At 39.5% G+C, this 48,956-nt stretch carries 36 protein-coding genes and 4 pseudogenes (1 of these 40 only partly in view); 18 read left to right on the forward strand and 22 right to left on the reverse strand.

All coding sequences use genetic code 11. From position 1 onward, the window contains the following. Positions 1-319: the 3' end of an IclR family transcriptional regulator gene (locus ASC84_RS06925; RefSeq protein ID WP_004721467.1), read on the forward strand. 527 nt of this gene lie to the left of the window's left edge; only the last 319 of its 846 coding nucleotides appear in the window; its start codon lies off the left edge, out of view; the stop codon is at positions 317-319. 67 nt (positions 320-386) lie between these two features. Here the strand turns inward: ASC84_RS06925 and ASC84_RS23165 are convergent. Continuing rightward, positions 387-523, reverse strand: a pseudogene (locus tag ASC84_RS23165) (enoyl-CoA hydratase); the annotation flags it as partial. Positions 524-573: 50 nt separating this feature from the next. On the opposite strand from ASC84_RS23165, the gene ASC84_RS06935 reads away from it, so the two are divergent. Then, complete coding sequence (locus ASC84_RS06935; RefSeq protein ID WP_004721466.1) at positions 574-1,545, forward strand: nitronate monooxygenase family protein; 972 nt, start codon at positions 574-576, stop codon at positions 1,543-1,545. Between the two features lie 63 nt (positions 1,546-1,608). Here the strand turns inward: ASC84_RS06935 and ASC84_RS06940 are convergent, their stop codons facing one another. The 6 genes from ASC84_RS06940 to ASC84_RS06965 all read right to left on the reverse strand — a co-directional run bounded on the left by ASC84_RS06940 (position 1,609) and on the right by ASC84_RS06965 (position 8,249). Beyond that, on the reverse strand, positions 1,609-2,784 hold the full coding sequence (locus tag ASC84_RS06940; protein WP_004721465.1) for an MFS transporter: 1,176 nt from the start codon (positions 2,782-2,784) through the stop codon (positions 1,609-1,611). A gap of 89 nt (positions 2,785-2,873) precedes the next feature. Continuing rightward, positions 2,874-3,716: an IclR family transcriptional regulator gene (locus ASC84_RS06945; RefSeq protein WP_004721464.1), complete on the reverse strand. Its 843-nt coding sequence runs from the start codon at positions 3,714-3,716 to the stop codon at positions 2,874-2,876. Positions 3,717-3,837: 121 nt separating this feature from the next. Next, positions 3,838-5,043: a 3-oxoadipyl-CoA thiolase gene (locus tag ASC84_RS06950; RefSeq protein WP_056512953.1), complete on the reverse strand. Its 1,206-nt coding sequence runs from the start codon at positions 5,041-5,043 to the stop codon at positions 3,838-3,840. A 14-nt stretch (positions 5,044-5,057) separates the two neighbouring features. Further along, positions 5,058-6,581 carry a 3-hydroxyacyl-CoA dehydrogenase gene (locus tag ASC84_RS06955; RefSeq protein WP_056512956.1) on the reverse strand — a complete coding sequence of 508 codons (1,524 nt, stop codon included), beginning with the start codon at positions 6,579-6,581 and terminating at the stop codon, positions 5,058-5,060. 88 nt (positions 6,582-6,669) lie between these two features. After that, the gene (locus ASC84_RS06960) at positions 6,670-7,431 is read right to left on the reverse strand and encodes an SDR family oxidoreductase (protein WP_056512959.1); all 762 of its coding nucleotides are present in this window, start codon (positions 7,429-7,431) and stop codon (positions 6,670-6,672) included. A gap of 29 nt (positions 7,432-7,460) precedes the next feature. Next, positions 7,461-8,249, reverse strand: a complete 789-nt coding sequence (locus ASC84_RS06965; protein WP_004721460.1) for an enoyl-CoA hydratase — start codon at positions 8,247-8,249, stop codon at positions 7,461-7,463. A 311-nt stretch (positions 8,250-8,560) separates the two neighbouring features. Here ASC84_RS06965 and ASC84_RS06970 point away from each other — a divergent pair, with 311 nt between their 5' ends. From ASC84_RS06970 to ASC84_RS06995, 6 genes are read left to right on the forward strand one after another with little or no spacing between them, the layout of a single operon-like run. After that, positions 8,561-9,715 carry an acyl-CoA dehydrogenase family protein gene (locus tag ASC84_RS06970; protein WP_056512962.1) on the forward strand — a complete coding sequence of 385 codons (1,155 nt, stop codon included), beginning with the start codon at positions 8,561-8,563 and terminating at the stop codon, positions 9,713-9,715. Positions 9,716-9,772: 57 nt separating this feature from the next. Beyond that, positions 9,773-11,068: an MFS transporter gene (locus ASC84_RS06975; RefSeq protein WP_016539715.1), complete on the forward strand. Its 1,296-nt coding sequence runs from the start codon at positions 9,773-9,775 to the stop codon at positions 11,066-11,068. Positions 11,069-11,115: 47 nt separating this feature from the next. Beyond that, complete coding sequence (locus ASC84_RS06980; RefSeq protein ID WP_004721455.1) at positions 11,116-11,784, forward strand: 3-oxoacid CoA-transferase subunit A; 669 nt, start codon at positions 11,116-11,118, stop codon at positions 11,782-11,784. Beyond that, positions 11,784-12,437, forward strand: a complete 654-nt coding sequence (locus tag ASC84_RS06985) for a 3-oxoacid CoA-transferase subunit B (RefSeq protein WP_034614881.1) — start codon at positions 11,784-11,786, stop codon at positions 12,435-12,437. The genes ASC84_RS06980 and ASC84_RS06985 overlap by 1 nt, the downstream gene beginning before the upstream one ends. Positions 12,438-12,478: 41 nt before the next feature. After that, positions 12,479-13,795 carry an outer membrane trimeric porin-like protein DcaP gene (gene dcaP, locus ASC84_RS06990; RefSeq protein WP_056512965.1) on the forward strand — a complete coding sequence of 439 codons (1,317 nt, stop codon included), beginning with the start codon at positions 12,479-12,481 and terminating at the stop codon, positions 13,793-13,795. A gap of 18 nt (positions 13,796-13,813) precedes the next feature. Beyond that, on the forward strand, positions 13,814-15,022 hold the full coding sequence (locus tag ASC84_RS06995; protein ID WP_056512968.1) for an MFS transporter: 1,209 nt from the start codon (positions 13,814-13,816) through the stop codon (positions 15,020-15,022). Positions 15,023-15,047: 25 nt separating this feature from the next. Here the strand turns inward: ASC84_RS06995 and ASC84_RS07000 are convergent, their stop codons facing one another. Further along, a complete protein-coding gene (locus ASC84_RS07000; protein ID WP_004721448.1) occupies positions 15,048-15,482 on the reverse strand; it encodes a PaaI family thioesterase in 435 nt (144 codons plus the stop codon). 329 nt (positions 15,483-15,811) lie between these two features. Here ASC84_RS07000 and ASC84_RS07005 point away from each other — a divergent pair, with 329 nt between their 5' ends. Together ASC84_RS07005 and paaG are read left to right on the forward strand one after the other, a co-directional pair. Continuing rightward, positions 15,812-17,614, forward strand: coding sequence for an acyl-CoA dehydrogenase C-terminal domain-containing protein (locus ASC84_RS07005; protein WP_056512969.1), 1,803 nt, complete (start codon positions 15,812-15,814; stop codon positions 17,612-17,614). Between the two features lie 40 nt (positions 17,615-17,654). Continuing rightward, positions 17,655-18,443, forward strand: a complete 789-nt coding sequence (gene paaG / locus ASC84_RS07010) for a 2-(1,2-epoxy-1,2-dihydrophenyl)acetyl-CoA isomerase PaaG (RefSeq protein WP_056512972.1) — start codon at positions 17,655-17,657, stop codon at positions 18,441-18,443. Between the two features lie 491 nt (positions 18,444-18,934). On the opposite strand, the gene ASC84_RS07020 is transcribed toward paaG, so the two are convergent. The 5 genes from ASC84_RS07020 to ASC84_RS07040 all read right to left on the reverse strand — a co-directional run bounded on the left by ASC84_RS07020 (position 18,935) and on the right by ASC84_RS07040 (position 24,374). Continuing rightward, positions 18,935-19,834 carry an SDR family oxidoreductase gene (locus ASC84_RS07020; RefSeq protein WP_056512977.1) on the reverse strand — a complete coding sequence of 300 codons (900 nt, stop codon included), beginning with the start codon at positions 19,832-19,834 and terminating at the stop codon, positions 18,935-18,937. Between the two features lie 65 nt (positions 19,835-19,899). Then, positions 19,900-20,640, reverse strand: coding sequence for an SDR family oxidoreductase (locus tag ASC84_RS07025; RefSeq protein WP_056512980.1), 741 nt, complete (start codon positions 20,638-20,640; stop codon positions 19,900-19,902). A 326-nt stretch (positions 20,641-20,966) separates the two neighbouring features. Then, positions 20,967-21,923 (reverse strand): 3-hydroxyacyl-CoA dehydrogenase NAD-binding domain-containing protein, encoded by a 957-nt coding sequence (locus ASC84_RS07030; RefSeq protein ID WP_056512982.1) that lies wholly within the window; start codon positions 21,921-21,923, stop codon positions 20,967-20,969. A 207-nt stretch (positions 21,924-22,130) separates the two neighbouring features. After that, entirely contained in the window at positions 22,131-22,916 is a 786-nt protein-coding gene (locus ASC84_RS07035) for a 3-hydroxybutyrate dehydrogenase (RefSeq protein WP_056512985.1), read from the reverse strand. Between the two features lie 33 nt (positions 22,917-22,949). Next, positions 22,950-24,374 (reverse strand): GntP family permease, encoded by a 1,425-nt coding sequence (locus ASC84_RS07040; RefSeq protein WP_004721436.1) that lies wholly within the window; start codon positions 24,372-24,374, stop codon positions 22,950-22,952. A gap of 654 nt (positions 24,375-25,028) precedes the next feature. Here ASC84_RS07040 and ASC84_RS07045 point away from each other — a divergent pair. The 4 genes from ASC84_RS07045 (at position 25,029) to ASC84_RS07060 (ending at position 28,740) form a co-directional block, all read left to right on the forward strand. Further along, positions 25,029-25,910, forward strand: a complete 882-nt coding sequence (locus ASC84_RS07045) for a LysR family transcriptional regulator (RefSeq protein ID WP_056512986.1) — start codon at positions 25,029-25,031, stop codon at positions 25,908-25,910. 148 nt (positions 25,911-26,058) lie between these two features. Continuing rightward, positions 26,059-26,760, forward strand: coding sequence for a CoA transferase subunit A (locus ASC84_RS07050; protein WP_004721433.1), 702 nt, complete (start codon positions 26,059-26,061; stop codon positions 26,758-26,760). Between the two features lie 2 nt (positions 26,761-26,762). Then, positions 26,763-27,410, forward strand: coding sequence for a 3-oxoacid CoA-transferase subunit B (locus ASC84_RS07055; protein WP_004721431.1), 648 nt, complete (start codon positions 26,763-26,765; stop codon positions 27,408-27,410). A 151-nt stretch (positions 27,411-27,561) separates the two neighbouring features. Continuing rightward, a complete protein-coding gene (locus ASC84_RS07060) occupies positions 27,562-28,740 on the forward strand; it encodes a thiolase family protein (RefSeq protein ID WP_056512989.1) in 1,179 nt (392 codons plus the stop codon). A 161-nt stretch (positions 28,741-28,901) separates the two neighbouring features. Here ASC84_RS07060 and ASC84_RS07065 read toward each other — a convergent pair whose 3' ends face one another. The 9 genes from ASC84_RS07065 to sbnA all read right to left on the reverse strand — a co-directional run bounded on the left by ASC84_RS07065 (position 28,902) and on the right by sbnA (position 41,270). After that, positions 28,902-29,216 (reverse strand): BrnA antitoxin family protein, encoded by a 315-nt coding sequence (locus tag ASC84_RS07065; protein WP_004820566.1) that lies wholly within the window; start codon positions 29,214-29,216, stop codon positions 28,902-28,904. Beyond that, complete coding sequence (locus tag ASC84_RS07070) at positions 29,179-29,490, reverse strand: BrnT family toxin (protein ID WP_004820567.1); 312 nt, start codon at positions 29,488-29,490, stop codon at positions 29,179-29,181. The genes ASC84_RS07065 and ASC84_RS07070 overlap by 38 nt, the downstream gene beginning before the upstream one ends. A 137-nt stretch (positions 29,491-29,627) precedes the next feature. Beyond that, a complete protein-coding gene (locus tag ASC84_RS07075) occupies positions 29,628-31,856 on the reverse strand; it encodes a TonB-dependent receptor (RefSeq protein ID WP_056512991.1) in 2,229 nt (742 codons plus the stop codon). 147 nt (positions 31,857-32,003) lie between these two features. Then, a complete protein-coding gene (locus ASC84_RS07080) occupies positions 32,004-32,792 on the reverse strand; it encodes an HpcH/HpaI aldolase/citrate lyase family protein (RefSeq protein WP_056512994.1) in 789 nt (262 codons plus the stop codon). Further along, positions 32,785-36,312 carry an IucA/IucC family siderophore biosynthesis protein gene (locus tag ASC84_RS07085; RefSeq protein WP_056512996.1) on the reverse strand — a complete coding sequence of 1,176 codons (3,528 nt, stop codon included), beginning with the start codon at positions 36,310-36,312 and terminating at the stop codon, positions 32,785-32,787. The genes ASC84_RS07080 and ASC84_RS07085 overlap by 8 nt, the downstream gene beginning before the upstream one ends. Then, the gene (locus tag ASC84_RS07090; protein WP_056512999.1) at positions 36,309-37,514 is read right to left on the reverse strand and encodes an MFS transporter; all 1,206 of its coding nucleotides are present in this window, start codon (positions 37,512-37,514) and stop codon (positions 36,309-36,311) included. The genes ASC84_RS07085 and ASC84_RS07090 overlap by 4 nt, the downstream gene beginning before the upstream one ends. Before the next feature lie 3 nt (positions 37,515-37,517). Beyond that, the gene (locus ASC84_RS07095) at positions 37,518-39,212 is read right to left on the reverse strand and encodes an IucA/IucC family protein (RefSeq protein WP_056513002.1); all 1,695 of its coding nucleotides are present in this window, start codon (positions 39,210-39,212) and stop codon (positions 37,518-37,520) included. Positions 39,213-39,229: 17 nt separating this feature from the next. After that, positions 39,230-40,243 carry a 2,3-diaminopropionate biosynthesis protein SbnB gene (gene sbnB / locus ASC84_RS07100; protein WP_004820581.1) on the reverse strand — a complete coding sequence of 338 codons (1,014 nt, stop codon included), beginning with the start codon at positions 40,241-40,243 and terminating at the stop codon, positions 39,230-39,232. A 22-nt stretch (positions 40,244-40,265) separates the two neighbouring features. Continuing rightward, a complete protein-coding gene (gene sbnA, locus ASC84_RS07105) occupies positions 40,266-41,270 on the reverse strand; it encodes a 2,3-diaminopropionate biosynthesis protein SbnA (RefSeq protein ID WP_056513005.1) in 1,005 nt (334 codons plus the stop codon). A gap of 483 nt (positions 41,271-41,753) precedes the next feature. On the opposite strand from sbnA, the gene ASC84_RS07110 reads away from it, so the two are divergent. The 4 genes and pseudogenes from ASC84_RS07110 to ASC84_RS07120 all read left to right on the forward strand — a co-directional run. Continuing rightward, complete coding sequence (locus ASC84_RS07110) at positions 41,754-43,955, forward strand: TonB-dependent receptor (protein ID WP_056513008.1); 2,202 nt, start codon at positions 41,754-41,756, stop codon at positions 43,953-43,955. Positions 43,956-45,014: 1,059 nt separating this feature from the next. Beyond that, positions 45,015-46,331, forward strand: a pseudogene (locus ASC84_RS07115) (phage late control D family protein); the annotation flags it as partial. Positions 46,332-46,366: 35 nt separating this feature from the next. Then, a pseudogene (locus ASC84_RS23170) lies at positions 46,367-46,600 on the forward strand (hypothetical protein); the annotation flags it as partial. Between the two features lie 99 nt (positions 46,601-46,699). Beyond that, positions 46,700-48,835, forward strand: a pseudogene (locus ASC84_RS07120) (DUF2345 domain-containing protein); the annotation flags it as partial. Positions 48,836-48,956 lie beyond the last annotated feature (121 nt).

Consider the following 48,956-nt stretch of genomic DNA (forward strand, 5'->3'; position numbering starts at 1 on the left):
TCTGGCTGCAATGCCTGAAGATGAAAGAGAGTTTTTACTTGATGCAATCCGTAGCAAACATAAAGACGATTGGATCAAGATTAACCGTGATTTAGATAAGGCATTTAAAGATTATCAAGATTTTGGTTATTGTTTTTCAATTGGTGAATGGCATAAAGATGTCAATTCAGTGGCAGTCCCCTTGATTCATGAACAACATGGTCTACTGGTATTTAACTGCGGCGGACCAAGCTTTATTATGAACCGCGAAAAACTTGAAGAGGATATTGCACCGCGTCTTCTCCACATGGTGAATAATATCCGCACTGAAATTAGCTAATTTTATTGCTTTAAAACTGAAAGGCTAGCAACGATCTACATTGTTGGCCTTTTTAATAAGATGCATGTTAAATAGTTTGCTTACGGAAAATGGGTTTTTTTTCATCAAGGTACTCAGAGCTTGTTTAAATTCGTCACCTTGCAAACAAAGTGAGAATACAGTGGACTCATGATCGATCAGATTTAATAAATTATCGATAAGCATAGGATGCTAAGAAATGAGCCTCTAAATATAAAATAGTGAGTGGAAAGAATATGAAAACCAAAATTACAGAATTATTTGAAATTGAACATCCGATTATTCAAGGCGGTATGCATTATGTCGGTTTTGCCGAGCTGGCTGCTGCAGTTTCAAATGCGGGTGGGTTAGGCATTATTACCGGTTTAACCCAGCGAACACCTGAAAATCTAGCAAAAGAAATTGCCCGATGTCGAGAAATGACCGATAAGCCTTTTGGTGTCAATCTAACTTTCTTACCCACAGTCAATACACCTGATTATCCGGGTTTTGTCGAGGCAATTATTAAGGGTGGGGTAAAAGTTGTAGAAACAGCAGGTCGTAATCCTGAACAGGTCATGCCTTATTTAAAGGCCGCTGGAATTAAAGTGATTCATAAATGTACTTCGGTTCGGCATAGTCTAAAAGCTCAAAAAATTGGATGTGATGCTGTTTCTGTCGATGGTTTTGAGTGTGGTGGGCACCCCGGTGAAGATGATGTACCGAATATGATTTTATTGCCTTTAGCTGCCGATACCTTAGAAATTCCATTTGTTGCATCAGGTGGTATGGCTGATGGACGCTCACTTGCTGCCGCTTTAGCCATGGGGGCGGATGGTATTAATATGGGAACACGTTTTATTGCAACTCAAGAAGCGCCAGTACATGCAAATGTGAAACAGGCGATCCTGAATGCTACAGAAAGAGATACTCGTTTAATTATGCGCGCTTTGCGTAATACTGAGCGCGTTATGAATAATGCAGCTGTAGAAAAAATTGTAGCCAAAGAAAAAGCACTTGGTGACCAGATTAAATTTGAAGATATCATTGAAGAAGTTGCAGGTGTTTATCCTAAAGTGATGATCGATGGTGATGTCAATGCTGGGGCGTGGTCATGTGGTTTGGTTGCCAGTCTGATCCATGACATTCCGACATGTGATGAACTGGTCAACCGTATTGTAAAAGATGCAGAAGACATTATTCGTGGACGTTTATTCGGGCTTTTATAAACATCTATTTGAGTTCAGCTTTATCTCGATGATGAAAGACTGCTTTTAAAGATCAGCACAACACTATGAATTGTGCTGATTTTTAGCATCTGCAAGACAATAATATAGACACAGCAGGGCAAAAACTAAGCCCAAGATACATACACCTGTCCAGCCAAAATGTTTCCATGCATAGCTTCCACTCGTGGTCCCTAAAGCACCGCCAGCGAAATAACCTGTCATATAGATGGCATTGAAACGTGAACGCAATTGTTGGTTAAGCTTAAAGACAATACTCTGATTGGTGACATGAACAGCCGAGAGCGAAGCATAAAGGATAAGTAAGGCAATGATATAAAAGATAAAATGATAAGAGAGCAACAAAAACAATAGCCAACTTAAAATCAGACCGATACCACAACATATCGAAATTTTATGAATATAGCCTTGATCAATAAATTTACCTGAAAAATTGGCAACGAATGTCCCTAAAACACCGACAAACCCAAATAAGCCAATCGTAAAATCACTGAAAAAATAAGGCGCAGGAGCTAAGAGTAAAGACATGGTGGTAAAGGTTAAGCTTACACAGGCAAAGGTTAATCCACCAATATAGGTTCTGATTCTTAGGCGACGATTTTGAATAAAGATTTGCGGCAGTGAGTGAATTGTTTTGAGATAATTTTCAGATTTGGTTGGAGGAAATAAGCCAATATTACGGTACAAAATAATCGCAATGAGCAATAATAAAAAACCGCTGAGCAGATAAATAACATTCCAAGCAAAAAGCGTCGACATCATCCCTGATAATGAGCGTGCCAATAAGACACCCATCATTAACCCACTCAGTAAAAAACCAACAACACGACCACTATGTTGAATTGGAACCAGACTGGCAGCCAGTGGTAACAACAGTTGGGCTGAACTAGAAAATAACCCTGTAATGATGGTACCGAACATTAACAGATAAATATTGTGGGAAAAACCACTAATAATTAGCCCAATTGAGGCAAGCAGCATAAATATAAACAACAACTTACGCTTTTCGAGAATATCCCCTAAAGGCATTAAAAACAGCAGACCTGCTGCATAGGTGATTTGCGCTAAAGTAGGCACCCATGCTGTGGTGGTATCTGCTAAATTTAAACTTAGACTAATGGAATGAATCAGTGGTTGGCTAAAATAATTCCCACCAGTACAGATGCCTGCTGCAACTGCCATTAAAATAATGGTTGGGGTATAGAGAGTGTTTTTCATCATGCCTATGGTTTGTCATTATGAAATCGGAACTTTTAATCCACACAACCATGTATCTGCTGATTTTACGCATCTGATTTTAAACATGGTTGTTAAGGCGTTTCACTCAAAGCATCTTGAATGTTGTGCACCATATGGATTAAACGGGGACCAATTTCACCTTCAAGTTTTTCAGGGTTTAAATGAAAACTTGGTGCACCGCAGTTAAACACATAAAGACCATGTTTGGAGCTGACTAAAGGTACAGCAACAGAGTTTACTTCTTTATGCCATTCACCTAAAGAAAGGCAATATCCGTAATCTTGATAATCTCGGAAAGCTCGTTCTAAAGAACGTTTAATTGCAGGCCAGTTTTCAGCATTTTTTTGTTTAAGCGCATCCAGTAAAAAGTTACGCTCACGTTCAGGTGTAGCCGCCAAGCAAGCTCGACCCATGGAACTGCTGTGAATGGGTAGGGTTGAGCCGATGGGACGGCGCATATTTAAAGCAGTTTCGATCTGAACCACATCGATATAGACCATATTTAAACGATCACGGGTTGCCATCGCAACAGGTGCTTGTACATATTGGCTCATTTCTTCCATATAGCGATGTGCAATATTACGGATAGAAATATTGGACAAGGCTGCATAGCCTAAAGATAAAACACCGATATCCAAGGTATATTTGGTGGAGTTCGGTAGTTGTTTTAAATAGCCTAATGACACTAAGGTATTGGTTATCCGCGCAATGGTTGGTTTTGGTAAACCCGTCATTTTTGCCAGTTCTTGGTTACCCAAGACTTGATTGTTGGCAGAAAAACAACGTAATAGCTCTAAACCACGTGCTAAAGAAGCGATAAATTGGGGGTTATTTTCCCGATGAATATGTGAAATAGGATCAAGACGTATCTCATCAAAATTTATAGGTTGTTCAGTTTCTGAATTCTGAGACATTCAATACTCAAATATAATAAAGCAACAGTTTGGCTATTATATTTCGCTCTGCAAAATAAATCCATTCATCACTGCGCTGTTGTGATGAATGGATACTCGGTTAGTGATTAAACAGTCAATGCTATGACACGTTTTCAATCACCATAGCTAAGCCTTGTCCTACGCCGATACATAAGCTAACGACAGCATATTTCTTATTGCGGCGGATCAGCTCACGCGAAACTGTCAGTGCAAGACGTGCACCAGAAGCCCCAAGTGGGTGGCCAATGGCAATTGCACCACCATTTGGGTTGACACGCGGATCATTAAAATCAACATCTAAACCTTTTAAGCAAGATAATACTTGTGAAGCAAAAGCTTCATTGATTTCAATGATATCCATATCATCTAAAGTTAGCCCTGCACGTGCAACGGCTTTTTTGATTGCTTCGATTGGGCCAGCACCCATAATACGAGGTTCAATACCTGCTGCTGCTGCTGACAAGATTTTTGCCATTGGCTTTAAGCCATATTTTTGGCCCGCTGCTTCGGAACCGATGAGCAATGCAGCAGCACCATCGTTAATACCCGATGCATTTCCAGCAGTGACGACACCACCTTCAAATAATGGTTTTAATTTGGTTAAGGCTTCAACAGTTGAGCTTGGGCGAGGGTGCTCATCTTCAGAAACCAGTTTTGGTGGTAACTTTTTGCCTTGAAAGACTTCAATTGGGGTAATTTCACCAGTAAAAAAGCCGTCTTGTTTGGCTGTTTGATACTTGGCTTGTGATTGGGCAGCAAATAAATCTGCCTGTTCACGGGTAATGCCAAACTCAACTGCGACATTGTCACCAGTTTCAGGCATTGAGTGACCACCGTATTGTGCAATCAGTTTTTTGTTTGGAAAGCGTGAGCCAATTGTGGTGTCGTAAATTTTGGCCTCACGGCTATAGGCAGTTTCAGCTTTACCCATCACAAATGGAGCACGTGACATGCTTTCTACACCACCTGCAATATACAAGTCGCCTTCGCCACAGGTAATGGCACGTGCAGAGTCAATCACAGCACCCAAACCACTTGCACATAAACGGTTTACAGTTTGGCCGGGAACAGTCACAGGTAAGCCCGCGATTAATAGGGCATTTCTGGCAACATTACGACTGTCTTCACCACCTTGGTTGGTATCGCCTAAAATAACATCTTCAATCGCTGCGCCCGGAACCCCAGTTTTTTCAAGGAGCTTTTGCAAAACTGCCGCAGCTAAATCATCTGGACGTACTGAAGCAAGCTCACCTGCATGACGACCAATCGGGCTACGTAAACCATCATAAATATAGGCATTTAACATTGAGAAGTTCCTTTTCAAAATCCAGAATTAAAAGTAAGCGGTAAATTTAATGCGACACGACGTTGTAACCATGGGCTAGGGCGATAACGTGGGTCGTAGGTCAGTGTTGAGATACGATTGAGAATGAGTAAGATTTTTTGGCTACCGATATGATCACCCCATTCAATAGGGCCAAAGGGATAGCCTAAACCTAAACGGACTGCGGCATTGATATCATCGACACTAGCAATATTTTGTTGTGCAATATCACAACCTAAATTAATCACCATGGCTAAAACACGTTGTGCCACGAAGCCAATACTTTCAGCGATCATGCTGACCATAGCACCATCTAAATTAAACATAGAGTGGGCTGCTTGACGATACTCAGTGCTTGTCGCCAGTGACGGCATTAACGTTCTATGTTTGCTTATGCCATATAGCATATCTATGGCAACAGCTTGTTGTGGATTGACTTTTAAACGTGTCGCTGCTTGGGTGGTATCTTCACCGTAGCAAGCGAGTAAACATAAACTCTCAGGTAATGGTTCTAAACCTGTATCTAAGACAATATTTTGCTGGATTAAATAATCTTCCAGTTGTTGTTTATCTTCAGCAAAATCAGCTGCAATCCAAACTTTTGGATAGTCTGTTAAACGCTCAACAAACTGTGCGGGTTTTTCACCTGTTTTTGTGCCTGTTTCATAGTGGTAAAAGCCTTGATTAACTTTACGCCCAAGTTGTTTGGCTTCAAGCATTTGTTTGGTCAATGGATTGGGCTTGTAACGGGCTTCTTCATAGTATTGATGATAAATCGACTCCATTACAGGATGTGATACATCCAGTCCTGTTAAATCCATGAGTTCGAATGGTCCCATTCTAAAACCAACACCATCTCTTAAAATGCGGTCAATTTCACTGATGTCACAGACGTTTTCATTTAAGATTTTTAACGCTTCGGTGCCATAGGCGCGCCCCGCATGATTAATAATAAATCCTGGGGTATCTTTGGCAACAACAGGTCGATGACCAAATGCACGTGATAGCTCATTTAATGCATCTACAATACGTGGATCCGTTTTTAATCCTTGGATCACTTCCACAACTTTCATCAGTGGTACTGGATTAAAAAAATGGAAACCGACTACACGTTGTGGTTTTTTACAGTTTGCTGCAATGGCTGTGATTGAAAGCGATGAAGTATTTGAGGCTAAAATAGTGGTGTCTGAAACGATCTCTTCGAGTTGTTGCATCAACGCTTGTTTGATATCTAAACGCTCAATAATCGCTTCCACAATCAAGTCGCAGGCTTTTAAATCTTCAAGTTGCGCTGCAACGATCAAATGTTTGTTGGCATTTTCCGCCTGTTCAGCGCTGATTTTATTTTTATCGACCAGCTTTTGAAAAGTTGCTGCCAGCTTTTCTTTGGCCTGTAGCGCAGCACCTTCTTTGGTGTCATATAAATAGGTGGTATGACCTGATTGTGCGGCAATTTGAGCAATACCGCTGCCCATAATACCAACACCAATTACAGCCATGCTTTGAATATCATAAGTCATGTCGATCATCCTGATAACTGATCCAGATTAAACGAAAAATTAGAGACGGAAAAAATAGAAACGAAATAAACCAGTACAGTCTGGTGGGTTAACTCAGACATTGTTTATCACCATCAATCGGTAAAATTTGTCCAGAAATAGAGCAACCGCTTTCCGAGGCTAAAAATATACACAAATCGGCAATATGCTTTGGATTGACAAAATATTTGAGCGATTGATTTTTAAGTGCATTTTGCGTAATGGCATCCAAAGAAGTTTGAGCGATATCTGCACGCGCTTGTAACACCCGTTGAACACGTTCCCCATCCACTGCACCTGGAAGTATGGCATTGACTCGAATATTGTCTGCACCAAGTTCCATCGACAATGTTTTGGTAAAACCAATTAATCCCCATTTAGAGGTCGCGTAAGCCAAACGATATGGATAGCCCAAACGTCCAGCGATCGATGACATATTGATAATGACACCTGCTTCCGACTGTTTTAAAAAGGGGATAGCGAGTTGGGTGATAGCAAAGGTACTATTTAAATTTAGGTTTAATACCGCACTCCAATCGGCAAAACTCAATTCTTCTGCTGCGATGGTTGGGCCAGAAATCCCTGTATTATTGACCAGAACATCAATATGCCCCAGTTTGCTGATGGCATCACTAAACATAGATTTGATTTCATCATGGTTAGATAAATCACATGCATAAATATGTAGTGCAGGATAGGCCTTTTGGAATTGCGCTAAGCTTTCTGCATTGATATCACAAACGAAAACTTCATCGTGATGTGCTAAGAATGCTTCTGCAATACATCGTCCAATTCCTGAACCGCCTGCACTAATCAATACTTTTCTAGCCATTTCTATTCCATTGTTGTTATCGATTAAACTTATTTGCCTTGATATGATGGTTTACGCTTTTCAATAAATGCTTGAATGCCTTCATTTTTATCTTCGGTCGAAAACAACAATTGAAATGATTTACGCTCCAATGCCAAACCTGCATTTAATGGAACATCTTCGCTCATTAATGCAACTTCTTTGATTTGTTGTAGGGCAATCGGTGGCATTTTTGCTAGACTTTGCGCCATTTGAATGGCAGTTGGGATGGTCTGGTCATCTTCAGTAACTTGGGAAACCAGTCCAATGCTATATGCTTCTTCGGCTTTGACCATTACACCCGTCATGATCATACGCATCGCGTGGAATTTACCCACTGCACGAAAGAGACGTTGGGTTCCACCAGCACCAGGCATTAAACCGACTTTAATTTCAGGTTGACCAAAAGTTGCGCCTTTACCCGCAATAATAATGTCGCTATGCATGGCAAGTTCACAACCGCCACCCAGTGCATAACCATTTACAGCAGCAATCACGGGTTTAGGACATTGCGCAATTGCATTCCAATAACGTTCTGTATGACGTAGCAACATTTCTGTGGAGGTTGCGCTTGCCATTTCTTTTAAATCTGCACCTGCGGCAAAAACTTCTTCACCACCTGTGAGCACAATGGCATTGATCTGGTCATTAAAACTTAACTCAGTAAACACTTGAGCCAGTTGCTGACGTACCTGTGTATTTAAGGCATTTTTAGCCTCTGGACGATTAATCTTCACGATCGCTACTTTCTGAACAGAATAGTCAACTTCAATGAAACTGTTCCCTGTTATTTCACTCATTTTTGATTCCTTGTTTCGCAGATCAAAACTATGTTTCTTTAATAATGCGTGTTTTGAAATTTATTTCAAGTATTTTTTATGCCTCTTGATACTTTATCGTCTGCATATTTTTCTAAGTGATTGATATTTAATATTGGTGGAGTATAAAATTTCGCTTAATGAAATTAATTTTCAAAAAAGCTTGAAATTTGTGTTTTTAATCTCGTACTATGAAACACATTCGCAGTAAACAAGATTTAAAACAGGGTATCCATTACCCAGCTGGAATAGCTGATGGATGCAATGAAGCTACAAAAGAAGGGAGATCATAGATGATCCGTGATGAAGGAATGTTGCAACAGTTGCTCACAACAATTCGTGACTTTGTAAAAAATGAATTGATTCCACGTGAGCATGAGGTTGCCGAGCAGGACAAAATTCCTGAAGATATCGTGCAACAAATGCGTGAGTTAGGTTTGTTTGGGTTAACCATTCCAGAAGAATATGGTGGATTGGGAATTACCATGGAAGAGGAGGTGAATGTTGCATTTGAACTTGGACAAACTTCACCAGCATTCCGTTCACTGATTGGTACCAACAATGGTATTGGTTCAAGTGCGATTTTGATTGATGGCACAGAAGAACAAAAACAAAAATATCTTCCTCGTTATGCCAGCGGTGAAATTATTGGTTCATTTTGCTTAACCGAACCTGAGGCAGGTTCAGATGCCGCCTCTTTAAAAACCAGTGCAGTCAAGGATGGTGATTTTTACGTTTTAAATGGTACCAAACGCTTTATTACCAATGCACCACATGCTGCTACTTTTACCGTGATGGCGCGGACCAATCCTGATATTAAAGGCGCAAGTGGTATTTCTGCATTTTTAGTTGAAGCCAATACGCCTGGGATTAGTTTGGGAAAAATCGATCAAAAGATGGGACAAAAAGGTTCTCATACTTGTGATGTGATTTTTGAAAACTGCCACGTTCCAGCATCAGCACTGATTGGTGGGATTGAAGGTATTGGTTTTAAAACAGCCATGAAGGTTTTAGATAAAGGTCGTTTACATATTGGTGCATATAGCGTCGGTGTGGCTGAACGGATGTTAAATGACGCACTTCACTATGCAATTGAGCGCAAACAATTTGGTCAGCCGATTGCTAATTTTCAATTGATCCAAGCCATGCTTGCAGACTCAAAAGCTGAGATTTACGCGGCAAAATGTATGGTGCTCGATGCTGCGCGTCGCCGTGATAATGGTGAAAAAATTAGTACAGAAGCATCTTGTTCAAAAATGTTTGCCACTGAAATGTGTGGTCGGGTCGCAGATCGTTGCGTACAAATTCACGGTGGTGCTGGTTATATCAGTGAATATGCCATTGAACGTTTTTATCGTGATGTACGTTTGTTCCGTTTATATGAAGGAACCACGCAAGTTCAACAATTGATTATCGCAAAAAACATGATTAGGGACGCTACAGCCTAATAACAATTAGATGCCATGAGGCAGGGGATGCCTCATATTCCTTCTGAGGATATGGACATGACAACGGAAACAGTTACACAAAATAATAGTGGTAATAATGGGGCTGGAGAGGTGATTCAGACACCCAAAAAGATTTGGATTACGGCCTTTATCTTTGCATTTTTTACTTTGCTTTGTGATGGCGCAGATTTGGGCTTTTTAGCGTTAAGTTTGACCAGTTTAAAGGCTGAGTTTCATCTGAGCGGTGTACAAGCAGGAACTTTGGGCAGTTTGACACTGTTAGGTTCCGCCGTGGGTGGTTTAGTCGGTGGATGGGCTTGTGATCGCTTTGGCCGAGTACGCGTGATTGTATTCTTTATTGCTTTTTCTTCTGTTCTGACCTGTGCATTGGGTTTTACGCATTCATATATGCAATTTGCGATTTTAAGAACAGTCGGTGCAATGGGCTTAGGCGCACTTTATATTGCCTGTAATATTTTAATGTCTGAAATGGTGCCGACCAAACATCGTTCTACAGTGTTGGCAACACTGATGACGGGCTATACCTTGGGGTCTTTACTTGCGACTTTATTGGCAGGTCATATTATTCCTGAACATGGCTGGCGTTTCCTATATTGGCTTGCAATTACCCCGATTATTTTATCAGTACTGATGCATTTTATCGTACCTGAGCCTGAGTCATGGAAAAAAGCACGCCAATTAAAAGTCATTGCAACGCCACAAAATGCACAGCCTGTTAAACGTCAGAATCCGTATTGGGAAATTTTGAAAGATAAGAAACATGGCACCATGTTTGTGCTGTGGATTTTGAGTACCGGTGCTTTGCAATTTGGTTATTACGGTGTGAGTAACTGGCTGCCGGCTTATTTGGAATCTGATCTAGGAATCAAGTTTAAAGAAATGGCGATGTATATGGTCGGCACTTTCTTAATCATGATGTTTGCCAAAATTATTGCTGGGATTATTGCGGATAAATTGGGTCGCCGCGCTGTATTTGCATTCGGCACAATTGGCACAGCTCTATTTATTCCCGTGATTGTTTACCTTAACACGCCTGCCAATATTTTATGGCTCATGCTGTTCTTTGGTTTTCTATACGGCATACCGTATGCAATCAATGCTACGTATATGACTGAAAGTTTTCCAACCTCAATTCGAGGCTCGGCGGTTGGCGGTGCGTATAACATCGGTAAAGTGCTTTCAATTTTCTCTCCATTAACCATCGGTTATTTATCACAACATGGTTCGATTGGTTTAGGACTGTTGGTGATGGCTGGGGCGTACTTTATATGCGGTGTAATTCCATTGTTATTTATTAAAGACCGACTATTTAACCCGCAAAAGGCAGAGTGACAATTTGACCTGTCACGTCAATTTAAGGATGAAAAGGGACAAGCGAAATGATAAATAAAATCACCAGTGACATTGAACCGATTTTAAAGGCAATTCCTGATGGTGCAACCATCATGACCAGTGGTTTTGGTGTGACAGGTCAGCCTGCGGAACTGATTGAAGCCTTGATCGATTTAGGTAAAAAAGAGCTGACCATTGTCAATAACAATGCTGCCTCTGGTGATCGTGGTTTGACCAAGCTGATCATTGCAGGTTGTGTCAGAAAAATGATCAGTTCATTTCCAAAGTCAGCGGGTTCGACCGTATTTCAAGACTTATATCGTGCAGGAAAGATTGAGTTAGAACTGGTTCCACAGGGCAACTTAGCCTGTCGTATTCAAGCGGCAGGTGCAGGTCTAGGTGCAATATTTACACCGACAGGCTATGGCACAAAAGTCGCAGAAGGCAAAGAAACCAGAACCATTAATGGTCGAAACTATGTACTTGAGTATCCGCTTGAAGCTGACTTTGCTTTGATTTATGCCGATCAAGCCGATCGTTGGGGGAATTTGACCTATCGTAAGGCAGCACGGAACTTTGGCCCGATTATGGCAAAAGCGGCAAAAACAACCATTGTTCAAGTGAATCATACGGTAGATCTAGGAAGCCTTGATCCTGAGTGCATTATCACACCTGGGATTTTTGTACAGCATGTTGTCAAAGTAGGAGATATCTAATGTCAGTTCAAAAACGTTCTCGTGAAGATATCGCTCAGTTGATTGCTCAGGATATTCCCGAAGGAGCTTATGTCAATTTAGGTATTGGTTTACCTACCAACGTTGCGAAGTATTTACCTCAAGACAAAGAAATCTTTCTACACTCAGAAAATGGGGTTTTGGCCTTTGGCCCGCCACCCAAAGCAGGTGAAGAAGATGAGGACTTGGTCAATGCTGGAAAGGAATTAGTCACTTTGCTGGATGGTGGTTGCTTTATGCATCATGGAGATTCCTTTGACATTATGCGTGGTGGGCATTTGGATATCTGTGTGATTGGTGCTTTTCAGGTCGCAGTGAATGGCGATTTAGCCAATTGGCATACTGGCAAAGCTGATGATGTTCCCGCTGTAGGTGGTGCAATGGATTTAGCGGTGGGTGCCAAGTCAATTTATGTCTATATGGAGCATGTCACCAAAAAGGGCGAAGCTAAAATTGTCGATGCATTGAGTTATCCCATTACAGGCGAGCAGTGTGTAGATCGTATTTATACCGATTTATGCATTATTGAATTAAAAGATCACAAAGCCTATGTCACTGAAATGGTTTCGGGACTAAGTTTTGATGAATTACAGGCAGTAACGGGCTGCCCGTTGATAGATGCACGAGACGCTTAGTTTATAAGCGTAGGAAAAAAAGCTTCTTTAAGGATTAAAAGATGAAAAAATTAATTTTAGCTACAGCTTGCGCTGTGGCTTCAGGGACTATTTTTGCAAATTCACCAGTGACAGCAGAACAACGGATTAATCTGTTAGAGACAGAGCTGCAAAAACTCAAAGCAGAACTCGAAGCTCAAAAGCTGTCACAAAATAATTTGCAGGTCAAACAAGCAAAAATTGAAGAAAATGTAGAAAAAAATAAAGCACTTGAAACCGCGAAACCAATTGCACCTTCGTGGGTGACTTGGACAGACAATGTTAAAGTCTATGGAATTGCCCGACTTGATGCTGCAGTTGATTTTAAGTCCTCACCAGATTCGGGAGGAAGAACCACCAATAGCATAAACCGTACTCCGTTTGAAAGTGACAAACGTTCCGATCATGCCCGCTCAGATGCCATGATCAATGCCAGTCGAATCGGGGTGTATTTCAACAGTCCAGATAAGGCTGTAACAGGAAATATTGAAGCCGATTTCTTTGACAGTGCCAACATGGGTACAGGCGATGGTAAATTCCGTATTCGTCATGCTTTCTTTACTTATAAAGATTGGACTTTCGGTCAAACATGGTCTTTGATGTCCAATATGGAAACACGTACAGAGTCCGTCGATTATACTCAGTTTATGGGAACCTCTTATACCCGTACACCTCAAGTGCGCTATGACTGGAAGATAAATGGCAAGAGTGATTTAAAAGTCGCATTGGAATACACTGGATCTCGGGTTTCAGCATTCCCGACATTGACAGGTCGATATACGGTAAAAGAAGGTGCCTTAACGGCTTTGGTTCAAGGTTTTGTCAATGAAAAATCAGTAGATGTTGCGAAAGATACGGTTAAAAAAGTCAGTTGGGGCGCGGGTGCTGGTTTAAAATACCAACTAAGCCCAGCGCAATCTGTACAGGCGAATTATCAATATATCGTGGGTGATCAAAAATTCATGCCATATACCACACAAACTGGCCTGACAAATGCAACCAGTTTAAATGCGGCAGGTGATTTTTCTTTAAATGCGCAAAAAACAGATTTAGAGATGAATAAACTCAATAGCTTAAATATTGGCTATTCATATAAATTTAATCCGCAATGGCGTGCAAATTTATCTGCATCAATTTTTGATTTTGATGATGATTCAGCCTATGCAAAACTCAATCCTGACGCAAATAAGCGCTTAACGGATTATGCAGCTAATCTGTTTTATTCACCGGCTGAGCAAATTGATATTGGTATGGAATATCATCAAGGTAAGCGTGAAGTGTTTGATGGAAGAACAGCAGATGTTTCTCGCATTAACTTTGTGTCGATGTACAAATTCTAAAATAAGGTGAGCTGCGCAATGGAAAAAATAGTTCAACCTGACACAACGCATATCTTGTCAAAAAGCTTTATTTTCATCATGGCAATGGCATGTGGAATTTGTGCAGGTTCGAACTATTATAACCAGCCTTTGATTTATTCTATTGCAGAAGCCTTACAGGTCAATGCAGAACAAGTCGCTTTAACAATTGTGATCGGCCAACTCTCTTATGCCGTTGGTCTGTTTATCTTGGTGCCGCTCGGTGATTTTTTTGAAAAGCGTAGCTATATTTGTCTGTTAATGTGCTGCACAGGTTTTGCCCAGATCGGGCTTTCTTTAAGTCAAAGCTTGCCCGTATTGTATGGTTTTACCTTTTTAGCCACCTTCTTTTCGATTACGACACAAGTCTTGGTGCCATTTGCTGCTGGTTTGGCGAGCCCTCAAAAAAGCCCGCAAATTGTCGGAACACTGATGAGTGGCTTGTTTTTAGGCATTCTCTTGGCCAGATCAATCGCAGGCTTACTTTCGACCGTTTGGTCATGGCATGCGGTGTATTTACTCAGTGGTATGGTGATTTTAGCTTTTGCAGTAGTGATGTGGCTTAAATTACCCGTTGCTCGAAAATCTCATCAATTAACAGTGCTGCAAATTTATCGTTCATTGTTTACATTGGCCGTTGATCAGCCACATTTAATTCGCCGCGGTCTGGCAGGTGGGATCGGCTTCGGTATATTGGCGTTGATCTTTACCACCATGACTTTTATTCTTGCCAATGCGCCTTATCATTTTAATGATTTCCAAATTGGCTTATTTGGCATAGTTGGTTTGGCGGGTGTGTTTGCAACCCCTTGGGCGGGAAAACAAATTGCCAAAGGATTGGAAAATAAAGTTGCACTGATTTGTATGTGGTTATTGGTACTGGCATGGATTCCACTGTTTTTTGCCCAACAGTCTTTGCTGGCTTATGCAGGAGGTGTGATTTTGGCTTATTTTGGTTTATCGGCCTTTCATGTACTTAACCAAAATCTGGTCTATCGAATTTCAGCACAAGCACGTTCTCGAATTAATTCTATTTATATGACATTGTATTTTGGTGGTGCTGCGTTGGGTTCTTTGGTTGCGGTCTACACGTGGAAACATTGGGGATGGAGTGTCTGTGTGGCTGTGGGTTTAGCCATGGCAATTCTAAGTTTTATAATTGACCGAATAGATTTTTATGTCATGAAGAAAACAGTGATAAAAGACTAAGCCGTAAAAGGGCTTAGTCTTTTTATTATTTTCGTATGATCATCAGTGTTGCCGTCGCAAAAGCATAAATTTTGCCATTTTCATCCACAATTTTACCTTCTGTGGTAATGATATTACGTCCAGCATTAATCAGTTCAGCTTGTGCGTAGTAGGCGGTATCGATCTGCATTGGGCGAATCATTTTCACATTGAGATCAATCGTGCCATAACCCATGCCATGTTCCAGCAAGGTATGTGCTGCACTTCCCGTTGCAGTATCTAAAGCAGTCGCACAAAAACCGCCATGGATTGTTCCTTGTATATTTCGATGCGCTTGACTTGGCGTAACCTTATACGTCGCTTTGCCTTTAGAAACTTCGATTAACTGCATAGGAATGGTTTGCGCCATGGGCGACGCTGAAATTTCACCATTTTTTAAAGCAGTTAAGAATTCAAGACCTGTGTATTGAGGGTTATCCATAAATCATCCTTGGAGTGTTAAGCGATCTAATTACCATACTATAAAATTTAATTTTACGAAATAATATTTTGCTATACAAAATTATTTTTTAATCAAATATTATACTTGAATTTTTATTTATTTAAATATTATTGTTCAAATACAGCTTGTTGTGTCGGTTTGTCATATTTTTGGTGGTATTTTTGAATAAATTTATCTAATGAAAATGAAAATAAATTTTGCAATAAGAAATTTATTTGATATTTTTAAGCAATCGTAAAATAAAATTGTCATCCAAGGGAAATCATCTCTATCTGCATCATCGGCAGAAGAACTGAAAGGGAAACACTATGCCTTTATACAAAGCACCACTGCGTGATATGCAATTTGTATTGCATGAAATGCTGCAAACAGAAGAAAACTACCAAAAACTACCCAAATATCAGGAAACGGTCAGTCGTGAATTGATCAATCAATATTTAGATGCCGCAGCAGACTTTTGTGAAAATGAGCTTGCACCCATCAATCAAAATGGTGATCAGGAAGGTTGTCATTTAAATCAGGGTGTTGTTACAACCCCAGCGGGATTTAAACAGGCTTATCATAAATATACTGAATTGGGTTTTACCTCACTGACGGCGGATCCTGAATATGGCGGTCAAGGTCTACCCACATTATTGCGTATTGCAATCTCAGAAATGCTGTGTGGTTCTAACTGGGCTTGGGCAATGTATCCAGGTTTATCGCATGGCGCAATGCGCACCATTGAACATCATGGTACAGCAGAACAAAAGCAACAATTTTTAAGCAAACTGATTAGTGGCGTGTGGACAGGGACAATGTGTCTGACCGAATCACATGCAGGTTCAGATTTAGGTTTGATCCGCACCAAGGCCGAACCAAACCCAGATGGAAGTTATGCAATTACTGGCGAGAAAATCTTCATCTCTGCTGGGGAACATGATCTGTCAGAAAATATTATTCATATTGTTTTAGCCCGATTACCACAAGCACCTGCGGGGACCAAAGGGATTTCACTGTTTATCGTGCCAAAATATAACCTCAATGATGCAGGTGATTGCCAAGATCGCAATAAGGTTATCTGTAGTGCGATTGAACACAAGATGGGGATTCATGGCAATGCAACCTGTGTTTTAAATTTTGATGGGGCCAAGGGCTATTTAATTGGTCCTGAAAACCGTGGGCTAAATTGTATGTTTACCTTTATGAACACAGCACGTATTGGAACAGCTGTACAAGGGTTGGCGGCTTCGGAGATTTCATTTCAAGGTGCATTGAGTTATGCCAAAGAACGTTTGGCGATGCGCGCTTTATCAGGTGCAAAATATCCAGATAAAAATGCTGATCCGATTATTGTACATCCAGCTGTGCGTTCGATGTTAATGACGCAAAAAGCCTTTTCTGAAGGTGGTCGCGCATTGGCATATTTTCTGGCTCAGCATGTTGATATTGTTGAAACATCCAATGATCCTGAACAACAGAAAATCTCAGATGAATTGTTGGCATTTTTAACCCCGATTGCCAAAGCTTTTTTAACTGAATCAGGCAATGAAGCGGCAAAACACGGCGTACAAATTTTTGGTGGGCATGGATTTATTGTTGAACATGGCATGGAGCAAATTGTTCGTGATGTCCGTATCTCAACCTTGTATGAGGGAACCACAGAGATTCAGTCTTTAGATTTGCTGGCACGTAAGGTGCTCAAGTCGGATGGCAAACTATTAAAAAATATGACTGATTTAATTGAGCAGTTTATTGCAGCTAATCAATCAAATACCGTATTGGTAGCTTATCTGGAAAAACTGGCGGAACTCAAGCAACAGTGGTTATTAATTACAGACAGTGTTGCCCAAAAAGCACAGCAAAACCCAGAAGAAATTGGCGCTGTTTCAGTTGATTATCTGTATTTCTCTAGCTATGTCGTGTTTGCTTATCTTTGGGCACGTATGGCACAAGTAGCAGATGAAAAGTTAAGTCAAGCAACGCAGGACGAAAATTTTTATCAGGCTAAATTAACCACAGCGAAATTTTTCTTTCAAAAATTATTACATCGTACCCAAAGTCATGCGGCTGCTATTGCATCAGGTGCTGAAGCGGTAATGGAATTAGAACAAGATGACTTTGCTTTTTAAGCAGGGTCAGGCTGTTTTTTATTTAAATGAGTAAAAATAAATGGATTTTCAACATATTTTGATTCGTCAGGAAAATCGGGTGGGCTATTTAACCTTAAACCGTCCCGAGGTGCTCAATAGTTTTAATGAGCAAATGCATCGTGAAATTGCTGCAATTTTAGACCTGTGGGCGGTTTCTACTGAGATTAAAGCCATTGTAATCTCTGGTTCAGGTAAGGGCTTCTGTGCGGGTCAGGATTTAAGAGCGAGAAATAAAGAGGTGATAAGCGCAGCTGATTATGATGCAGGTGCTGCCTTAGAAAAATTTTATAATCCGTTAGTCGTTAAAATTTCCAATATGGCTAAACCTGTTGTGGCTGCGGTCAATGGCGTAGCGGCTGGTGCAGGGGCGAACTTGGCTTTGGCATGCGATATTGTTGTGGCCAAGCAATCTGCTACGTTTATACAATCTTTTTGCAAAGTCGGTTTAATCCCAGATGCAGGTGGGACGTGGAATTTGCCACATCTGGTAGGGCTAGCCCGAGCCAAAGGTTTGACCATGTTCGGGGATAAGCTATCTGCTCAGAAAGCTTTGAGTTGGGGGCTTATTTGGGAGGTCTATGAAGATGATGCTTTTGACCAAAGCGTGATTGAATTAGCGGAACGTTTGGCAGAGCAACCAAGCAGTTCGATTTCGCTAATTAAAAAGGCCTTAAATACTGCCTCGCAAAATACTTTGGCTGAACAGTTACAGTTGGAACGAGAGTTACAACGTATTGCTGGACAATCAGGCAATTATAAAGAGGGTGTTGCGGCCTTTATCGAAAAAAGGAAAGCTAATTTTACTTGATTAAATCTATACCTAATCATGTTTAACCAGTAAAAATTAACTCAAAAAGCACTCTCTTTAGAGAGTGCTTTACAATAAGTAATCACTAGTTTTTATAGTTGTTTACATGCTGGTTTTTTAACCTTAGCAAGCTAAATAGAGCTTTTATTTTTATATATGAAGTAAGTTGCGAGAAGAGAAGGAATACCAAAATTAAGTAAAAATATTAAGAATTCTTCTTTAAACGCATATCCTGCTTGTATGCCCATATACATATTCCAGCTCATTGCTGCAAACCACATCAAGATGAACAGAATAAAAAATAATGTTGGACTAAAGCGACCACGTAATATTCGACTTATAAAAAGAATTGCAAGGAGTAGCATTATACCGATGAGAATCGTATAGAAAGTTCGCATATTGGGTCACCATTTGAATTAGGAATTGTTTGTATTTTTCATTTAGTTTTTTTGTTCACGAGCTTTTTAATAATTCTCGTGAACATATGACGACTATTTTGTTGCAGGGCTGAGTAGGTTTTCAAGTCCTATATTACGGTACATCTCACGTCGCATACGATCTGCAACGCCATTTACTATCTCTGCGCCATCTTGCGAAGGGTCAACATGCACGCGGAATGGGCGTTTTCCAAAGGGCATATTAACGATATGTACAATTTCCCTTGCCACCTCAGCAGGATCCGCATCGGCGGGTTCTAAACTCGCTAAACCTTGTAATGCTTTTTCGGCAATACCTGCATATGGGCCAGCCTCATATTCGGCTACACGTGTATTGTCGGATGGCTTTCCGGAGTGAGCAAAATGATTGGTTCCTTTTGTGAATGCACCGGGAACCATAATGGTGGTTTCACTACCCCATAATGCCAACTCAGTGGAATAAGAGACTGCTAAAGCATCCATAGCTGCTTTGGCAGCAAAATATGGCGCGAGGAAGGGAGGTGTTCCACCTCGTGTTGATGTAGAACCTACCCAAATCAATAAGCCCTTACCGATTTTTCTTAAATGAGGTAAAGCTGCTCGATTAACACGTTGTGCCCCTAAAACATTCACGTCATATTGCTGAATAAATTGTTCAGGGCTAAATGCTTCAGCAGGGCCAAAAACCATATGGCCTGCATTATGAATAATAATATCCAAAGTCCCTGCCTCAGCTAAAATATTTGCAATAGCGGTTTCAGCTGAAACATCAGATTGAACATCCAGCTCAAGAGTTCGAAGATCAACATTTTCTGCTTTGGCCCAATCTTTAACTTCACGAACTCGAAGTGCATTTCGTGCTAAAGTTTCACGCATTGAGGCATACACTATATGACCTGCTTGAGCCAATAATTTAGCAGTCATTAAACCAAAACCTGATGACGCGCCAGTAACTAAGATCACTTGTTTAGACATTGTGATATTCCTTATAAATAATAAAATGCTTACATGGGATGAATTGTCAAAAGACCCTCAGCTTTTTAGATAATTCCACCATTTGCTCGTAGGATCTGTCCATTGATCCAAGCGCCATCCGATCCCGCTAAAAAGGCAACAACAGCTGCAATGTCTTCTGGTTGTCCTAAACGTTCTAATGGGGCCATTTTTGATAATTGATGAATCATTTCTTCTGATTTTCCATTTAAAAATAACTTCGTGGCTGTCGGTCCAGGGTTAACAGCATTGACCGTAATATTTCGTCCTCGTAGTTCCTTGGCGAGAATGCACGTCATTGCTTCGACCGCAGCTTTAGTGGCTGCATAAACACCATAAGTTGGCTGTAACATGGATGTTACGCTTGAAGAAAAGTTAATGATTCGACCACCATCACGCAGTCTTTTAGAGGCTTCACGTAGCGTATTAAATGTGCCTTTAAGGTTGACTGCTATTTGACGATCAAATAAATCATCTGTCGTTTCAGAAATAGTGGCCAGTTGCATGATACCGGCGTTATTTATCAGAATAGCGACTCCGCCAAATGTAGATTCTGCAACATCAAATAGACGGGTGACTGCAATCGGATCGGCAATATCTGCTTGTATTGAAATTGCTCTGCCAGCATTGTTTTCAATTTTAGTGACCAATGCTTCAGCAGGCTCAGCCGAACCTGCATAGTTTATAATGATAGTAAATCCATCATTGGCTAATCGTTCTGACAATGCTGCACCGATACCACCTGATGCGCCTGTAATGAGTACAACTTTATTTTTATTGCTTAGCATAATACTTCCCTTATTTTGGCAACTTAATGATTAAAGTAGCGAATAAGAGAACGATAGCTGTTTTTAGTAGAAGAATAATGATATGAAACTTGGCATGTCTATTCGAATTTTCGAACAATCTAAAAGCTATTGGGCATTTTTGATGTAATTCAAAAATAAGCAACAAGGTTCAGTCTGAAATTGTTGCTTGGGATGCTTTGAAATGTTGATTCAATTTTGGAGCGGGAAGGTCAATGATCCTGTTTCCCTTGGCTAAATTTTTGAAGACTAAATTCTCCAGATGAGAATTCTGGAGAATCAATGAAGCTCACTTTTGTAAAACCCTATTAAGGCAAATCTAATTCTTTACGCATCTTTAAAGATCGCAGTAATGCCTGATCACGAAGTAATTGAAGATTTTTATCGCCTAGCTTTTTAACAAACTGCTGAGTTTCTTCATTCAGCATCTCAATTTTTTCTTCAGATAAAGTATAAGGGTGCATATCTGCCCACCATTCAGACATTGGTTCACCTAAATGATGCATAGCGGCTTTAAATCCATGTTGATTGGCCAACTGCATATTTAAATAAGGACCAAATATTGCCCAACGTAATCCGGGGCCATTGGTGATGGCGATATCAATATCTTCTGCGCTACATACACCTTCAGAAACCAGATAAAATGCTTCTCTCCAAATTGCAGACTGTAAACGATTGGCGACATGCCCTTTGACTTCTTTTTGAATTAAAATCGGTTTTTTCCCCAATAATCTATAAAATTCAAAAGCATCATGGATATAGTTGGCTTGGGTTTTTTCTCCACCAATAATCTCAACCAAAGGTAATAAGTGTGGCGGATTAAAAGGATGACCCAGTACGATTCTTTCAGGATATAGACAATCATGTTGAATATCTGAGATTTTTAAGCCAGATGAACTTGAGGCAATAATGCTATCTTTGGGGCAGTTTTGAGTGAGCTGTGCATATAAGTCTTTTTTTAGATCAATTCGCTCAGGACCATTTTCTTGAATAAAATCGGCATCTTTTACCGCATCTGCTAGATTTTGATAAAAAGTGAGATTTTTTAAAGTGTCTAAAACATAATGATCAGAAGAGGTGGTTTGCTCTTCAGCCAATTCGAATAGATCAAGTAAATAGGTCTGAACTCTATTTTTTAAATTTAATTCTGCATCAGCTGCAGGATCAAAAGCACTCACCTGAAATCCTTTACTTAAATAGAATGCTGCCCAACTTGCACCAATAACACCAGTACCAATAATGGCAACTTTATTTATGGGTTTCATATATTCATTTTCCTTGAATAACCTGAGAACGTTGGATTGTCTCGTTATGACACATGACAAAGTGAGCCTTTCACTTTGATAAAAACTAAAGATAGAAAAACTAAAAAACAGTAGGGGAGGATTCCCCCCTACAAATGAATATGTATTACATCTGGTTAGCTGATTTACATAGAGATAAATTCATGATCATTGCAATCATCAACTGTATTATTGAGCGGTATAACCACCATCCATAACCACTGCCTGACCCGTCACGCCCGCCGCTTTTTCACTCGCCAAGAAAACGGCATAATCTGCAATTTCTTCAACATTGAGTAAGCGCTTTTGTGGCACCATAGCTAAAATGACATCTTCAAGTGCACTTGTTTCGCTGACATTACGGGTTTTGGCTAAATCTTTAATTTGACCACGTACCAAAGGTGTATCGACATAACCTGGGCATAATGCATTGACCGTGATTCCATCACGAGCAGATTCTAACGCTGCAACTTTAGTTAAACCGATCACCCCATGTTTGGCACTGTTATAACCCGCTTTTCCAGCAAAGCCGATTAAACCATTGATCGAAGCCATATTGATAATACGGCCATAGTTTTGTGCCTTCATTATTGGAAATGCATGTTTAATTCCAATAAAAGAACCCACCAGCATGACATTTAGTAGTTTTTGATAAATGGCAGTTGGAAACTCTTCGATGGCAGCAACATGCTGAAAACCAGCATTATTGATCAAAATATCCAAATGACCAAAGGTGCTATGTGCTAGACCAATAGCAGCAGCATAAGCCTCTTCATCTGAAACATCACAAGGTGCAGATAAGGCTTCAAATCCATCAGTTTTTAAGGCTAAAACTGCTTCATTACATTTGTCCGCATTCATATCCGAAATCACCACTTTTGCACCTTCAAGGGCAAATTTTTTGGCAATTTCAAGACCAATACCACTTGCTGAACCTGTGATAAATGCAACTTTATCTTTGAGAAGTTGACTCATTATTGACTCCCTGTGTTCATTTTGAAGATAAACTTAGACGATACCAAACCATGTAAATGCGGCAATTGCGACAAATACTGCAACTGTTTTAATGATGGTAATGGCAAAAATGTCTTTATAAGATTGTTTATGTGTAAGACCAGTGACTGCAAGTAGGGTAATTACTGCACCGTTATGCGGTAAGGTATCCATACCACCAGATGCCATTGCAACAATACGATGCATGACTTCAGCAGGAATGCCCATTGCTGCAATAGCTGTATTGTATTGGTCAGCCATGGCACTGAGGGCAATACTCATACCGCCAGATGCTGAACCTGTAATCCCTGCCAGAACGGTTGTGGTGACTGCACCATTGACCAATGGATTGGTAAATGTATGCCCCAAAGCATGACTGATTACGGCAAAACCCGGTAAAGCGGCAATGATTGCACCAAAACCATACTCAGATGCAGTGTTCATCACAGCGAGTAGAGAACCACCTATACTTGCATTTACACCTTCTTTAAAGCTGGTTGAAACACGACGATAATCGAACATAATCGCAGTGATAATCCCAACGATTAAAGCCAAACCAACTGCCCAAATCGCTGACGTTTTTGCGACATCGACAGTGTAGTTTGCCAGTCCGAGTGCATTAAAATCAAAGCCATTTGGATACCATGTTTTAATTGCTGTAGATAAATATTTATTCATCACTGCAACTAAAATTAAAGGAACAAATGCCATGAATTGACGTAGACCAGAACCATTATCTTGTTGCTGAGATTGATTTTCGAATTGTTGAAGTTCAGCTTCTGTTAAAGTAATACCAGATGCAAAGCCATCTCCATTGCGAGCAGCAACACGACGACGCCATTCCAGATAAGTTAAACCAACACCTAAAACAAAGATTGCACCGATAATCCCTAAAAATGGCGCTGCATAAATATTGGTTCCAAAAAATGTAGTTGGAATAACGTTTTGAATCTGAGGCGTACCCGGTAAGGCATCCATGGTAAAGGAGAAAGCACCCAGTGCAATCGTGCCAGGAATCAAACGTTTAGGGATATTTGCTTGTCTAAATAATTGGTTTGCAAAGGGATAGACTGCAAAAACCACGACAAATAAACTGACGCCGCTATAGGTTAAAATTGCCCCTAGCAGAACAACGGTAAGCATTGCATTTTTAGAGCCAATTAATTTAACAATCGTTTTGGCAATGGATTCAGCAATACCAGACATTTCAACAACTTTACCAAAAATCGCACCCAGCAAAAACACCAAGAAATAATCTTTAATAAAGCCCACCATTTTTGGCATAAACACACCAGAATAAAATGGTAAAACGTTGGCAGGGTTAATCAGCAAGACGGCCAATAAGGCACAAATCGGTGCCATGAGAATTACAGAAAATCCTCTGTAGGCTGTGTACATCAACAAGCCAAGAGAAAGTAAAATTATACCCAGTTCCCACATATTTTTACTCCGTCCTTAAAGAATATATGTCAAAACCCACCTTGTTTTTATTTCAAATCACGACAAGGCTATCTCAATCATAAAAATGCATTAGTGAGTGAAACCAATAAAAATGGATATCTAGAGAAATTAATATTGATCAATAAATTTAGCTTTTATAAATCGTCCAGACTTATAAATTGGAATATCCATTTCCAAATGATGGATAAAACTATAATCCAAATTATTCGAGGCATTGTTTGAAAATATTTATGAGTCAATATGGAAAACTAATGAATAGAAACAAGTTTCATGAGGTTTTTGCGCAATAGGTCATAGATAAGCAAAAGAAAAAAGCCAAATTGGAAGTGCAGATGAATGAGTATATGTTGAGCATTTTAATTTTTATTTATAGCAGTGATTTTATTGACAAGTATGTTGCTTGAAATACGTCTTATATCGATTTTGCCTTGATTTAAATGCATAGACATATTTTTTACAGATCACACAAATTAAAAACTTTCATTAAGACATCAATCTGAGCAAAAGTGAGATCAGCTAGCATGGATTGATATCTAATTCTATAAGCAAATCGATAGCTCAAATGACTCATTTTAGGATCAAAACTCGCTTGGTTTAGCGTATTATAGAGCTATAAATCAGTTAGGTTGCCGTATGACACTCAAACAGTTAAAAGCTTTTTTAGTTCTTGCTCGGACATTGAATTATGCCAATGCTGCCAATGAACTTTGCCTAAGTCAATCTGCTTTAAGCTTAAGTATCAAAAGTTTAGAGGATGAGTTGGGTGGCAAGCTGTTTAAGCGCAATACCCGCCGTGTGGATCTTACTGCTGAGGGAAATTCGTTGATTCCATTTGCTAAAAAACTTTTGGCAAATTGGGAAGACATGGAAAGAGATGTCAAACAGCGTTTTAAATTACATCGTGGCACATTGAATATCGCCTCAATGCCTTTCGCTACACATGCCGTTTTACCTGCTGTACTGCATGAATTTAATAAAAATCATCCCAATATCAATTTTTCAATCCATGATATTCCCAATGAAAAAATTATTGAAAAAGTCCAAGAGGACATTTTTGAAATTGGGATTTGCTTTGAACCGCAACACAATGATCAATTAATTTTTAAGCCATTTTTCAATGAAGATTTTTTAGCACTACTTCCCAAGGATCATGAGTTGGCGCAGCGTAAAAGTGTGACATGGCGTGAGCTGTATGCTTATCCTTTTATCACTTTACAGAAACCTTCGATCATTCGACACGTGGTGGAAGAGAAATGTTCACAAAATAATATGATCTTAGATTTAAAACTTGAGTGTCATCAGATTAGTTCATTGTCGCATTTTGTGGCTTTTGGTATGGGGGTCAGTGCGATTCCACGTCATTTTCAAAATTATATCGATAAAGAAAATAATGTCTTGGTTGAAATTGAAGAGAGCAATGTCAATCTTTCGGTTGGGATCATTTATAAAAAAGATTTTGAACTTTCTAATATTTCTTCGCAATTTATTGAAACGATATTGGCACACCAGTTTTAAAAAGAATGTTAGCCCATCATAAAGTCCACTATTTCAGGATCAAATCAGATTAATGAGTTTTACTCATTAGACATTTGAAAGAATCAATTTCTAAAATAATTTGCTCGATGTTAATAATAATAATTCTAAAGGACATAGAGTTAAAACGATGAACAAAGTTGTCGCGAATGCACATGAAGCTTTGGCTGATGTGGTTGCAAACAACCAGACTTTTGCAGTGGGTGGTTTTGGATTATGTGGTATTCCAGAAGCATTGATTGATGCCTTAAAAGAAATTGGTGTAACGGGTCTAACTTGTATTTCTAACAATGCAGGTGTGGATGATTTTGGTCTAGGCAAGCTTTTACAAACCAAACAAATTAAAAAAATGATTTCATCCTATGTCGGTGAAAACAAAGAATTTGAACGTCAATATTTAAATGGTGAACTTGAAGTTGAGTTGACACCTCAAGGCACCTTGGCTGAAAAATTGCGCGCAGGTGGTGCAGGCATTCCAGCGTTCTTTACCCAAACAGGTGTAGGGACATTGATTGCCGAAGGCAAAGAAGTTCGCGAATTTGATGGTAAAGATTACATACTCGAACAAGCATTGGTTGCAGATATTGCTTTGGTAAAAGCCTATAAGGCAGATAAAGCCGGCAACTTAATTTTTCGTAAGACTGCACGAAACTTTAACCCTGAGTGTGCAATGGCTGGCAAATTGACCATTGTCGAAGTTGAAGAAATTGTTGAAATTGGTGAGTTAGATCCAGATTCAATTCATTTACCGGGAATTTATGTAAGTCGTATTGTTTTAAATGCGCAGCCTGAAAAACGAATTGAACAATTGACATTGAAGACGGAGATTTAATCATGGCTTGGACGCGTAATGAAATGGCTGAACGTGCAGCGCAAGAGCTTGAAGATGGCTTTTATGTCAATCTAGGCATTGGCTTACCTACCTTGGTTGCAAACTATATTCCTGACAATATCAATGTCTGGCTTCAATCTGAAAATGGCTTATTGGGGATTGATGAATTTCCAACACAAGCTACTGTCGATGCAGATTTAATTAATGCGGGTAAACAAACCGTAACTGCACGTAAGGGTGCTGCATTTTTCTCTAGTGCTGAATCTTTTGCCATGATTCGTGGTGGTAAGGTGAATATTGCCATTTTAGGATCAATGGAGGTTTCCGAAAAGGGAGATTTAGCCAACTGGATGATCCCTGGGAAAAAAGTAAAAGGCATGGGCGGTGCAATGGATTTGGTTGCAGGTGTTCAAAAAGTCGTGGTGTTGATGGAACACTGTGCTAAAGATGGTAGTCCTAAAATTGTCGCTGAATGCTCATTACCACTTACGGGTAGACTGGTCGTAAACCGTATAATTACTGATCTAGGGGTGATGGATATCACTCCCCAAGGTGTTGAGTTGATTGAATTGGCTAAAGATGTAAGCCTAGAACAAATTCAGGCGGCAACAGGGGTAGAACTGATCACCTCAAATCTCGCTGTGGCTTGATTGTGACAAAGCAAGCTTAAAATTATAATTTAACCAGCCAAGTTTAAATGCTAAGTCGCTTTGGCGGCTTAGACATGTTATCAATGGATATGCTATTTTCAAAAATACCCGCTTCAAAAGTATACGCATTTAAAATACAAGGTGAACTCGAATGGAAAAGATTGTCATCGTCGCTGCTGGTCGTACTGCAATGGGAAGTTTTCAAGGCAGTTTTGCAAGTTTATCTGCACCGGATTTGGGTGCAGTCGTTATTGAAAAAGTTGTTGAACAAGCTAATGTGCCTGTTGCTGATATTGATGAAGTGATCATGGGCTGTGTATTACCTGCGGGTTTAAAACAAGGCCCAGCACGTCAAGCGATGCGAAAAGCGGGTTTACCAGATCATGTTGGCGCAACCACAATCAATAAAGTCTGTGGTTCTGGGATGAAAGCTGCAATGCAAGCCAGCGATGCCATTAAAGCAGGAAGTGCCAAAATTATTGTGGTCGGTGGGATGGAGTCTATGACCAATGCACCGTATTTATTACCTAAAGCACGTTCAGGTTATCGGATGGGGCATGGTCAAGTGATTGATCATATGTTCCTTGATGGTTTGGACGACGCGGGTACAGGGCGTGCAATGGGAAGTTTTGCACAGGAAATGGCGGATAAAAAGGGCTATAGCCGTGAGCAAATGGATGAATTTGCAATTCGCTCACTGACACGTGCAAAAAAAGCGATTGCAGAAGGTTATTTTAAAGACGAAATCACGCCTGTTAAAGTGGCATTACGTCAGGGTGAGATCACTGTAGATGTGGACGAAAATCCTGAAAATGCCAAGATTGATAAAATCCCAAGCTTAAAACCTGCATTTGCTAAAGACGGTACGATCACTGCTGCAAACTCTAGTTCAATCAGTGATGGTGCATCTGCACTACTGATCACGTCGGCGTCAGAAGCGCAAAAGCGTGGTTTGACTGTGTTGGCTGAAATCAAAGGCTATACAACCAATTCCCAACATCCTGAAGAATTTACCATTGCACCTGTGGGCGCAATTGAAAAATTACTGAAAAATCTCGGTTGGTCCGTAGACGATGTTGATCTTTGGGAAATTAACGAAGCTTTTGCCATGGTCACTATGGCTGCAATTGATGCATTTAAACTTGATCCTGAAAAAGTAAATATTAATGGTGGCGCTTGTGCACTTGGTCATCCACTGGGTTCATCAGGTTCACGAATCATTGTGACCTTGATCCATGCTTTAAAACGTTTAGGTAAAACCAAAGGGATTGCAACACTTTGTATTGGTGGTGGTGAAGCTACAGCACTTGCAGTTGAATTAAGCGCATAATTTATTGTTTACCGTAATAAATAGCTAAATAGTTTGTGATTCAAAATTAAAAAAGCCGGTCGTTTCAATACTGCCGGCTTTTTGCTGTTCTTTGTCATGTGAGTTTAGGTCGTATTTTGATTTTATTGGAATCGTTTAAAAATAAAATCTCGTTTGCATTTTCAAGGATTGTTCTTTAATTCTTGAAGCATAGCATCTCGAAGAATTTTGTTCATACGGGTCTGATAGCCCTTGCCTTGAGATTTTAGCCATTGCATAACATCTGAATCAATACGGACAGTAGTCACTTGCTTGGTGGGCTTGTAAAAGGGATTTTGCACAGCATTTTTCCAAAATTTTTCATCAAGTTGAGGAATATCTGAAAAATCTATCTTGCTGTCTGGACGTTCAGCCAAAGTTTCAAACCTTGCTTTTTGTTCATCTGACAAGGTAGGTGGATTATTCAAATCCACTTTGTAAGTAACGGTTTTGCTCATACTGTTTCCTCTCTTTTTTCTCTGCCTGACGTGCCGAAATGATACGGATATGATCAATCCCATCATGATCCTTTACAGTATGGGCAACCAGTAAAACAGCCTGCCCATATACCAAACCTATCGCTTGCCAGCGATATTCACCATTTTCAAAGCGATCTTGATGGTATAAGGCATAAGCATCATAGAAAACCAGTACTGCGTCTTCAAAAGTTACACCATGCTTTTTTAAGTTTATTTCTGCTTTATGCTCATCCCATGAAAATTCAATTTCCATCACTGCATCGCTTTTTGTTAGTATAAAAATGTTAATACAAAAATGTAAAAAATGCAAAATTCAGCCAATTTCTTGACTAGACAATATAAAAAAACAACAAAGCCTTATAGATCTCTATAAGGCTTTATTATCAAATCTTACCATTTATGACTATAAGTCACTTTCAATGTTGCACCTGATGCAAGCAGATGGCTGGTGTTATTACTGGTACGGAGAAGTTGGCTGTATAAAGGATAGTATTTACGGTTAAACATATTCTCTAATCCAATCGTAACAGTATCTTTTTTGTTGAGGGCAAAACTACTGATTAAATCTGCAGTGGTATATGACTTCACATCATAACGACCAAAACTGTTGAGACCGTTTAAGCGATAATCTTCTGAACCAAAATATGTTGCTTGTAAACGATTTGTCCATGTGTCTGTTGGGCTATAAGAAATGTATCCTGTTACTTTTAAAGGTGGAATACGGTAACCCGTCATGTCTTGTTCTGTATTGGTGTTCTGTGGGGTTTCACGGCCTTTCATCCATGTAACACTTCCTCCAGTTCCCCATACTTTTGCATCATCAAGATAATCAAGAGTCGCTTCTACACCAGTCACTTTTTCTTTGGTACGCGTCAGTATCAAGCCATTGTTAAAGGATTGAACACCACCCAGATCTGAAGTTGACTGGAACACTGCTAAGCTTGAACTAAAATTATTAAAATGACCATTCCAACCTAGCTCGTAATTATCCACCTTAACCGGTTCAAGGAATGATGATGCTAAGTTAAATCCTGCTGTTGCATTACGGATCACCACCCCTACATCGGGCAATTGAAAACCTTGATTAAAAGATGCGTAAATTGAGTGCTGATCTGTTGGCTTAAAGGTGATATTGGCATTATATAACCATGCATCCGCCGTCACTTTACCACCCTTAACAGTATAGGGATTTGGTTTACCTAATTGTGATAGTGGAACAAAGCTATCAATTTTTGCATAACTGTCTTCATAACGCGTACCAACTTCAGCAGACCATTGCTCATTGAAATTATGTTTTAATTGCGCAAAACCACCGATGCTTTGGGTGGTTAATTCAGGTAGATAGATTAGTTTTCCATTTTTAACAAATTCTAAACCACCAGATTGGTCATAAATTGTAGGATCAAACGTATCTAGAGGCATTTCACTTTTTTCACGGCTAAAATCGCCACCCCAAACAATTGAAGTATCACCTAAAAATTCTAGTGGGGTGTTTACGGTTAGGCGACTGCCAAGTACATTATTATTTTGATAAACCTGATCAACTTGCCCACCACGTGTACTGACTTTACGCGCATCAAATGGCGAGAAGCGAGTAAAAAAGTCTCGGTAATAGATTTGCGCGTCAACTTTGCTGCCAAATAAATCTTTATTGTTATAGGTCAAATTGTAGATTTGATTTTCATTTTTATTCTGGTCTTTTAATTTAAGCCCTTTGATTGCTTTCGCAGGTACGCTACCTGCAGGAAGTTTTGCTACACTTGGGTCAGAGGCATAGTCAGAATCTTGTTCAGCATTATAGTAATTTGCTGCAAATTGAAGATATTGGTTGTCGTCAATGTGATAGCCAAGTTTACCGCCTACGCTATATGCATCCGCATCAAACAGATCCCCTTGACTTGGTTCTGGTGCAACACGATCGCCTCTGGCATCGTATGGACTACCAATACGTTGATAGCCAAAATCAAATGCATAGTCAAAGTTATTTAAGCTTCCAGAAAAATATTGATGAATATCTCCACTTAGAGCATCTGTACGAAAGTTGGTCAAAGCGCTTTGTAGCCCAATCACAGTTTTTGCAGTCGGTTCACCGCCTGCAGCTTTGGTGGTGATTGAAATCGTTCCGCCAGCAGCACCACTTCCATAAATCGCATTACTGCCACGAATGACTTCTATCCCTGTAATACTTTGAGGGTCGATTGATGAAAGACCTCTTGATGTATCACGTGTCAAATTCATAGGTACGCCGTCAACCAAGATCAAGGCATTACGTCCGCGTAAAGTTTGCCCATAATCAGTAATTGTACGACTTGAGTCTGATAAACCAGGCACAACTTTGGCTAAAACAGTGGCAATATTTCCAGAAGACGCATTTTTTAGAAATTCAATTTGTTTTTCATCTAATTTGGTCACTTGTTTTGCAGAAGAGGAGAATTCATCTGAGCGTGATGCGCTGACAGTAATTGTTGGAAGCACCGCAGCTTTGTTTTCTGTATCTGTAGCCTCTGTGGGTGAAATAGCAAAAGAGGATTGTGATAAAAAGATGAACCCACCAATTGATATAAGTGGAATGATTTTTTTTACATCAGACTTCTTATTAAAAATTTTGTTGCTTTTCATCTTGCTTCCTTTTATCTCACCCTGAGATTGCTTTAAATTGACGAAAGTATAATTGAGAATGATTGTAATTCACAGTAACAAATAAACAAACAATAAAACATTTATATTCAGCTTAAATTTAATTGAATGGAATAGCTGATACACCACTCAAGGTTTAGAGGTATATACAATTTCTTTATATGAATCAATATGAAGCTGATGTGCTCGACGGGTAATACTGCGATCATCACCGAGCACAAAAAGTTTTACAGACTGGTGTTTCCACAACGCAATATCTTCAGGCTGGCGCGGAATTGCGCAGAAATATTTACCCTGTAGTTGAGTTTTGCTATATATCTCTTGGATCTTTGCTTGAACTTGCGGATGGCGCGTTTCCCAAGGAACGCCCATAGACTGAGAAAGATCTGCCGCACCTTCAAGAATAATATCGATCCCATCAATAGCTAAAATTTCATCGATATTTGCTACACCAGCTAAACTTTCAATCATTGCGACGACAACTGTTTCTTTGTGTGCGTGTTGCACAAAATCAGTTAAGCTCTGCATGCCATAGCGATTTAACCGAGTTGAATTTAAGCCCCTTTGTCCTAGGGGCATGTAGTGGCAATAATTCACAGCTTCTTGGGCTTGTTGTGCATTTTCTATACGTGGTATTACAATTCCAGTCACGCCAGCATCGAGTAAAGGTAAGATCAAGTGATTGGCGGTTAAGGGGACTCGAACCAATACATCAAGCTGTATGGTTCTAGCGGCTAAAATCATGCTTTCAACTTGGGATGTACTAAATAAAGTATGTTCCAAGTCAATAATAATAAAGTCATAGCCAGCCAGCCCCAATTGCTCCACATGAATTGGCGAGGCAATAGAACAGAATATGCCATAAAGTGACTCACCATTTTCCATGCGTTTTTTAAAGGTAACTGAAGTTTTATTCATATTCAATTTCCTTAATTAAACTCAACGGATTTGGGGTGGTTTGTACTCTTAATCGGATTTCTGGTAGGAAGCGACGACTTGCAAGTTGTTCAATATCGATGGTGTCATCTGTAAAGTTAAACAATTCATATCTTTGTGCAAATTCTGGATGCTTTTCTTTATGTTGATTGATGATTGATCTTAACATTGTCCAAAATTTGATTTCATCAAAATCATAATGTGTGTTTAGAAATATGGCCAATTCCGCCAGATTGACAAACCAAAGTGCGTCTTGGGTGAAATCTCTTAACTCATTTGCTGCGTGCGTTTCTAAAAAAGAATTTGGGTTAATTTTGGCATGTTCTTTAGGTGCGTCTTGTAAATCGGGTAATAGCTCTGGATTTCTTAATAAATGACGACTAAAGCGAATACCATCATGGAAATCTTTTAAAGCCGCTTTAACAGGTAGACCATCTTTGTGAATTAACACCATGTTTTGTGCATGTGATTCCAATGCTAAGCCGTGACACCATAAAATATGCATAATTGGCAGATAGGCATTTTTTAATAACTTCTCTAACCAAAACTCGATCCCGTATTGTTTGATCCAGTGGTCTATCAGCGGTTTTTGGTCAGTATCAAGTTGCATTAGACCTGTAACTGGTGTTGCTGATTCGCCTTCATTGAGATAATGATAAATACTTTCACGCCAAATACAGGCCAGTGCGCCATATTGAACAGCTAAGGCGATCGGCTGATTGATAGAAAGTCCAGCAATTTCTCTTAAAATAACGGGTTTACGTTGTTTTTCTAAAATATGGTCTTGCTCAACGATTTTATACAGCCAGTCACTCATTTTTGCAGCATTTTGCACAGTATGTGGTGCTAAAACACGAGAGGTCGACGTGTTAACTAAATTCATTGCTAATTTCAGTGATAATGCTGAAATATCCGTGATGTTTGATAATGTTCGGATTGATTGTTGCGGTAAATAAGTAGGTCCAGCGATTTTCAATGGAATGATCAGTTGGTTGCTGATTGCATCTTGATAATACAATTCAATAATTTTATCCCATTGCCAAGGATGAATGGGGCTAAGAATATAATCATTGAAATCAACTTGATACGCTGCCAATTCCTCACGGATTGCGTGAAGGTCTTTGTCTGAAAAATGCTGTTTATACAGTTGATTTAAGTTGATCGTTTCACTCAAAACCAATTTGCATAAGCTTTTATGAGTAGCAGCCCATTGAACAGAGAATCCTTGGGATAATTCAGGTGAGTATTTTTGATTTTCCTTAAGATCAAAGCCTATTCTAGATTTAAAACTTGGATGATAGAGATGTGCATTGTTTATACGGGCTTCTTGCTCAATATATGACAGTGTTCTTAATGGTTGGTTGGGTGATAGACCCAGTGTTTGTGCATGTTTGACATAGGTAAGATTGAGCTCATCATTAAAGTTTTGCCATTTGATTGGATCAGCATCAATAATATGTTTTAAATCAGCCAATAATGCTTTTAAATTTGGACTGCTTGATGACTTTTGAACGGCATCATAACGGACTAAACTCGATGGATTTAATTTAATTCGGTTAAAACTAAAATGTTGTTTAGCGTCGCAGCTATAAAAAAGATCATCTGAAATAAAGAATTTAATTTGCCCATTTGATTTTTCGTAATTAAAGGCATTTTCAAAGATTAAGGCTTCTAATAATTGCCCGATGACACGTCTTTCCGCTTGGACTTTATAATCAATTTGTTGCGTAGCTTGAAGTGGGGTTAGTGTTTGAGCGCCTCTGTATTTATAAATCGGATTTTCAATATCAATCCAAATCGGGTTACAACCACTGTGATATAAGGTGTTCATCATATTTGCCTTAATAGGTAAAGTGAGAGAGTTAAGCAAAAGGTTGCAGTAGTGCTGTGCTTTATCTGAGAAGTTTTCATCGATCAGGGTTTGTCTGGTGGTTTGCCAAAGTTCACTTTCTTCAATAATGCTTACTCTTGATATCGCACTAATTAGATGCGCAATATGATTGATGACTAAATAATATTGCAGAAAAATCCATGCATCCTTTTGAGAAAACCAAACAGTGCTATCTTCAGAGACTGAGGAATGATCATTGAGCATCTCAGAAACCACACTAATCCCTTCCATATCACGAATAATCAGTCGAGCAGGGAAGCCTTGTTTAAATTCCATCAAACTGTTTTGCATATGGGCTTCAACACTAATCCCTTTATTTGCAAACAATTCAATCAGTGGAACCAAGGAAACTTGAATATATTGTTTCCACCAATCAGCAAGAAAGGCTTTTGAGTGACTATTTGGAAGTCCTTGGGCTTGTGCGGCCTGATCAATAAACGCCATTAAGGGGATCTGATGATGCTCATTTTCTTCGACTAAACCACCTAGCATCCGAGTATTTTCAAGCGTTTCCGTAGCTAATCCTGCGCGATATATAATGCCAAAAGAACTTTCTAACTCAGGGATTTTGACAGTTTTGGCTGTAAGCTCTGGAAGAATGAGCATATTTTTATAGTGTTGGTTGATCTGATGCTTAAGAATGATTTTACTGGCATCAATCGCTCTTTCCATTTCATCCATAGGGTTGTTACGAATAAAACTAGTAATACGCACATCAATGGAGAGTTTTAAAAAAATATTAGATTGCGGTAACCAAACGGTTCGTACTGAAGATGTAGGCCAAACGGTTTGTCCTAAAGCACCTAAATATCGAACCTCATGATTTTCTAAATAGCGTTTTAAGGAAGGGTGTAGGAGTAAAAAGTTTGCTTGCCACGGATGTGTAGGCAAAAGTTCATAATTTTCGAAGTCATCTTTGAGGCGGTGTTGTGCATGCTTCAAAACGTCTTCTTCAATCAGTTGATCAATATTATTATCGCTGACAAGTTTTTGGATTAAGGATGAATGCACTGCGAAGTAGTGTAACTGAAACGTCGCACCTAGCTCTGGGCTATACTTTTTCATATCCTCTTTAGAAAAGCCTAGATTGGCTTTTGAGGTCACATGAAATGGATGTCCATATAACATGCCTTGTTCAGCAGATTGAAAACTAGAGGCCAGTTTAGGCTTTATTTGATCTACGCTGTTTTCTAAAAAGAATTTGGTATTTTCGATACTGTTTGCGATTTCTGCATAGAGATTTTGATTTTGCTTTTTATCTTTAAATCGCTGATTTAACTTTAACTCATCGGTTATCATTTTAACCAACACTTTAGGATCAGTCAGACTTGTGACAGTCTTATCCTCAGTATTGAAGACACAAAAAGAGCGCTGGTAACGATGATAACCAGTGCTTGAGAAATGCTGTATCGCACCATAGATGATTGAGTTAGATGCAGTAAATGGGTATGAAAAATAGGATGAATTATTTGCGTCATGTATTGTTAAAGGTGAATCCTGTTCTGAGAGAATATGCTGTTCGAGTTGAACTTGAAGTTCACGAAAAAAAGTATTCAAGTATTGTTCAAAAAGCTTGTAAGACCATGCATCGGTGGTAATGATCGGGTTCATTCTTGTACCTCTTCTAAAATTGTATTGGTTAAAAATTTGTTTAAAGTCACGATTAATCCAGCACCAATAAAAAATAATGCAGTGCAAATTAACGCGGCAGTGATATTGAAAAATGAGTATGTGAGGGTGACCGCAATCGGCCCAAACAGTTGACCGAGAACAAAGGCGCTATTTGAAATACCAATCACTTTTCCTTGATTTCTTGCATCTGTTTTTAACGAAATCGTATGAAAAATAGAGGGAATAAGTGCAGCGAAACAGAAACCTTGTATGAGTCTTAAGAGCAGCACTAACCAAATATTAGTGGTCCATGTCAAAGCCAGAACCGTGATTCCACAGATCAGCGTTGCACTGACAAAATTATGAAATGAATCACCTCTCGCATCGTTACGTTTCCCCCAATAGGTTGCAGCAAAAAATGCAGCGCCCCATGAAAGTGCGTGGATTGTTCCTGTTAAACTCGCAATAGATAAGGGGGGAGTTATATTTCGACTGATTTCACTAATATATAAGATAAAACAGGACACTAAACCGAACCCGCCAGCTTGGACAAAGGTTCCCGCACTGAGCCAAGAAAAAATTGTTCGATCAAATGATTGCAGTGTTGATGGTTTTTTATCGGGTTCAGTGACAGATGTCTGTACAGGTTTGCTCAATAAAATGGCAGCAACTAAGATTAAAACGATGACAATATATGCTGTGGCATTGAGTAAGGTTTCAACTTTCCAATGGTCCATAAATATGCCACCGAGTACCGGACCACATAGACAGGCCAGTGCGACACTGCTTTGGAGCTGTCCAAAAGCAAGACCTCTTTGTCGCTCGCTAGACAAGTAAGAGGTATAGGTATAAAGAATCACGGATAGACCGCAAAATCCTAATAAAATACGGGCAAAAATAAACACAAATAGATGCTGTGCTCCCGCCATTAAAAGTATAGAAATGCAGAAACCAGCCAAAGAAAGTAACAGTGCTTTTTTATGCCCAAATGTATCTGATAGATGACCAATAAGGGGGGCTGTAAATAGACTCCCTAGAGCTGGTGCAGACAGCGCTATACCTGCCCAAATGGCGGGTGTTGCCATTTGCGCCGTCAATTTTTCCATATATAGCGGCATGATCGGTATTAAGACCATCAAGCCAAAAGTCGAAAAAAATTGACACAGTAAAATAATCAAATGATCTAGGCGAGAGGAACGCATGATTTAGATATCCATGGTCTCATAGCAAGATTGGAATAAAGCATGGTAGGGATTTGACGTCATACCAATTTTACTTGGCATTCCTGTTGAATCACCTTGTTGGGCTAATAACGGGTTGAGTAATTGTTTGAATGGCCAATGGCTACTTTCAAAAACATATTTTTGAATACAGTTTTTCGATTGTTCAGAAAGCGCGGCAGTTTCTATAAAGTTGACAATAATCGCTTGGATCATTTCCCAGAAGTCAATTTCAGTATGATCGGTATATTTCAATGTTGCTAATGCGATAGGGTATAGGTTGATTTGTATCCCGAGGGTTATAAAATAATTAAATAAATCCTCATTTTTATTAAAGATAAGATTGTTTGGCGTACTGGTATCAATTTTATAGACTGGCGGAACAAAACCACTGTCCTGAATCGCAGGGGTGCATATTCTTAAGGTGTCATGGTCACGCAGAATAAAGCATTTAAATTGATTGTCTTGGTAACATACAAGGGTGTTTTGACCATGACACTCAGGTATAACACCAAAAGACCACAGTGTGAGAAAAGTGTGAATAAAATGGGTACTCAAATCTTTAAGTAAGTTCCATTTGTCACCTGTTATACCTAAAGCTTCCCATGGATCAATATAAGGACAACTTAAAGCAGACATGCTAATTGGTGCTATATTTTTTTCTTGGCAAAAATGAGGTAAATGCCTCACTTGACAGCCGATAACACCTAAATTTTGTACCAGCGGTTCTTGTTTTCCTAAGACCCACCAATGGGTTTCATTGCTTAAAAAGAGCTGATGTTTTAATGATGGTGTTTTGTCGATGATATCATTGAGAAAATCATATGCCGCATGACCGTTGGCTAAATATCGAGCAGGGATAGAGCGAATAGCCCCCAAAGTTTTGGCATTGGTCGAGAGCTTTAAGTGCTGATTTGAATTTAAGTGATTGATTAAAGTTCGTAGCGAGGATGTTGGGCAACCAATTGTAGTGACGAGGCCGAGGTCAATCCCTAGATATTTATTTTCTTGAAATCTTAAATAGTCATGCTGTGTTTTAAGTACAGGTATTGCAAGGTATTCATTTGAGAGAGCCTGCATTTTTTCAATAATAAGATTTTTTTCCTCAACAGGGAGAGCCAGTTCATCATGTGGAATGGATTCCATATTATTTATGACATCTGCTTTTTTAAATGCCCACCAATACACTTCAATTTCTTTTTGAGTAATGAGTGGACTGAGTTCACCTTTCGCATGTGCAAATGGATGAAATGCACGGTCAGCGACAAGCGAAAGTTGTTCACTCATTATGAGTGGCGAAGAAAAAGAAAGTGCGGATTGTAAGATTTGAGGAATTTTTTCAGCAGTAACTAAATTATCATGCCAATACGTAATGGCCTTTTGGTGGTTGATTGATGGCCACCATGAGGATTGAGTTAAATAATTAAAAACGTCAGCAATCGCGATCTCAGTGGTCTGTTGACTCAACGTGTTATGAAGTAATACTTCTGCTTTTGTGATATAGAAAGGATTTACACTATTTACTTTTAAGCAGTTGAAATGTAGTTCCAACTCACTACTCAGATGTATTACAAGATAAGGCTTTTTATAGACAATATGGTTTCTGAACTCACCATAATTTTCCATATAGAGCGCATCTATAGTTTTCTGAAGTTGTGTTGTGTAAATCCGATCTAACATGTGCATTGTTCCTATAATTATAAAAGTGGCAAAACTGTGCCAATATTTTGTTTTTGTGCAGCATTGAAAAACCATTTCGCACAAACAATATCGTCAATCGCCATACCCATTGGGTTGAGTAAAATGATTTCATCATCATTTTCACGGCCATTTTTATGCCCAATAATGATGTCACCTAGTTCAGCATGTAGTTTTTCACGGCTAAATAAACCTTCTTCAACCAGCACATTGATGACTTTCTTTTCTCTATTGGATTGATCCCAGTCGTCCACAATCACTTTGTCAACTTTGAGGAAAACTTCTGGTTCAATATCCATGATTGAGATATTTGAAACGAAGCAACCTTTTTTAAGCCATTCAAATGGGATATAGGGTTTGTCAGATACTGTGCAAGTGATTAATACATCTGCCTGTTGGATCGCCGACTTGGCAGTTTCATGAATTTCGATTTGAAGATTTGGATATTCGCCAATAAATAAAGCTTTAAGTTTTTCTGCAGCTTCTGGGTTTAGATCAAATAAATGTATTTTTTTAACTTGAGGGTATTGTTCTAAGACCGTTTTGATTTGCATTTGGGCAATCGGACCACAACCAATCACGCTGATATCTGAGAAGTCTTTTTTGGCGAGATATTGAATTGATACACCAGTAATTGCCGCTGTTCTCATCGCACTAATTAAACTGCCTTCCATGATTGCCACGGGGTAATTTGTTTCAGCGTCATTTAAAACAATTAAGGCGCTGGCACGAGGAATATTAAATTTCTTAGGATTATGTTGGCGGGAGCCAATCCATTTGATCCCTGCAATAGGATCATTTCCAGCCAAATAACACGGCATGGCAATAATTCGGTCTGCAATATGGTCCGCACCTTGCCAACGTAAATAGGGTTTTAAGGGTTGCACAAACTGTTTATTTGCGTGAAGTGTGAGGCCTTCAGTAATTGCTTCGATAAATGAATTACTGTGATTTGCACCAAGATGGAGTAAATCTGATTGACTAAGGTAACGAAGGCTAGCCAAATTACTCATAAATATTTCCTAAAAAGTGGAGTTAAACAACGGATTGCAAATTAAAATTTTCTTGATTGAGATGATTTTTATTGAAATGTCTTCTCTTGATCATTTCGAACCATTCTTCGTCATAAACTAAATCTAAATAACGATCGCCTCTATCTGCTAAAAGGGTTAAAACGCATGACCCAGACGGGATGGTCGGGATAAGTTTTTTTATTGCTGAAATAGATGAGCCGCTAGATCCACCCGCAAAAATGCCTTCATGTTCGAGGAGTTCTCGGCAACCTAAAGCTGACTCATAATCATCAACATAGATGACATCATCTATTTCATCTGGGGAGAGTAGGGCTGGAACGGTACTTGCACCGATACCCGGAATTTCACGTGGACCTGAGTGACCACCAAAGAGAACAGAACCGACGATATCGACTGCAATAACTTTTAAATGCGGGAATTTTTCTTTTAAGCGACGAGATACGCCCATGATTGTTCCAGAAGTACTTGCACCAACAACCAAGTAATCAATACTGCGATCGATTTGATTTATGATCTCTTCCGCTTCACCATAATAGTGACTTTTCCAATTGTTGGGATTTGCATATTGGTTGATCCAAACAGCATTGGGCAACTGGCGGCAAAGTCGTTGTACTGTATCGATTCTTGTTTTTAAATAACCGCCGTTTTGATCTTTTTCAGAGACCATTTCGATATTGGCTTTATAGAGCTTCAACATTTGTAAATTGGCTGAAGCAATTTTGGGGTCAATCACGGCAGTGAATTTTAGGCCGTAAATTTTGCATGCCATTGCAAGTGCAATTGCTAGATTTCCTGATGAACTTTCAACAATGTGGCTATCTTTATGAATGAGGCCAGATTTAAGCCCTTCTTGTAACATATACAATGCAGGTCGATCTTTGATACTTCCACCTGGATTGAGTAACTCCATTTTTGCGACAACGGTGATGGATTGATCGGTAAACATCCTTGAGAGTCTGATTAAAGGAGTTTTACCTATGCAATCGAGAATATTGTTATGGATCATCGTTAGAATTCTCTGGTTTTATCTGTTGCAAATGATAATCATTATTGGTTTTGTTATTATTAAAATTTACGTGAAATTTGTTGTGTTTTGTAATTTTATTGAAGAGTAAACTAAGAGAGTAATTAATGATATTTTTATAAGGTATTGATAAATATAGTTTATATGTAATTATTGAATTAAATTATAGTGAAATTAGATGACCATTTGATTAAAATTGTTAATCAATCACTAGAAAAAATTTATAAAGCAGATGGCTATCACATTTATTTTTATTAAAGAGAATCACCGCTAAAAAAATCTTAGAAACCTCAAATGAATCAGAACTGAAATTATAAAAAATATAATAAATCAATAATTTAAGATTTTTTATGCTGTGTTTTTCATGGGCTGTTGGAATTGGTCATTAGAATATTATGTTTTACATCATTAATGCTAATGATTATTATTAGCGCTAAAATTCAGGCCTACAACTGAGGAAACAGGATGCGCCTTTCCCAATTCAGCTTATGTGTTTTATCTATTGCAATCAGTAGTCAGTTATATGCACAGGATGAAACCTCGAATAATCAGACACCAGTTAGCAATGCTCAACAACAGGAATCTGTCCAGAAATTGCCACAGATCGTTATTACAGCAACACGATCAGAAAAAAGCATTGCAGATATTGCAGGGACTGTACAGAACATTAGCGGAGCAGAGGTACAAAAACAGGCTGGGGCAGGGCGAAAAGTAGCAGATGTTCTTGCTCAACTGGTTCCTTCACTGGCGCCGTCTAGTGGTACTGGAAGTAATTATGGCCAGACCATGCGAGGCAGAACGGTACTGGTGATGATTGATGGTGTATCTCAGACGGGATCGCGTGATCCTGCGCGCCAATTGAACAGTATTAGTCCGGGGATGATTGAAAGGATTGAGGTTATTTCTGGGGCAACCAGTATTTATGGTTCTGGCGCAACGGGTGGGATTATTAATATCATTACCAAACGTGCTGATAAATCGAAACCACTGAGTTTTGAGACGAAATTAGGGATAACCTCTGCTGATAATTTCCGAGGAGATGGCCTGGCTTATGAAGCGGGTCAGAGCGTTTCTTTCAGCAATGATAAAATGGACGGTTTTCTTGGTGCGAACTATACCAGCCGAGGATCATTATTTGATGCGAATGGGGATCGAATTGCGACTGAACCCAATCAGACCAGCCGTAATGATACAGATACACTAGATCTAAATGGGCGCCTGAATTTTAATTTGACTGACACACAAAGCTTGAGTTTTGGTGCGCAGTATTATAAGGATAAGCAGGATACTCGTTATCTACCTGATTATGGACCGAACTATACCATTGCTAAAGGGCCACAGTCTGAACGAGCAATCAAGGGACTGGAATTAAGTAATCAGCCATTTACGGATCGTTATGCCTTTAATACCCAATATCAAAATCAGGATGTATGGGGGCAGACGGTAAATTTGGAAGCCTATTATAGAAATGAAAAAGGACGTTTTTTCCCAGTTTATGCAGGTGGCGCGACGGTAAATCAATCGCAATATACGGTTGATGTGGCAGGAATGCGGTCTACAGTTCAGTCTGATTTTAAGCTTGCAGCGCGTGATCTTAATCTGACCTATGGTCTGGATTATGACCGGGAAAAAGATACTCAGCATTATGACGTATTGTCTGTCAGCAATAACGGTATGGTTTACAAGGATACTGGTAGAAGATTAGATGCTGGTCCAGATACTGTCATTCAAAATATCGGTGCTTTTTTACAGGCAGATTATCAATTAACGGATCGCTTTAATCTACAAGCGGGAACGCGCTATCAATATATTAAGGCAGATACAGACGCTTATACACCTTCTAGACAAACACAAAGCGTAGCGAGTGATTCAACAAATGCTGACAAGTTTTTGTTTAATTTAGGCGCAGTTTATAAACTTACTGATAATCAGCAATTATTTGCCAATTTCTCTCAAGGATTTAGTTATCCAGATGTATTACGGATGTTGCGTGATGTCTCAATTCTGACCGTTTCAACTGCGAATATAGAACCACTAACCGTCAATAGTTATGAACTGGGTTGGCGTCTGCAAGATGATCAAAAACTTGATTTAGGAATTACTGGCTTTTATAACACATCTGATAAAGTCATTCAGTTCAATGCGGACCGTTCAGTCAATATTGCTGATACTGATCAGCGTGTTTACGGTGCTGAAATGACTGCGGCATATCCAATTCTGGATGATTTTAAAATTGGTGGTACATTGGCTTACACCCGTGGACAATATAAGGATGCGGCTGGTAATTGGCGTGAGTTAAATGCTTATCAGGTATCTCCAACTAAGGGAACTATTTTTGGTGAGTGGAATAGTGATGATGGTTATGGATTCCGTGTACAGATGCTTGCTGTAAAAGGAACTGACAAAGCATTTGAAGATGATAAGGTTGCGGTGAACAGTGATAAGGTGGTTCCAAACCGTGCTGCAAAAATAAAGGGTTATGCGATTATGGATACCCTAGTGAATTTCCCTGCGTATAAGGGGCGGGTGGATTTTGGAATTTATAACGTGTGGAATAAAGACTATCGCACGGTGTATAGCCAGCAGTCAGAAATTACCTTTTCCCCTGTGTCCAGTATGCGGGCACAAGGGCGGACCTTTGGTTTGAGTTATACTTTTAATTATTAATTGATGTTAGCTAAAAGCTGGTGCTGATGAGTGTTTAATTCTCACTTATCACCAGCTTTTTTATTATTTATATATAGTTAAACCGCCTAATTATTCATACAAGTGATTTGCATCAAGTCATTGATCATAAATGAAGCTTATAGTTATGTATGAACTTTTTGAAACTGTTGGTTATTCATTTTTGTACTTTTGAATCCTAGATGGTGATCCTACCGTGGGGCGACATGGATGTCGCCGTTGGGCGGGGGTACAGGACGTACCCCTCGCCCAGCAAAAGATTTTTGTCATCTTTTCATCTCTGAAAAGTGAGGCATCGCCTACGCAAAGGTATTTAAACTTTGAATATAAAGTGTGGCATTGCAAGCTTTTTATAATCAAACAATTTATTTTTTCCATATAATTGATTTAATTAAAAATATTAATTAAGAGAAATTATATTCTTGTGTCTGAGTTTTTTGACAGGTTGATTATAAAACAAATTCTTAACCAAAGATAAGTATCAAGTGTCGTCAAAATTTAAAACAATAGAATGGATCAGCTATTTAGCGGATTTTTTAGCCATATTTGTAGAGGTCTATTCTATTTGAGTTGTTGTTGCACAATTTGAAATGAATAAAAATTCAATGAGTACATGTTGTATCGCCCTAATTTTGGTTCAAAGCTGTTTAGTTTCCCCATACTGTTTAAAACGCATTATGTGAATTGACCGAATCGAAATAAAAATAGTCAAACATCAGCTCAGTGTAATAATCGTGTTTTAAGCAAGGGCGTATTTTTAAATAAATATTTGATAAAACAATGAGAAATTTTTATCTTTTATATGAGTTATAATAAAAATAGATGCAGTTTTGCTTAAATATTAACCATAAGATAGACTGGTCTGTATAGACAAAGCCCTAAATTTTTTAGTACAATTGATCACAATTTAGAATTAAATAATAACGCATGTCTAACAATATTTACGCTGCTTTGGAGCAGCTTGGCTTATCAGCACAAAAACGTGCGATTCACGTACAATTTTCTAATTCGGCGTTGAGCCAACAAGTGTTCCTACAACGNTACGCTGCTTTGGAGCAGCTTGGCTTATCAGCACAAAAACGTGCGATTCACGTACAATTTTCTAATTCGGCGTTGAGCCAACAAGTGTTCCTACAACGTATCGATGGAATACATCAAATCAATGAGGGTGTTCGGCTCCAACTCATCTGTCTTGCAACGTCAGCAACTATCCCTTTAAAAAGCTTTATTGGAACGCAAGCTGCAATTGATATTGTCACAGATAAATCTGAATTAACCCGTATTTCAGGAATTGTGACCCAAGCCGATATTGGCGCATCTGATGGTTCTCTTACCATCTATCGTTTGACCGTAGAAGACCCAACAGCACTTTGGAAGCATCGTAGAAACTCTCGAGTATTTATGAATAAATCGGTTGTGGATGTGATCCAGACCGTGTTCCAAGAATGGGCGCAACGCAGCCCACTGTTTGCCTCAAGTCTGAGTCTAGATAAGAGTGGCTTAAGCAAAGACTATGATGTGCGCCCATTCATTATGCAGGCATCTGAAAGTGACTTTGACTTCCTGACCCGTTTGATGAGAAGTGAAGGGATTAACTGGCTGATTGATGAAGCACAACTTAAAGTGTCGAGTTCAACAGAACAAATCCAAGCACAAAAGCTTCGTTTAATTGATGATAATTCGCAATTTAGTGCCTTAGAACGCCGCAATATTCGCTTCCATAGAAGCAGCGCCGTAGAAAAAACTGATTCAATTACCAATTTTATTGGTCAGCGTTCCATTCAACCGACTTCGGTGTATATCCAGCGTTGGCAAGCTGATGTATTGGATATTGATGAAGGCGCTGGCAGTGTCCAAAGTAAACACAGCCATAGTGAAAATTATGACAATGCCAGTTTAGCTTTAGAACAAGCATGGCACTTTAGCCCTGCATGGATACAAGACCTTAATGGCGAAGATGGTGCAACGCCATCGGGCAACAGTCAGATTGAAAAGTTTAATCAAAACCTCAGCAACTATTATGATTCACAAGCCAAACAATTTACAGCAACGTCAACAGTGCGTGATGCACATGTTGGCTATTGGTTTGAACTGAATGAACACCCTGAGATAGATCAACATTCAGGTGCAGACAAAGAGTTTTTAATCACAGCTAAAAGCTTTTATAACCAAAATAACTTACCTAAAGACCTCACCGATCAAGTCACCGCTTTAGTTCAACAAAGCAATTGGCAAGCCACCCAAATCACCAGCAACACGAGTGATGAACGTCAAGCCAGTAATTTAACCATTCAACGTCGTAACATCAGCACGGTTCCAGCCTATAACCCATTACAACACCGACCGATGGCATCACCATGGCCAAAGTGAGCTTATTGACCACTTGTTTTTCNCAAATCACCAGCAACACGAGTGATGAACGTCAAGCCAGTAATTTAACCATTCAACGTCGTAACATCAGCACGGTTCCAGCCTATAACCCATTACAACACCGACCGATGGCATCACCACAACGGGCCAAAGTGGTGGGGCCAAGTGGAGAAGAAATCCATGTTGATGAATGGGGGCGTATTAAAGTTCGTTTCCTGTTTAGCCGTAATGAAGACAACACCCATGATGGCGGTGCGGGTTCCAATGACAATGACACAGATTCAGCGTGGGTCGATGTCCTGACCCCATGGGCAGGTGAAGGCTATGGTGCGCGATTCTTACCGAGAATCGGTGANGGTTCCAATGACAATGACACAGATTCAGCGTGGGTCGATGTCCTGACCCCATGGGCAGGTGAAGGCTATGGTGCGCGATTCTTACCGAGAATCGGTGAAATTGTTGTGATTGATTTCTTTGATGGCAACATTGACCGTCCATTTGTGGTTGGGCGCATCCATGAAGCGCAACGCCATCCAAGCAAGTTTGATGACAAAGGCAAACTGCCTGACACCAAGAAACTGGCAGGAATAAAAAGTCGAGAGTATCAAGGTAGTGGCTACAATCAACTAAGGTTTGACGATACTACTGGCCAAATCAGCAGCCAGTTACAAAGTAGTCATGCCGCCAGCCAACTCAACTTGGGCAAATTAAGTCATCCCAAAGACAAAGCGGAAAGTGATGATCGTGGTGAAGGCTTTGAGCTGAGAACAGACCAATGGGGAGCAGTTCGGGCAGGGCAAGGCTTACTACTTTCAACCTATAAACAAGACCAAGCCAAAGGTGATCACCTTGATTCAGAGCTTGCCAAAAAGCAACTTGAAGGTAGTCAGACCAACAGTAAAGCTTTAAGTGATATCGCCAAGAATCAAAAGACGGATGAAATAGAATCGATTGAGCAACTCAAAGCTTTTGCCGAAGAAATTGAAAAAGATGTTGCCAAGTATAAAAAAGCCATCATGTTACTCAGTTCTGTTGATGGGATTGCCTTAAGTACCCCTGAAGATATCCATCTTTCAGCCACAGGCATCATTAACCATACTGCGGGCGATAGTATTAACCTTAGCACCCAAAAGAATCTTTTGGGACAAGCTTTAGGCAAAGTGAGCCTATTTGCTGCACAAGGTGGTATTAAAGCCATTGCCGCGCAAAGTAAAGTTGAAATTCAAGCGCAGTCAGATGCTTTAGATGTATTTGCCAAACTGGGGATTACCATCTCATCTACAGAAGATCGGATAGAAATCAGTAGTCCAAAAGAAGTGTTGATTACTGGTGGTTCATCACAGATTGCCCTAAATGGCTCAGGGATTTTCCCCAAAACAGGTGGGAAATTTGAGGTGAATGCAGGGCAGCACACATTTAAGCCGGGTGCCAGTGTCAGTAAATCAGCACAACTGCCCCCATCGAATCCACTTAAAGGCGCACTCGACTTATTAAAAAGCTATGGTGGACAAGACTTCTTTAAACAAACCGGCTTTAAAGTGATTGATTCATTTGGCAAGCAAGTGTCTGGCAAGCTGGATGGCAATGGCTTTGCCCAAGTGACAGGTATTGCACCTGGTCCTGCCAAAGTTGAATTTGAAACTGATCCACGGAGTGCATGGGATAAAGCAAGTCATTTTAACCGTGATTATACTTGGTCAGAAGAAGTGGTCGGTGGTGCCACAAGCTTTGCACAAAATGCTTTAAATTCAGTGGGGCAAAATATGATGTCCCAACTCAAAAACAATTTATTCTCTTTGAATGCTGACTCATTGAAAGATATGGGAAAAAATGCTTTAAAAGACTTAGGCACACAAAGCTTGGGACAATTTAAAGAACAATTTACTCAAAGTGCATTAGGTTCCGTCTCTTCGGCATTGAATTTAAATTTATCTCCGTCACAGATGATGAATGTGGGACAGATGATTGCCAATCCAAGTCAATCCCTACAAAATATTAAAGATCAAGGCATCGATTTCTTTAAAGACCAAGCCTCAGCATTGTTTGCTCAACAGACCAGCGGTTTGGTTTCTAATATGACTGCTGGAACAGGATTTGGGTCGTCACTGGGGCAAGGTTTTGTTGCAGAGTCATTTGGCGCTGCTCAAAATGGGTTAGATGCCCCAGTGAAAGTGGTGGATGATTTTATTAAAAAAGATGAATATTTCTCTCGCTTCTTAACCTATAGCATTACCACTCGAAAAGGCGATGCATCAGTATCCACGATCCCGCAAAATATTCCTCAACAAGTCAGTCAGCCTGCGCCAATTTTGACTCAACAGACTCCACAAGCGACAGCACCTGTCGACGTGAGAAAACCGCAGTCGATTTATGATATGGATAAGGATGTGGTACGGATGGATCTGGAAGAGTCTCGTTATGTCACCAAACAAGTGACTGTGCGAAAAACGGCTGCTGAACAACCAGATGTATATAACGCGCGAAATAAATAATTGAACATTTTTTTGAATTTTAATTGATTGAAATTAAATTAAAAATTAGAACGTATTAAGGTTAAGCTTATGGCATTTATAGACAGTAAAAATCAGACCGCAGGGTCAAATACACAGCAAC

The organism is Acinetobacter sp. Root1280, from assembly GCF_001425285.1.
GTDB lineage: Bacteria > Pseudomonadota > Gammaproteobacteria > Pseudomonadales > Moraxellaceae > Acinetobacter > Acinetobacter guillouiae.

What these genes read in the sequence shown, in the direction of transcription:
- ASC84_RS06935 (WP_004721466.1), top strand. Translation starts at nt 574, where the DNA reads ATGAAAACCAAAATTACAGAATTATTTGAAATTGAACATCCGATTATT.
- ASC84_RS06940 (WP_004721465.1), bottom strand. Translation starts at nt 2,784, where the DNA reads ATGATGAAAAACACTCTCTATACCCCAACCATTATTTTAATGGCAGTT.
- ASC84_RS06945 (WP_004721464.1), bottom strand. Translation starts at nt 3,716, where the DNA reads ATGTCTCAGAATTCAGAAACTGAACAACCTATAAATTTTGATGAGATA.
- ASC84_RS06950 (WP_056512953.1), bottom strand. Translation starts at nt 5,043, where the DNA reads ATGTTAAATGCCTATATTTATGATGGTTTACGTAGCCCGATTGGTCGT.
- ASC84_RS06955 (WP_056512956.1), bottom strand. Translation starts at nt 6,581, where the DNA reads ATGACTTATGATATTCAAAGCATGGCTGTAATTGGTGTTGGTATTATG.
- ASC84_RS06960 (WP_056512959.1), bottom strand. Translation starts at nt 7,431, where the DNA reads ATGGCTAGAAAAGTATTGATTAGTGCAGGCGGTTCAGGAATTGGACGA.
- ASC84_RS06965 (WP_004721460.1), bottom strand. Translation starts at nt 8,249, where the DNA reads ATGAGTGAAATAACAGGGAACAGTTTCATTGAAGTTGACTATTCTGTT.
- ASC84_RS06970 (WP_056512962.1), top strand. Translation starts at nt 8,561, where the DNA reads ATGATCCGTGATGAAGGAATGTTGCAACAGTTGCTCACAACAATTCGT.
- ASC84_RS06975 (WP_016539715.1), top strand. Translation starts at nt 9,773, where the DNA reads ATGACAACGGAAACAGTTACACAAAATAATAGTGGTAATAATGGGGCT.
- ASC84_RS06980 (WP_004721455.1), top strand. Translation starts at nt 11,116, where the DNA reads ATGATAAATAAAATCACCAGTGACATTGAACCGATTTTAAAGGCAATT.
- ASC84_RS06985 (WP_034614881.1), top strand. Translation starts at nt 11,784, where the DNA reads ATGTCAGTTCAAAAACGTTCTCGTGAAGATATCGCTCAGTTGATTGCT.
- dcaP (WP_056512965.1), top strand. Translation starts at nt 12,479, where the DNA reads ATGAAAAAATTAATTTTAGCTACAGCTTGCGCTGTGGCTTCAGGGACT.
- ASC84_RS06995 (WP_056512968.1), top strand. Translation starts at nt 13,814, where the DNA reads ATGGAAAAAATAGTTCAACCTGACACAACGCATATCTTGTCAAAAAGC.
- ASC84_RS07000 (WP_004721448.1), bottom strand. Translation starts at nt 15,482, where the DNA reads ATGGATAACCCTCAATACACAGGTCTTGAATTCTTAACTGCTTTAAAA.
- ASC84_RS07005 (WP_056512969.1), top strand. Translation starts at nt 15,812, where the DNA reads ATGCCTTTATACAAAGCACCACTGCGTGATATGCAATTTGTATTGCAT.
- paaG (WP_056512972.1), top strand. Translation starts at nt 17,655, where the DNA reads ATGGATTTTCAACATATTTTGATTCGTCAGGAAAATCGGGTGGGCTAT.
- ASC84_RS07020 (WP_056512977.1), bottom strand. Translation starts at nt 19,834, where the DNA reads ATGTCTAAACAAGTGATCTTAGTTACTGGCGCGTCATCAGGTTTTGGT.
- ASC84_RS07025 (WP_056512980.1), bottom strand. Translation starts at nt 20,640, where the DNA reads ATGCTAAGCAATAAAAATAAAGTTGTACTCATTACAGGCGCATCAGGT.
- ASC84_RS07030 (WP_056512982.1), bottom strand. Translation starts at nt 21,923, where the DNA reads ATGAAACCCATAAATAAAGTTGCCATTATTGGTACTGGTGTTATTGGT.
- ASC84_RS07035 (WP_056512985.1), bottom strand. Translation starts at nt 22,916, where the DNA reads ATGAGTCAACTTCTCAAAGATAAAGTTGCATTTATCACAGGTTCAGCA.
- ASC84_RS07040 (WP_004721436.1), bottom strand. Translation starts at nt 24,374, where the DNA reads ATGTGGGAACTGGGTATAATTTTACTTTCTCTTGGCTTGTTGATGTAC.
- ASC84_RS07045 (WP_056512986.1), top strand. Translation starts at nt 25,029, where the DNA reads ATGACACTCAAACAGTTAAAAGCTTTTTTAGTTCTTGCTCGGACATTG.
- ASC84_RS07050 (WP_004721433.1), top strand. Translation starts at nt 26,059, where the DNA reads ATGAACAAAGTTGTCGCGAATGCACATGAAGCTTTGGCTGATGTGGTT.
- ASC84_RS07055 (WP_004721431.1), top strand. Translation starts at nt 26,763, where the DNA reads ATGGCTTGGACGCGTAATGAAATGGCTGAACGTGCAGCGCAAGAGCTT.
- ASC84_RS07060 (WP_056512989.1), top strand. Translation starts at nt 27,562, where the DNA reads ATGGAAAAGATTGTCATCGTCGCTGCTGGTCGTACTGCAATGGGAAGT.
- ASC84_RS07065 (WP_004820566.1), bottom strand. Translation starts at nt 29,216, where the DNA reads ATGAGCAAAACCGTTACTTACAAAGTGGATTTGAATAATCCACCTACC.
- ASC84_RS07070 (WP_004820567.1), bottom strand. Translation starts at nt 29,490, where the DNA reads ATGGAAATTGAATTTTCATGGGATGAGCATAAAGCAGAAATAAACTTA.
- ASC84_RS07075 (WP_056512991.1), bottom strand. Translation starts at nt 31,856, where the DNA reads ATGAAAAGCAACAAAATTTTTAATAAGAAGTCTGATGTAAAAAAAATC.
- ASC84_RS07080 (WP_056512994.1), bottom strand. Translation starts at nt 32,792, where the DNA reads ATGAATAAAACTTCAGTTACCTTTAAAAAACGCATGGAAAATGGTGAG.
- ASC84_RS07085 (WP_056512996.1), bottom strand. Translation starts at nt 36,312, where the DNA reads ATGAACCCGATCATTACCACCGATGCATGGTCTTACAAGCTTTTTGAA.
- ASC84_RS07090 (WP_056512999.1), bottom strand. Translation starts at nt 37,514, where the DNA reads ATGCGTTCCTCTCGCCTAGATCATTTGATTATTTTACTGTGTCAATTT.
- ASC84_RS07095 (WP_056513002.1), bottom strand. Translation starts at nt 39,212, where the DNA reads ATGTTAGATCGGATTTACACAACACAACTTCAGAAAACTATAGATGCG.
- sbnB (WP_004820581.1), bottom strand. Translation starts at nt 40,243, where the DNA reads ATGAGTAATTTGGCTAGCCTTCGTTACCTTAGTCAATCAGATTTACTC.
- sbnA (WP_056513005.1), bottom strand. Translation starts at nt 41,270, where the DNA reads ATGATCCATAACAATATTCTCGATTGCATAGGTAAAACTCCTTTAATC.
- ASC84_RS07110 (WP_056513008.1), top strand. Translation starts at nt 41,754, where the DNA reads ATGCGCCTTTCCCAATTCAGCTTATGTGTTTTATCTATTGCAATCAGT.